Source organism: Dongia sp. (assembly GCF_041918875.1).
Lineage (GTDB): Bacteria > Pseudomonadota > Alphaproteobacteria > Dongiales > Dongiaceae > Dongia.
Genome location: NZ_JAYRUV010000011.1, coordinates 57,672 through 115,342 on the forward strand (window position 1 = coordinate 57,672; position 57,671 = coordinate 115,342).

Sequence of the window (57,671 nt, forward strand, 5' to 3'; positions counted from 1 at the left end):
CCACCATTCCAGATGATTTCTCTGCAATCGACTTTCTGCGGACGCGCTCTTTGTCGAGCGTCGTCCAGGCGGAAATCGAACGTATGATCGTCGAGGGCGAACTGACGCCGAATGAACGGGTCAATGAGAACGCCCTGGCCCAGCAGCTTGGGGTGAGCCGCGGTCCCATCCGCGAGGCCTGCAGTGCCCTCTCGGCCATGGGATTGATCGAAGTCATCCCCAATCGCGGCTTCTTCGTGCGCGCCCTTAGCGATGAAGAGGCGCTTGATGTTTCACAGGCGCGCGCCAGTATCTTTGCCTGCATGGCGATGGTGTTGGCGGAGCGTGTCAACGATGCCCAGATCGCCATCCTGCGCGGTCTGGTCGACCGCATGGACGAGATCGTGCCGACCGGCGAGGTCAGCGTCTATTATCCCGTAAACCTGGAATTTCACGAGCAGATCGCGCGAATGAGTGGGAACCAGCGGTTGGCGCAGATCTATCTCGGCTTGGCGCGGGAACTCCATATTCAGCGCTACCGGGCTCTTTCCAGCGGCGATGTGCTGCATATCTCGAACGCCGAGCACCGCGCCATTCTCGATGCCGTGGCTGCACACGATCCGGTGCTTGCTTTCAAGGTGGCCCAGGCGCATATCCTGAACGGCATCGTACGCACACGCCGGGCCGGCAAGGCGGTCGCACGAAAGCGACGCTCGGACAAAGGCGGCGATGCAACCGCGAAGAATCCGGCCAGGCCGCGCAACAGCCGCACGGTCACGCGCTCCCCCGCTTAACGGTCACCGACCTCAAACTCATATCCGCATTCGGCCTCGCCTGCCGTCGTCAGCAGTGCGCTTCTGTTGCTTATTGTCGGCGAAATATTGTTGACAATTTACAATATGAACATCATTCTTGTCTTCCGGAACCGGCCAGAAATAGCCCGAAAATCAACCAAGGCCGCTATCGATCAGGGGAACAAGATGAACCAAGCCAGCGGACAGGACGTCCAGCTCACCAAATATGTCGCCGAATTCGTGGTCGGGGCCCGGGCAGAATCCTTGTCGCCGGAGGTCGTGGCCCTGGGCAAGAAATCGATTCTGGACGGTATCGGGCTGGCGTTTTCCGGAGCCGTCGCGCGCGGCGGCGCATTGGTGCGCCAGCATCTCGACTCCCTCAATCTCGGGGATGGGCCCGCAACGGTAATCGGTGGCAATCGCAAGGTGGCGCCGCGCTTTGCGGCATTCGCCAACGGCGTCGGCATTCATGCCGACGATTACGACGATACGCAGCTGGCGGTCGCCACCGACCGCGTCTATGGACTCCTCACCCATCCGACGGCGCCGGCCCTGCCGGCTGCCTTGGCGATAGGCGAGGCACGCCAAGCATCCGGTCGCGAGGTGATGCTGGCTTATCACCTCGGCGTCGAAGTGGAATGCAAGATCGCCGAGGCGATCGACCCGCGGCACTATCAGACTGGCTTTCATGCCACCGCGACCTGCGGCACCTTCGCCGCCGCGGCAGCCAGCGCTAGGTTGATAGGCCTCGATGTCGAAGCAACGCAGCGGGCACTCTCGATCGCTGGCAGCCAATCGGCGGGCCTGCGGGAGAATTTCGGCACCATGACCAAGCCATTCCATGCCGGCCGCTCTTCGGAAAGCGGCGTCGCTGCGGCGGAATTCGCGGCATTGGGCTGGACGGCGACAGGCAAGATCCTGGAGGCGCCGCGCGGATTCTTCCGCGCCGCCGGCGGCGGCTACGACATAGACGCGATCTACCGAAAGCTGGGTGCGCCGTGGACCTTCGTCGAACCCGGCATCTCGATCAAGCCGCATCCCTCCGGTTCGCTGACCCATCCCGGCATGACGGAAATGCTGCGCCTCATCCGTGAGCACGGTATCACCGCCAAGGATGTCAAGCGGGTCCGCGTCGGCACCAACTCCAACATGCCGAACGCCCTCATCCATCATCGGCCGGCCGACGAGCTGCAGGCCAAATTCTCGATGGAATTCTGCATGGCCATCCTGCTGCTGCGGGGGCGTGCGGGCCTCGGCGAATTCACCGACGAGATCGTCATGCAACCCGACGTCCGGTCCATGATCGAGAAAATTGACTTCGTTGTCGATGATGTCGCCGAGAAGGCCGGCTATCACAAGATGACGACCATCATCGATATCGAACTCAATGACGGTCGCAGAATTTCCGGCCGTGCCGATTTCGGAAAAGGCAGCCCCGCCAATCCAATGAGCTATGAGGAGGTCGCCGACAAATTCCGCGAGAATGCGGCCTTCGCCGGCGTGGCGGCGGGGCGGGCCAACGAGATCGTTGCCATGGTGCGGGACCTTGAAACCGTCAGGTCGATCGACCAGTTGACGCGCCTATTGCTCAAGACGGCGTGATCGGTCGCGAGGCCGCGGGCGATGGCGCCACCTGATGACAAGCCGGGCCTGGAACCGCCGCGGACATTCCGTGCCGTTCTGCCATCGATCGTCACCGGTCTGATCGTCGGCGCGCTTGGCGGTCTGGGCGCCCGACAGATCGGTTTGCCGCTGCCTTATCTGCTGGGCCCCCTCGTCCTTTGCGGCATCGCAACGCTTGCCGGAACGATAATAACGCCGCTGCCCGGCGGGCGCGAGATGGGGCAGATCGTGGTCGGCCTTGCTATCGGCCTGCGCCTTCTTCCCGAAATGTTGCAGACCATCATCGGGCTCCTGCCGGCGATGCTTCTTAGCACGCTCGGCGTCGTTATCGTCACGATGGGGACCGGGCTGTTGCTGAAGCGCCTGACTGGTATCGACCGGACCACTGCCTACTTTGCGACGGCGCCGGTCGGTCTCGCGGAAATGGCGACGCTCGCTCATACCAGGGGTGGTGCCGCCGACATAACGTCGCTGGTCCATACCATCCGCGTTGCGGCTATCGTGACGACGGTACCTCTGCTGGTTGCATGGCTTGGAGAAGATGGTGGCATACTGCCGCCTCGTCTGCCGCATCGGGACCAGTGGAGCGGCTTGCTGCTTCTCATCCTGCTGGCTGCCGGCGCTGCCTTCATCCTGAAACGGTGGCGTGTGCCCAACGTATGGCTTCTGGTGCCCGTCACGATCGGCGGCATCGCTTCGGCCACGGGGCTTGCCAGCCTCACCATGCCCCCGGTTCTATTGATCGCGGCCCAGCTCGTCATTGGCATCTGGCTCGGCCGTCGTTTTCGCCGGGCGATGTTGACCAGGCTGCCGCGCGTCACACTCGCTGCCTTACTGACGACTCTGCTTCTGCTGATCGCCGCCGCCGGCGGCGCGGTGCTGCTGGCAGCTGCGACCACACTCCCCTTTGCAACTGGCTTCCTTTCGCTGGCGCCCGGTGGCGTTACCGAAATGGTGCTGACGGCATCGCTTCTGCATCTCGACGTGCCGGTCATCACCGCTTTCCATGTGACCCGCATCCTGCTGCTTACCTCGTTCAGCCTGCTGTTGTTCCACGTCTTCACGATGATCTCACGCCGCATTGACGGCAAGGATTGCTGACCGCCCTCGCAATGGCGGCAATACAAGAAGGAAATGTCATGGCAAAACCGGATCTCCTGATCGGCATCCTTAACGGCGATGATATCGGGCTGGAGATCGTTCCGGCTTCGGTCGAAATCGCGCGCGCCGCCGCAGCGCGCCACGGATTGACGGTCGATTGGCGGCCGACCCCCATCGGCCGCTCGGCGCTCGACACGCATGGCTCGACGTTACCGGAGGGGACGCTGCAATCCCTTTCCAAGATGGACGGGTTCATTCTGGGGCCGATCGGGCACCGCGAATATCCGCAAGTGCCCGGCGCCGTCAACCCGCACCCCATCCTGCGCAAGCACTTCAACCTTTTCGCCAACATCCGGCCGACTCGGTCCTATCCAGGGCTGGGTGCCATTTACGATGATATCGATCTGGTCATCGTGCGCGAGAACAATGAGGGGTTCCAGCCGGACCGCAATGTCGTTGCGGGCTCCGGCGAGTTCCGTCCGACGGAGGAAATGACCATCTCCGTCCGCGTGATCACCCGGACCGGCAGTGCGCGTGTCGCGCGCGCTGCCTTCGAGATCGCGCGCCAGCGGAAAAAACGGCTGACAGCCGTGCACAAGAACACCGTGTTCAAACTGGGCTGCGGCATGTTCGTCGAGGAATGTCGTCGCGTCGCCAAGGAGTTCCCCGACGTCGTGTTGGACGAAGTGATCGTGGATACGATGGCCATGCGACTGATTCGCGACCCGCAGAGTTTCGACGTCGTGGTGACGACGAACATGTTCGGCGATATCCTGACCGACGAAGCCGCGGGCCTGGTCGGCGGATTGGGCATGGCGCCGGGCCTCTGTATCGGCGAAGGCAATATCGCCATGGCGCAGGCGACCCATGGCTCGGCGCCCGATATTGCCGGAAAGGGTATAGCCAACCCCTATGCGATGATCGAATCGACGCGATTGATGTTCGAATGGCTGGGCCACAACCGGCGTATCGCGTCGGCCGTTGCCGCCGCGGAAACAATGAAGCGGGCGATCGCGACGGCATTGGCGGATTCCGGGACGCGGACGCGGGATATCAAAGGCACCGGCAACACGGCGGCCATGACGCGCGGCATCATCGCGGCGATCGAAGCGGAGAAGTGACATGGCGGCGCACAGGATTGCGGTCATCGGCGGCGACGGTATCGGGCCGGAGGTCATCGAGGCGGGCTGCCGGGTGCTGGAGGTGCTGACGGAAACTGACGCGTCGCTGTCCTTCGATTTCCAGCGCTTCGACTGGGGATCCGAATACTATCGCAAGCATGGAAGCATGATGCCGCCGGATGGGTTGGCGCAGCTCAGGCCGTTCGCGGCAATCTATTTCGGTGCCGTGGGCGACCCGAACCTGCCGGATGATCTTACCCTATGGGGTTTGCGCCTGGCCATCTGCCAGGGTTTCGATCAATACGCCAATGTGCGCCCGTCGAAGCTGCTGCCGGGCGTGATCGGCCCGCTACGGCCAGATCTCGGCGCCGCCATCGACTGGGTCATCGTGCGCGAGAATAGCGAGGGCGAATATGCCGGCGTCGGCGGGCGGGCGCATCGCGGCCTGCCGATCGAGGTCGGCATGGACGTTGCGGTCTTCACGCGTGCCGGTATCGAGCGCATCGCGCACTATGCATGCGATCTTGCCCGCTCCCGGTCACGCAAGAAACTCACCATCGTCACCAAGTCCAATGCACAGCGTCACGGCATGGTGCTGTGGGACGAGGTGTGCAGGGAGGTCGCCAATCTTTATCCGGATCTCAACGTCGACTGGATGCTGGTCGATGCCATGACGCAGCGCATGGTGGCAAGGCCCGGGACGGTCGATACCGTCCTGGCAACCAATCTCCACGCCGACATACTGACCGATCTTGCCGCCGCACTCTCCGGCTCGCTGGGTCTGGGAGCTACCGCCAACATAGACCCGTCGCGGCGCAATCCATCCATGTTCGAGCCGATCCATGGCTCGGCCTTCGACATCATGGGGAAGGGAATCGCCAATCCGTTGGCGTCTTTCTGGACCGCGGCACTGCTGCTGGAACATCTTGGCGAGGGAATGGCCGCCCGGAAGCTGATGGCAGCCATTGAAACCGTTACCAGCCGCCGTGAAGCCGTGCCGCCCGATCTTGGCGGCAAGGCGGACACGCGGCAAATGACCGAAGCGGTCATCGCCGCTATCCGCGGCGCCAATGGCTGAGCGGCGTTTCTGGCTGCCTGAGGCGTTACGGCGACCGATCGGCCGCTGGGGTACAGCTGCGATTGACACAGGCTAAGTTTTATATCTTATATAAGACTTAAGTTTGAACAAACTCAATTCCAGTACGTGCCATGAGCAACGGCCTCGAGAATAAGGCTTTTCCCTTCATCCATATTGTCCCCCGCCCGCCCAAGCCGCGGCAGGCGGGACTGACTGTCATGGCCGATCGCGGCATGGGTTCGCATCGGCTGGAGGATCTGCTGGAAACGTCGGCTGATTACATCGACATCGCGAAGATGGGGATCGGTGGCTGGCGCCTCATGTCCGAGGATTTGCTGCGCCGCAAGATCGATCGCTATCATGCGAGCGGGATCAAGGTATTCCTGGCCGGCGATGCCAGTGAAGCAGCCTTCTTACAAGGCCAATCGCAGCGCTTCTTCGAGGCGGCAAAGGCGCTCGGCGCGGATGCGGTCGAGGTGTCGAGCGCGCAGGCCATCATGTCGCTTGCCGACAAATGCAAGCTCATTCGGATGGCAAGTGACGTAGGCCTAACCGTCATTGCCGAAGCGGGGCAGAAAGCACGGGAAGATTGGACCGAAAGCATCGCCTATGTCCTGCGCCAGATCGACGCCTATCGCGCGGCAGGCGCCTGGAAAGTGCTGATCCAAGCCGAAGGCGTCTCGGAGGATGTCGATCGCTTCAAAAGCGAATTCGTGCTCGGGCTCGTCGCGCGCCATGACGTCGAAGACCTGATCTTCCAGGCAAAAGATGCGCACGCGCAGCTCTGGTACGTATCGAACTTCGGCAATGTCGTGAATCTCGATGTCGACGATCATCAGGTGCTGGATCTGGAGCTGCTGCGCCGGGGTATCCGCAAACGCGGGATCTTCGGCCTTCTCGGCGCCATCGGATGACACCGATGCCGAACAACGCACGCGACGAAGCGCCTTCGGAAAGCATCAGCGAAGGCTTCATCGATCGTTTGATGCTGCGCGAACTCGGCGATCTGCCGCGGAAGGCACTCGACGTCGCCGTCAACGATCTGTTCGACATGGCCGGCAATTGCCTGGCGGCGCGGCAAACCGACTATATGTGCTCGCTGGTGGCGAGCTGCGAGGATAGCGGAACCTGCACTGCGATCGGCCATGCCGGTCCGCTGCGTGCCGCCGATGCTGCCCTGGTGAATGGGACGGGCACGCACGGCGAGGATTTCGACGACACGCTGGAAGGTGCGCCGATCCGCGTCGGCGCCATGGTCATTCCCGCCGCCTTGGCCGCTGGCGAGCGCTTCGGCCGGTCCGGGGCCGATACGCTGCGCGGCATCATTTTTGGCCTGGAAGCGATCTGCCGTCTCAATCACGTGGCACCGGGCGCCATCCACAAGGCCGGCTTTCATCCGGTCGGCGTGATCGGTGCGCTGGGTGCCGCCGTTGCCGCCGCGACGACCCTGCGGCTTACCCGGCTGCAGACGGTCGATGCGCTGGGAATCGCCGGCAGCCTTTCCTCGGGTATTCTCGAATATCTGACCGACGGGGCGTGGACGAAGCGGTTGCACCCGGGGTGGGCCGCGCAATCCGGCCTCCGCGCCGCCTTGATGGCGCGGGCGGGCTATAACGGGCCGCGCACCGTGCTGGAAGGCCCGCACGGTTTCTTTCACGCCTTCGCGCACGGGGCAACGCCGCGCTTCCACTATCTCAGTGCCGGGGTCGGCGACAGCTGGCTGATGGAAGATATCGCATTCAAGCCCTATGCCTGCGGCACGATGATTCATCCCTATATCGACTGCATGATCCGGCTGGCGGAAAGCGGTGTTGCCGCCGACGATATCGTTTCGATCGAATGCGCGACCGGCGAAGGTCTGGTGGACCGGCTCTGGGAGCCGCTGTCGGCCAAGCATCGGCCGCCCTCCGGGTATGCCGCCAAGTTCAGCATGCCGTTCTGCATGGCGGTCGGCTTCTTCGATCGTGCCGCTGGCCTGGAGCAGTTTACCGACGAGAAGGCGCGTGACAGCCGCATTCTCGCCCTGGCGCGGCGGATCACCTATGCGATCGATCCGGCCAATGAATATCCGCAGAACTATTCCGGCCATCTCAAGGTGTCGCTGGCCGATGGGCGGATTGTCGAATTGCGCCAGCCCCATATGCGCGGCGGACGGCGCGAGCCGCTGTCGCGTGACGAACTGATCCGGAAATTCCACGACAACGCCCGTTACGGCGGTTGGCGCCGCCGGGATGCCGAGCTGCTGCTCGATTTCTGCCTCACCATTGCCGAGCAGAATGACCTCAGCGCTCTCAAGAACGCCCGGATTTGAAAGACGAACTGCCAAGGAAATGAGTGCATCGACATCATGACAGACATCACGCCGACCAACGTCACCCGCAGCGCATGCGCCTTCATCGAAGGCAGCCGCTTCGAACATCTACCGAGCGAGGCGGTGCTTATTGGTCGCCGCTGCATTCTCGACGGCCTGGCGCTCTATGTCGCGGGCAGCGACGAAGAATCGGTCCGGCTGCTGATAGAGGACGCCCGCGACCTGGGTGGCCGGCCCGAAGCCCTCTTACTGGGCGGCGGCGAAACGAAGATTCCGGCCGCACTGGCGGCCCGTGTCCTCGGCACGGCGGGCCATGCCCATGACTGGGACGATACGCAGGTGTCACGCGATCCAGCCCATGTCTATGGCCTGCTCACTCATCCGACCGTTCCACCGCTAACGGCCGCCCTGGTCATGAGCCAGAAGATCGGGCAGGTCAGTGGTCGCGATTTCCTCAATGCCTTCGTCACCGGTGTCGAGGTCGAAAGCAAGATTTCCGAATGGATGCTGCCGGACCATTACAAACGCGGCCTGCATTCCAGCGGCACGGTCGGCACTTTCGGTGCCTGCGCCGCTGCGGCGAAGCTGATGGGACTTTCCGGGGCGAAGCTCGCGCATGCGATGGGCATTGCCGCCAGCTTCGCCTCCGGCATCCGCTGCAATTTCGGCACCATGACGAAGCCGTTGCATGTGGGCCGCGCGGCAGAAAACGGCGTCACCGCCGCCTTGCTGGCGGCGCGCGGGTTTACGGCGGATCCCGAAGCGCTCGACGGGCGCTGGGGCTTCATGACGGTGCAGTCCGGCGGTGCGACGGCTGAGAAGCTGGCGCAAGGTTTCGGCAAGACCTGGTCGATCGTCGAGCCCGGCATCAGCATCAAACCCTATCCCAGCGGTATCGTGACGCATCAATCCATGGATGCGATGCTGAAGCTGGTGACGGAAAAGAACGTCGATCCGAAGACAGTCGAGCGGATCGATTTCCACGCCGGTTCCAACATCCTGAACCCGATCCGCTATCCGATTGCGGAGAACCATCTGCAGGCCAAGTTCAGCATGGCGGCACTCCTGGCGATGATCGTGCTGAAGCGTCAGGCCGGACGTCAGGAATTCACCAACGATTTCATCCAGTCGGCGGCGGCTCAGGACATGCAGCGCCGCATCGTGACGCAGCTCGACCCTGCAATCGAGGCGCGCGGCTGGGATATCATCCGCTCTCGGATCGAAATTACCCTGAAGGATGGGACCAAGCTGGTCGAATGGGCCAATGAACGCTATCGCGGCGGGCCGGACAATCCGATGAGCGATAGGGACCTGGAAGCAAAGGTCGCCGCTTGCACGGCCGGATTGCTGGACAGTGCGCGACGCGACGCTCTCGTCGCCGCCGCTTACGGCGCGGAGAAGATGGCCGATGCCGGCCAGCTCGCCAAACTCATCCAGCCGTAAGGGATCATCATGACGAAATCCGTTTCCGAGCATCTTGCTAACTGGGTCGTATCGCTGACGCCGGAGAAGCTCGATTCCGGCATGGAGCGCGCCGCGCTGGATACCGTGGTGGATATCCTCGGTCTCTGTGTCGCCGCGCGCGACAATGACTATACCAGGTCGGCCATTGCCGCCTGCGACGAGGCCGGCCGGGCGACCGTTATCGCGCAAGATCGGCAATTGGCGCCGGTCGCCGCCGCTCTCATCAACGGGACGGCAGCGCATGGCGAGGATTTCGACAACACGTTCGAAGGCTGCCCGGTTCACTCCGGCGCCGTTATCGTGCCGGCAACGCTGGCGATTGCCGAGCAGCGGGGACTCGATGGCGCACGCACGCTGCTTGCCATCGCGGCGGGTATCGAGATCATGTGCCGCCTCGGGCTGGTTGCCAACAAGTCTGTGCATCAGGCGGGCTTTCACCCGACGGCCGTCCTGGGCACGTTTGCGGCGACAATATCGGCGGCAATCGTGACGCAATTGAGCCGGCCGGCGGTCGTCAACGGCCTGGGCATCGCGGGCAGCCTGGCGTCTGGTATCATTGAATATCTCGCCGACGGATCATCCACGAAGCGGCTCCATGCCGGCTGGGCAGCGCAGTCGGGGTTGCGGGCGGCAGCGCTGGGTGCGGCCGGATTCACCGGCCCCGTCACGGTCTTCGAAGGCGTGCATGGTTTCTTCTCGGCCTTTGCACCGTCGATCAAGCCGGATTTTTCGCTGCTGCTCGATGATCTGGGGCGGCGATGGGTCGGCAGCCGATTGGCGTTCAAGCCCTATGCCTGCGGCACGATGGTACAGCCCTATATCGATTGCGCGCTGGCGTTGCGCAAGCAGGGCATCCCGGCGGAAAGAATCGCGGAGATCACCTGTGCCGCGGGCGAGGGGACCGTGCATCGCCTGTGGGAACCGCTATCGCTGAAGCAGCAGCCGCCGACCGCCTACGCAGCCAAGTTCAGCACACCCTATTGCATGGCCGTCGCCTATCTCGAAGGCGATGCAGGCCTTGCGCAATTCACCGAGGCCAAGATCAAGGATGGTGAGGTCCTGAAGCTTGCCGCCAAGATCCGCTTCGAAATCGATCCCAAGAACGAGTATCCGAGGAATTACACGGGCCATCTGCGCGCCCGTCTCGCGGATGGGACCGTCGTCGAACTGAATCAGCCGCATCTGCGCGGCGGCGGCCGCGAGCCGTTATCCCGAGAGGAACTCGATATGAAGTTCCGCCGTAATGTCGCCTTCGGCGGCTGGTCGGCCGAGCGGGCCGAGGCCCTCTTGGCGTTTGGCCGCAATCTGGGCCGGCAGCCGACGATGGCGGCTCTCGGCAATGTGGCGGCTTGAACGGGGAGGTTGTCATGACGCGCGAACTCGAAGGAAAAGTGGCATTGGTGACCGGTGCTGCGCGCAATATCGGGCGCGCGATCTGTATTGCTCTTGCCGAGGCCGGCGCCAATATCATCGTGAACACGAAGCGTTCGCTCGATTTGGGGCAGGAGACCGTCAGGCTCGTCGAGGCGACCGGCGCCAAGGCCGTTCTGGTGCCGGCGGACGTTACCGATGCCGCGGCTGTCGAACGCATGATCGGGACCGCCAAGGAGAAATTCGGCGGTATCGACATACTGGTGAACAACGCCGCGGTTCGCAAGGAAGCGCCGTTCGACAGCATCGCCTTCGCCGAATGGCAGCAGGTTCTGTCGATCATGCTCGACGGAGCCTTCCTTTGCACGCAGGGTTGCGTTCCCGGCATGCGTGCGCGCGGCGGCGGCCGTATCATCAATATCGGTGGCCTCACAGGCCATAGCGGCGCCAAGCATCGCGTGCATGTCGTGACCGGCAAGGCGGCGTTGGCCGGTTTTACCAAGGCTGTCGCCCACGATCTTGCAGCCGACGGCATCACGGCCAATTGCGTGGTTCCGGGCTTGATCGAAACCGAGCGCGGCCAGCACAATCCGCAGGCTCCACAACACCATGGCGAGCGGCCGCGTCTGATGGACCGGCTGGGCCAGCCGTCGGAAGTCGCCGCACTCGTCAGGCATCTGTGCGGGCCGCAATCGCGCTACATTACCGGTCAGAGCATCCATATTAACGGCGGTGTCTTCATGCCTTGAGGCTGAATACAGCCTGGGCAATATTTGACCTATTGCCTGCAAACCCTGTGTTATATTCGCGCCTTGCGAAGATCGGGCCGCGCCGGTAGATGGCGCGCCAGCATGGGGAAGAAGATGCCGAGTGGGAAGGCCGAAATCGAGGCGCGGCCGGAGTTTCAGCCGTTATATCTGCAGATCAAGCAACTGCTCATCCGCCGGGTCCTGAGCGGCGAGTGGAAGCCGGCGCAGTTGCTGCCGAGCGAAATGCGCCTGGCCGAGGAATACAATGTCAGCCAGGGAACCGTCCGCAAGGCGATCGAGGAAATGGCGGCCGAGAATCTCGTCGTGCGCCAGCAGGGCAAGGGAACCTTCGTTGCGACGCATCGCAGCAGTGTCCGGCCCTTTCGCTTCATCCGGCTGAAAAGCGATGCGAGCGACGAGGCGCACCCCAGCACACGATTCGTCTCCATCAAGACCAGCACGGCAACCGGTGTCGAGCGCGAGCGCCTCAGCCTGCCGGACGGCGAGCGCGTGCTGCGGGCTGAAAGGCTGCGCAGCTTCGCCGGCCGCGACTGCATTCTGGAGCGGATCGTCTTGCGCCTCGACCGCTTTCCAGGATTGGAGGACATCCTCGGGCGGTTGCAGCCGGGTTCGATCTATTCACTTCTGGAGCAGGAATACCGGGTGATGATCGTGCGTGTGGCCGAGCAGTTGCGGGCGGTGTCGGCGGACAAGGCCGACGCCAAGCTCCTTGAGATCGAGGCAGGCCTCCCGCTTCTGGAGATAGACCGGATCGCCTACAGCCTGGATCGCCAGCCGATCGAGTGGCGGGTGAGCCGTTGCGATTCCCGATTTCTGCATTACGCCGTCGAAAATACCTAGGCGCCGTTTGACTCCTCCTTGATGATCTTATATCTTATATAAGACTAAAAATAACAAATTGCCTTGGGAGGGCTAAATGGGGCAGATCATGAAGGGCGTCGTTGCGGCGCTTGCAATGTCGATCGTCGGCACGATTGGCGCGTCCGCCTGGGCGCAGGAAGCGACCTATCCGGTCGATACCATTACCATCTACACACATTCGAAGCCCGGATCTGGGTCGGATCTGTTCCTTCGCGCGATCAGCCGCCCATTGTCGAAATATCTGGGAGCCAAGGTTGTCGTCGATTATTGGGCCGGCGGCTCCGGCGCCAAGGCGATGGCCAATCTCGCCACTGCGCCGGCCGACGGCTCGACCTTCTATGCCACCACGCCGACGCATATCACGACATCGCTGCTGAGCAAGCCGGAGAAGACCTACAAGGATATCGATTACGTCGTTAACTTCTTCTACGACCCGGAAATTTTCTACACCAAATCCGACAGCCCATTCGCGACGATCAAGGATGCGGTCGATTTTGCCGTCGCCAATCCAGGCAAGGCGAAATGGGGCGGGGCCAGTGCCGGCTCACTGGAGCGCCAGATCCTTGAGAAGATCAAGAAGAAGTCGGGCGCCCAGGCGGCTATCATCCCGCACGAAGATGGCGCCGGGCTTCTGATCAATGTACTCAACGGCACGGTCGACCTGGGTATCGGTGAACTCGGCGAACTTGCCGGCCAGATTGCAGGCGGCGAGCTGAAGCCACTTGGCGTCTACATGCCCGAGCGCCTGACGACTTTGACCGAAGTGCCGACGGCCAGGGAATTGGGCGTCGACGAGGAGGTCATCATCAAGTTCCGCGGTCTGGCCGGTCCGAAGGGCATTCCCGCCGAGACAATCAAGCTGGTCGAGGCGGCGGCTCAGAAGGTGCTGGCGGATCCCGAATTCAAGGCCGAATATGAGGCGCTCAACCTGATCCCCGGTTACATGGGCCAGGAGGAGTATCGGGCCTATGTCGCGAACTTCGTCGACGCACAGGCGAAATTCTACGCCGATTTCGGCGTGACGGCCGAATAGCGGCCGGAACGAGGAACGGGGCAACGACGTGACTGTCGCGAAGAACGATTTGGTGGTCGGCGTCGTTCTGATCGCCCTTGCCGTCGTCTATTGGCTGGGCGCGGATACCATCCCGAAGAGTCTTCTGGAGGGCGGTATCGGCGCCGACGCCCTGCCGAAGATGCTGGGCGTTGCGCTCGGCATTCTTTCACTGCTGCTGGTTTTGCAATCGGCGCTCGGCCCGCGTTCGAAGGCCGGCGACGGTACGGAAAAGGCGGCGCCTCGCCATGGGATCGGCGGGCATAAATATGCCCTTGGCATGCTGTGCATCGGCGTCGGCTATGTGGCGCTGGTCGAAACGATCGGCTACGCCCTTGGCATTGCCTACCTCCTGGCGGCCGTGGTGCTTCTGGTCGGGGGCGCATCGCGCCGGATTGTCATTGCGTTCGCGGTGATCGGTGCGGTGCTGTTCTGGGCCTTTTTCGTCGGCGTTCTTGAAATCCGCCAACCGAAAGGCTTCTGGCCGGACCTCTGGAACAGCATGCAGGCCGCGCCGTCTCAGGCGCAGTCGGCACTGACGCTTTCTTCCGCGCACCCAGCCACACCTGCTTCTTAGCGGAAAATCGATTATGGAAGCTTTCGACATCGCGCTTGGCGTCCTGTTCGGATCGCCGGCCATTTTCGCAGCCTTTGCCGGCGTCGCCTACGGCATTGTCGGGGGTGCCATGCCCGGTATCTCGCCGTCGGTCGCCATGGCTCTGCTGGTGCCCTTCACCTTCACGATGGATCCGACCACCGCCATCATCATGCTGGCTTCGGTCTATGTCGGCGCCGAATATGGCGGATCGATTCCGGCCATCCTGATCAATACGCCCGGCACGAATGCGGCGGCCGCGACCACGATCGACGGTTATGCCCTGCATCAACAGGGCCGCGGTGGCGAAGCGCTCGGAATCTCGCTGATGGCCGGCGTCTTCGGCGGCCTCGTCGGCGTGATCGTACTCGTGTTGCTGACCGGGCCCCTCGCCAAACTGGCCCTTGCCTTCACCCCGGCCGCTTACTTTTCGCTCGGCATTCTCAGCCTCAGCGTCATCGCAAGCCTCACGGAGGGCTCGCTGATCAAGGGCCTCATCATGGGCGTTCTCGGCTTGATGATCGCCACGGTGGGGTCGGACCCGATTTCGGGTGTCACGCGCTTCACGTTCGGCTTCCCCGAACTTTTTGGCGGCATTCACTTCGTGCTCGTCATGATGGGTGTATTTGCCGTCAGCGAATTGTTCAAACAGATCGGCGATCGCGATGAGGAGCATGTCGAACGCGATTCGCGTATCCGCCTGCCGAAGCTGCGCGACTGGCGACGCCTGTGGGTCCCGGTCTCGCTGGGCTCGGCCTTGGGGACGTTCGAGGGAATCATGCCCGGTGGAGGCGGTGCCGTCGCCTCCTTCCTCAGCTATAATGAGGCACGCCGCTGGTCGAAACATCCCGAGGAGTTCGGCAAGGGATCGATCGAGGGAATTGCAGCACCGGAAGCCGCCAACAATACCGTTGCCGGAACAGCGTTGATACCGACCCTGTCCTTCGGCATTCCAGGCTCCAATTCGACGGCTGTTCTGCTTGGTGCATTGCTGGTCCACGGCATGCAGCCCGGGCCGATGCTGTTCCAGCAGAATCCGACGGTCATGTACGGGTTGTATGGCGGGCTGTTCGTCGCCAACATCGCCCAGCTTGTCATCGGCCTGCTGATCATGACGCCGTGCATCTGGCTGGTGAACCGGCCCAAGCGCTATCGCCTTGCCGTGATATATGCCCTTGTTCTGTCGGGCGTTTATTCGATCGACAACAGCGTGCTCGACCTCATTGTCGTTCTTGGGGCCGGCGTCTTCGGATATTTCATGAAACGGCTGAAGTTTCCGATGCTGCCATTGGTACTCGGGCTCATGCTCGGCTATATGGTTGAGTCGAACTTCCGACGCGCACTCCTGGTTTCCGGCGACGATCCGATGACTTTCGTCCAGGACAAGATCTCGCTCGCTTTGCTGCTTCTGTCGGCGGCGATGATCTTCGGCTCGGCGATCTGGCCACCCGTAAAGAAAATCATCTGGCGCAAGAAGGAAGCCTGAGCGATCCAGCGGCTCGAAATGAAATCATGTCGCCATTACGGCTTCATGCCACTTTGATCTTCAACTCGCCGACGCCCTCGACGACACCTAGGAGTTCGTCGCCGCGCTGAACCGGGCCGACGCCGGCCGGCGTGCCGGTATAGATGAGATCGCCGGCCTTGAGTTCGAAAAGGCCGGACAGGTAGGAGATCATCTCCGGCACTTTCCAGATGAGTTGGTCCAGATCGCCCTGCTGCTTCAAGACGCCATTCACCCAGAGCGTCACCGCGCCTTTGACCGGGTGACCGATTTCGCTGGCCGGCACAAGCGCCGAACAGGGCGCCGCATGTTCGAAGGCCTTGCCGATTTCCCATGGTCTGCCGGCTTTCTTCGCTTCGCCCTGCAGATCACGCCGCGTCATGTCGAGACCTACGCCATAGCCGAAAACATGGTCCAGCGCCTTCTCGATGGAAATGTTTCTACCGCCCGATTTCAGCGCGACCACCATTTCAAGTTCGTGATGCACGTCGTTGGATCTTTCAGGATAGGGGAACACGCCGCCCGAGGGCACCAGCGTGTCGGGGTTCTTCTGGAAGAAAAAGGGCTCATCGCGGCTGGGGTCATGGCCCATCTCGATCGCATGGTCGGCATAATTGCGGCCGACGCAATAGATGCGGTGGACGGGAAAAACGTCGATCGAGTTGTGGATCGGCAGAGACGGGATTTCATGCGGCGGGAAAGCATATTTCACAGTGGTGTTCGTCGCGCTCATTCTCTTGCTCCTGCGTGATCTTCAATGTGTACTTCAAACAGCGCCATGCCCTCAACCGGCAGCGAAACCAGTGCCGCTGGTTCCAGTTTAGTAATCCCACTCCCAATAGACGCCGGCCTTGCCGGTCGAACTGGTGCCGACCTCGCCTTCGACTTTCACATTCGGCGTCACTTCCATCTCGACCGTGGCGGCGCTCGAATTGCCGGCGGCGCCCTGTTTGACGCCGACATAGACGCCTTCGCCCACATAGCGGCCGGCGCCCAGGCTGGGTCCGACCGTGCCGTCGCCCGCGTCCACGCTGAGGCGATCCAGTCCGGTCTCCTTGCGGATTCTATCGAGGAGATCTGTGCCGCCGCCAACTCCCGCCAGTTCCGCCGTCGCCTGGGCGAGCTGAATCGCTTCCAGTGCCGAGAGCGATCCCGACGCCTTGCCGAACAGCAGGCGTGACAGAATCTCGTCCTCTGGCAAGGGCGGCGTCGAACTCAGACCGATCCGCACCCGGCTGACATGCCCGCTGACGCCGATCGCGACATCATAGCCTTCGGCGCGCGCATTGGCCGTGAAGTCGAGAACCGGGTCGATTTGCGGGGCACCGTCGAAGATCACCTGGCCACGACTGAAGGAAAGCCGGCGGCCGACCAGATCGAGCGTGCCACGCCGCATCTTCATCACGCCGTCGACAATCGGCTGATCAGCGGTTCCCGTGATCTTGAGGTCGCCGCCCAGTTCGGCGTCGAGGCCGCGCCCGCGAATGGCCATCTGCTGCGGCACGGCGACAGCTATATCGAGTGCGATCCCAAGCGTTCTCGGCGCGGGTTTGTTCGCGGCCTCGATCTGCGCCGCGCGGGCCGGTGGAACATTCACTTCGATCGTTTCGATCTCCTGGACCGTGGGCGGCAGATTATCGGGGATACGGATTTCGGCCTTGAGCAGTTTGATGCCGCCGGTCAGCGTCACTTTTTGGGCAAGGTCGCCACCGATCGCAAGCGTGGCATCGGCCACAGCGAAGGCATCAGGCATGTTGAGCACCTGCGCCTTGTCGAGGCCGAGCGTGACCGCAACCGGCATCGTGCCGCCAAGGCCGACCCGCCCGTTACCTGTGATGCCGCCGCTGCCGGGGGTCGCCGCGGATAGACTGGTAAGATCGACGCGCTGGCCGTTGCCGCGCAATTCCGCCGCCAGCCGGCGCAGCCTGATGCCGTAGCGCACATTGTCATAGCGCCCATCGCTGAGCCGGACGCTGCCGGAAAGGTTGGGACTTTCAAGCGTTCCATCGGCTTGCAGCGCGACATCCGCCTTGCCCGAAACATGGTCGGCGGTTCCCGCGAGGATGATATCGAGAATGGCCAGATCGAGCACGCCCTTGGCGTCGGCCTGAAGGGCGGCGGTGGCCGTGACTGCCGGGAATCCCGTGGCTGCGTCCGCCGGCAGGCCAAAGGCCGCCGAAAGATCCAGTCCGCCGCCGGCCGAAAAGTCGAGGCGTCCGGCAGTCTCGATGCGGGCGCGCCGCCAATTGCCGTTGAGATTGAGGTCGGCGGCCAAGCCGCGCTGGCCGCGCAATCCCATCTCCTTGCCGGCAAGGCTGAATTGCGCCGCTGGATCTGCGCGCGGCCCGGACATGTCCAAGGTCGCGTCCACCGTGCCCACGGCGTCAAGGGTGGGGTCCACCAGTTTAAGGAGGCCCAGCGGAAATTCCGCCACGATCAGCTTTATATCGTTGCCGCCGGGGCTTATCGCCGCATCCAGCATCATTCGCCCGCCGCGCGCGCGCAGATCGAGATCTGCGATGCGCATTGTCGCACCTTGGCGCGTCAGAAGCGCCGGCCTTGCCAGTGTCACGGTTTCCTCGCGATAGGTCGCGGCAAACCTCGACAGCTCCGCCGTCATCGTCTCGGCCTCGCTGGCGAGGTTTCCAGCGAGATCGAGGCTGATTTCCGGCCCCGTCACCTGTCCCGCGACGGCCAGGCCGTCAGCTGCGCCCTTTGCTGTCAGCCCGATGGAATCCAGCCGTCGACCGCCTGCTGCGACGCCACGCAAATCCGCGCGGCCGTCGATGACCATCTTGCCGAGCAGATCGTTCAATTGTGCCGTGATGTCGCCGTCGCGCATGTTCGCCACCCCGGCATAGGCGAGATCGCGGCTTTTGATGCTCAACGCGGCATTCTGTTTGCCGCCGGCATGCGACACCCCGATATCCGCCGCGATGGCGCCGTCAAGCTCAATGCCGGTCAGGTGCCGCAATTCGGCCAGGACCGGCATATCGAGCACCAGATTGCCGGCAACCAATCCACCGGCCACATCGGCCTCGCCGCCGAGGGTGTTGCGGCCGAAATCCAGTCTGGCGCCGCGGATGGCGATGAGCCCGGTCTGCGGCTGCCGGCTTGCTTTCGCGGAAAGGCGGAATGGCAGGCCATCGACCGTCGCCTTGCCGGCGACATCTACCCGTGGTGCGGTGAGCAGGTCCCGCCCATCGAAATCGAATGCCACTGCCCGCGCCGCATACTTGCCAAAGACAATTTCGCCGGAGGTGAGAGCGGCGGCAATCCGCGGTGCCGCCTGCGTGCCGCTGATCTTTGCCCGCAGCGCGGCGGCACCTGTCACCGCCGGATCGAGGGCCGAGAGATCGTGGAGTACCGCCTGGAGAATCATGTCGAGCTGGCTTTCCTCGGCTCTGCCCGACGCCGTCAGGCTGGCGCTACGGCCTTCGATCGCGGCTTCCGAAAGCGTTATGCTTCCAGCTGCGTCTTGCGTGGCATGGATGGAAAGGGTGGGATTTGCGCCTAGCAACCCGTCGATGGCTGCGATTCCCAGGAACAGGCCTTTGCCGGCGCCCGAGAGATCGACCCGCGTTCCCTCCGCATCCCTGTCGGCGCGCATGGAAAGGCCGAGATCGCCCTTGATGCCCGGCTGAGCAGAACCCATCCATCTGCCGAGGTCGGTGAGCTTGGCGTCGATTTCCGCACGAAGGGACTGGACGCCCCAGCCTTCGGTCCGGACAGTGCCGAACAGAGTGAGCGGCCCGGTACGAAGATCGATATTCTGGATGTCTGCCTTGCCGGTAAGATCGAAGCGGCCCTGCGCGCCAAGCCTGGCACCGTCGGCAAGGAGCGGCCGCCAGGCGGGGTTGTCCAAAGCGATATCTCCGGCACTGATGAAGGTGTCGAAGTCGATCCCGGCGGCCAGGCTCCCCTGCGGGTCGAGCATGAGGCTGATATCGGTGAAACCGATCCGCTGTCCGCCTACGGCAAGATCTGCGACGGTGCCGGTCGCCGCCACCCGCGGCGCGGCGATTTCGCCATGCATCTCGCCCTGCAACTCGGCCTGCCGCCAGCCGACCCCAGGCAGGAAGTCGGCATAGGGTGTCGAATCGCCGGCATGGATGTTGAAGCTGAGCCTGCCCGGCGCGTCCAGCCCGACGGAACCGTTGGCCGACAGGCTGACAGATGCGGCCTCCGCCTTGAACGCGCCCACATGCAGGAGGCCGGCCGGTTCGTCGAACATGATCTCGCCTTCGGCCTTGATGCCGCCGCTCAGCAGCATCCGCACATGCTCCGCCAGCAGCGGGCGCGGATCGGCGTCGAGCGTGAAAGCGATATTGCGTTTGCGTCGGTCCCCTTTGACCTGAAGTGCCAGGTCGAGCAGCTTTGCCCGGTCGAGCGTCGCCGCAACATTGCCCTGCCAGGATGAAAGCGGGCCGTCGCCGTTGGCGTCGATCTGCAGATCCGGTGCTCCGGTAAGCCCGAGCGCGCGTGCCAGCAACCCGCCGCGCGGTTCACGTACCGCCAGGACCAGCTTCAAGGCATCCGCGCCGGGCCGGTAGGCGATGTCGGCGTCTATGCGATCGTCCCCGTCATCCAGGCGCCGCAAGGCGAACTTTGCGCCAAGCCCGTCGTCCACATCGCCCAAGGTGGCGCTTGCCTCCACGGTGAAGGCTGCGGCCTCGCCGAGAACAGGCGCGTCAAGCCTCAGCCGGTTGACAGCGAGGGATTGCACGGCAATGCCGATCGGCAAGGACGGCAATGTCGGGCCGGCCGATTCATCATCCACGACGGTCTCATCCGTGGGCTTCTCCGGCGCCCGCCGCATGTCCACATTGCCCAGGTGAAGCTTCGCAATCTCCAGCCGGCGTGCCAGCAAACTCGCCGGGGACCAATCGAGCGTCGCGCGATCGATCGTGAGCCAGATCCCCTTGGCATCCGACAAGGCGATATCTTCGACCGTCATGTCGAACGGTATCGTTCCGCCGATACTGCCGGCCTGCAGGATGATCGGTCCATCTTCCGTCGCCGCCTGCAGCTGCGCCAGCAGCAGATGGCGGCCGCTTGGCGTCTGCAGAAAGGCGAACAGGCCCGCCAGCAACAGCAGCAGGGCCGCCAGCACCACGCCGCCATATTTGAGAAGGCGGCGCATCAGAAGGCCTGCCCGATGCTGATATAGAATTGGAAGGCATCATCGCTGCCGCGCGGATTGAGCGGCACGGCAAAATCGGCGCGGATCGGTCCAATTGCCGTGTAGTAGCGAAGCCCGACGCCCGCCGCATATTGAATGTCTTCATCGAAGCTGGGAAAGACTTCGTCCGAGACCGTACCGGCGTCGAAGAATGGCACGATTCCGTAATCGTCAAGAAAGCGATAGCGCAGTTCAAGGCTGGCGATGAGTGAACTGCGTCCACCAGCGGGATCGTCATCTTCATCGAGCGGGCTGATCGAGCGGAATTCGTAACCGCGTACCGACCCACCGCCGCCGGCATAGAGCCGCCGGTCGGCCGGCAGGTCTTCGGTCTCGCCGCCGAACACGCTGGCGCCGGCAACGCGGCCGGCCAGCACCAGATTGCCGTCGCCGCTGAGATCGAAATAGGTGCTGAAATCGGCATTCGTCCCGATCACATCCTGGCTGGAGCCGAGGAATTCCGGAAAGGCGAAGGTGGATAGGACGAGGCGCGATCCGGAGACGGGATTGAGGAGATCGGCAGTGGTGTCGCGCTTGAAGGACAAGGTCGGACCGAACAGGAGGAAGTCGTCGCTCGCGCCGTCCTCGGTGATGCGCGAGCGTTCCGCTTCCAGGCCGGCTCCCCAGGACATGGTTTCGTCGATGCGGCGTTCGATACCGGCAGTAGCCGTTGCCGATTGCTTGTCGAAAGTGTCTTCGTCATGCGTGTCGGCAAGAACCAGTCCCGCCACCAGATCCTGATCGCGCATGAGATAGTCAGGTTTTCGAAAGGCGGCGGAGAGATTGTAATCGGTATCAGATAGACTGTTCTCGCCGAAGCCGGAAATCTCGGCGTCGAGGCGCAGTCTCTCGGCACCGCCGAACAGGTTCCGGTCGCCCCAATAGGCCTTGAGGCCGGCACCCCTGTCGGTCGCGTAATTGGCGCCGAGGCCGATGAAGTGACGTTTGCGCTCCGCCACCAGCACATCGACCGGCAGGCTGCCATCTGGCGCCAGTTGCTCGGCGGGTGTCACCTTGACGGCATCGAACACATCGAGCGAGCGCAGATCGTCTCGCAGGGCATTGATTTCACTGGGTTGATAGAGTTTGCCTGGCGGAAATTGCGCGCGCTGCCGCATGAAGGCGGGGTCGATCCGATCGAGTCCGGTGACGTTCACGGCGCCCATGGTGGCGATCGGGCCGGGCTCCACCACATAGGTGACAGAAACCGTCTTGGTCGCATGATCGATCGTGGCGGGCCGCAATGTCACCTTGGCAAAAGGATATCCCTGGTCGAGCGTTGCGTTCAGCAGGCGCTCGCGCTCGGCCAGAATCGCCGCCGCCCGTGCCGGTTCATTTTTCCGCAGTGCCGCTGTCAAGGGTTGCGCGATATGCGCCGTTATCTCGACGGCGACGGATTGCACTGCGAAGAGCTTTCCGGGCGTTACCAGGATATCGACGGAGTGCCGCTTGTCCGCCGGCTCTTCTTTCTCCGCCGCGCCGGCATCGGCGGCCACGTCTTGTCCATCGACCAGAATGACGACGGTCCCGTCATAATAGCCCGCCGACCGCAGGGCCTTTTCGATGCGCGGAATATCCTCTTCGGCGCGCCGCGTGAGGCCGAAGAGCGTATCGGGGGGCGATTCCTCAAGCTCCACCAGGGTCGAACTGGCGAGCACGGCTTCTTTGAGGACGGGATCGTCCGATATGAGCGGCGCCACCCGATATTCAAGCGCATGCGTCTGGGCGGCGCATATCAGCGCGCCCAGCGGGAAAACAGCTACCCATCGATACGACGGCCACCGCAAGTACGTCACTTTCGAATATCGGGAACGCTGGAAGGAATTCGGGAACTGCCGCTCAGCCGAAACGCGAGCGGGCGTTCCGGGTTCCGCTGCCGTCCATGGCAGCCTGGGAAAGCATAGACCCGAAGGTCGCTCGCATCTCCTGGGAAATGATCAATGATGAGCCATCCGGGACCGCCGGGGGTGGGATAGTGACACGAAGGCACCGGATCGGGCCGCAAAAAGGCCGCCCGCCGGCCATTTGGCTCCCCGCTCGGTCTTGGAGTAGAAGAGGCGGGCCCGGCCCGCAGGATGGGCGTTATGAGGAAATGAGGTGGGGTGTGTTCAGGGATGATTTGTTAGCCGGCAAGCGGATTCTCATTACCGGAGGCGGCACGGGGATAGGCCTGTCCATCGGCCGGCGGTATTTGTCGCTCGGCGCGGAACTCGTCATCTGCGGCCGGCGCGAGCAGGTTCTGGCCGAGGCCGCGGAGGAATTGCAGCGCGACACCGGCGGCAGGGTCAGTTTCAAGGCCTGCGATATACGCGACGCAGCGCAGGTGGACGCATTGCTCGACTGGGCCTGGACCGAAGGGCCGCTCGACGGGCTCGTCAACAATGCCGCCGGCAATTTCATCGCCCAGAGCGAGACGCTGAGCCCGCGCGCGATCGATGCGGTTCTCGGCATCGTGCTGCATGGTTCAGCCTATATGACAATCGGTTGCGGCAGACGCTGGCTTGCAGCCGGCCGCCGCGCCAGCGTGCTGTCGATCATCACGACCTATGCGTGGACCGGTTCGGCCTATGTCGTGCCTTCCGCGATGGCCAAGGCCGGGGTGCTCGCCATGATTCGCTCGCTGGCGGTCGAATGGGGTGGGCGGGGTGTTCGACTGAATGCCATCGCGCCGGGCCCTTTCCCGACAGCCGGTGCCTGGGAGCGTCTGGTGCCAAAACCCGAACTCGCCGCCGCTTTCGAGGCCAAGAACCCGCTGAAGCGCGCCGGCCGTCATGAGGAGCTTGCCAATCTTGCCAGTTTCCTGATGGCGGAGGAGGCCGCCTATATCAATGGCGAAGTCGTGACCATCGATGGCGGCGAATGGCTTCAGGGGGCAGGGCAGTTCAATTTTGTCGGCAGCATGATGTCGCAGGCCGATTGGCAGGCCCTGAAGCCGAGGAAATAGCGGGCCATAAAAGACCCCGAGAGGGCCTGCCGCCCCCCAATCCCTTGCATCTAGTCGAGAAGCGCTTCATCGGAAGGGCCGGCTACGGTCTGTGCAATTTCGAGGATCATCTTCTGGCGCAAGGCGCGCGCGAAATCGGCCCGCGTATCCGCCGTCATGACGAAAGCGCCGAAGCCGCCGATCACGTCGCGTTCATAGACTTCAACCAGGAACGGCTGCCCTCCGCTGCCCATCCGCCCGTCATTCAAGATGGCCAGCGCGTTGACCGTGATGCCGGCCGCCACCGCCATGTCGCGCGCGGCGGGCGATGGCACGTGGCTGCGATTGTCGGGATTGTCGCCGGATATATCGATGACGCGGCGCGTCGGTGCGCAAGGGCAATCGCCGATCAGCCCGATCGCTAGATGCATGGCATCGCCCAGCGCATTGTAGCTCTGCGTGGAGCGCGGCGCGCTCAGGATCGCGGCAGAGAATGCCGCCGCGCCGGCGCGGTCGCCGACCGTCATCCAGTCGACCACGATCGCGGCCCCGCCTGGGCTGCCCCATTCGACCAGGGCGATCGCCAGGCGGTCGTGCCGGCCACTGCGAATGGCGCGCAAGACCTCCTCGTCGAGGATGGCGGCGGCGATGCCTTCTTTCTGCAGCTGGAATTCCGCCGGATCGATGCTGCCCGAAGCATCCACGACCAGGACCAGGGCGAGGTCGACTGGCGGCAAGCTTTCCGCCTGCGCGGATGCATCCCGCGCAAGACCACCGCATAAGGCAAGGAGGGCGGCGCCGCGAATGATCTGTCCGACAAATCCCATCGCATTCTCCTGCCGTGATCTGGCCCGCCGTGATCTGACCTGGTGGATTGGAACAGTATGGGCGGATCGGCCATCGCGGTCGCGTGACCAATCTGCGGCGGCCTAGCTGAGTAGCTTCAACAGCACGTCCGTGGCGCTCAGTATATCGGCGCGGACATGAGCGGCGCAGCCATCGGCGTTCCCGCCGCGAATGGCCTGGAGGATAAGCCTGTGCTCCTCGTTGGCGGCGAGATAGTTGCCGGAACCGTGCAGCAGGTGGAAATATGGGCTCACCTGCAGCCAGAGCCCCTCGATGGTGCTGAGCAGGGTTTCGGATCCGGCGGCGCCATAGACGGTGAAGTGAAATTCGTGATTGCCGCGCACATAGGCCGGTGTGTCGCCGTCATTCGCGGCCCTGGCCATCGTCTCCACAAGCAGTTCGAGCTTGGCGAGATCGGCCGCGGTGACATGGGGGGTCGCCCACTGCGCCGCCAGGCTTTCGATTTCGACGCGCACCCTTGTGAGATCGCGCAGGCGTCCTGAATCGACCTCGGGAATGCCGACCGACCGTCCCGAAATGACCGTGAGCGCTCGTTCGGCGGTCAGGCGCTGCAGCGCTTCGCGCACCGGCATGGCGCTGACGCCGAAGGCGTTGGCGAGGCCCTGGATGGTGACAAGCTCGCCCGGGATCAGGCCGCCATCGAGGATCATCGATTTCAGCTGGCGATAAATCTCGTCGGGCAGCGTCACGCGCGCAACCTGCATGGGCGGCAGGGTGCTGGTCTTGCGGCGCGGGCGACTCGTCTGGCTGGGCGCTGTCATCTTGAGAAGGGGCTATCGGGCGGCGGTTGGCACGTCAAGGCGCGATCTGGCCTTGCAAGTTCAATGATATCTGATTTATGATCAAATGATCAAAAGAAACATTGCCCGATCCCTTGTGGCTGCGGATCGGTCAATCCGGCCTCGTCAGGGGGCTTGAGAAAAGCAGCCGCGATACGGGAGAGAACACCATGACACCCATCCGAGGTGCGCTGAGGCTGCTGTCTGCCTTCGCGCTTGGCGCGTCCGTCCTGATGCTGGGCGGGACGGCGCATGCTGCTGATAAATTTAAGATATTTCTGTCGATGAGCTTTATCGGCAATGATTGGCAGGCGGAAGCCGCGAACATGGTGAAAGCCATGGCCGCTCATTCCTCCATGGCCGGCAAGGTCGATCTGCAGGTCCAGGTGGCCGGGCCCAATGCCCAGCGCCAGATCCAGCAGATCAATGCCATGGTCCAGGCCGGCGCCCAGGCCATCGTGATCTTCCCGATCTCGCCCACCGCCCTGAACGCCGCAGTCAAGAATGCCTGCGACAAGGGCGTTCTGGTCTTTGCCTATGATGCCGAAATCACCGAGCCCTGCGCCTACAACATCTCGATCGACCAGGAGGAGGCCGGGCGCGTCACCGCCGAATGGCTGGTCGAGAAGCTTAACGGCAAGGGCAATATCGTGGCCGTCACCGGCGTCCCCGGCACCTCGGTCGATACTTTGCGCACGAAGGCCGCCAAGGAAGTCTTCGCCAAGCATCCCGACATCAAGATCGTCGCCGAAGCGGTCGGCATGTGGAGCCAGGCGAATGCGCGCACGGAACTTTCCAAAATCCTCGCGACGCGCGGCTGGGACGATATCGACGGTCTGTGGATGCAGGTCGGCTGCTTCACGGCCAATGCGATGCAGCTTGAGGCCGGCAAGAAGGCCGAAGCACTTCTCCCCTGCGCGGGCGAAGGCTCGAATGGCGGCCGTATCCAGATGCTGCCGGCCGGAACGGCGGTCGAAGGCGGCGAGCCGCCCTATGCACCGCTGGGCGCCCCGCGCATCTCCTACGCCTCGCCGCCTTACTCAGGCGCGCTGGCGTTGAAACTCGCCGTGCAGAAGCTCGAAGGCAAGGATGTCGAACACAAGATCGTGCTGCCGCTGCCGGTGGTGACCAACGAGACCATCAAATATTGCGAAACCGGCTCCTGGGACGAAATGAAGGCAGGCTGCAACGCGTTCCCGCCGGCCCTGGTTCCCAATCCGGGCTGGTTCGCCTCGATCTTCTCCGAGCAAACCCCCGAAGTCGGCTTCCAAGCGGCCCTGGTAGGACAGCCCGAACTCTGAGCTGTCTCGCGATGACTGCCGGGCGGTCACCCGCCGCCCGGCATTTTTTTCAAGCCACCAGATGAATCCAAGACCGGCACAGCTTCATGAATGACAGCATTCCCGCGATCGAGGCGGATCGCATCCGCAAGGCATTCGGGCCCACCGTGGCGGTCGGTGACGTTTCGTTCCGCGTGGAGGCAGGCCGCGTTCATGCCCTGCTCGGCGAGAACGGTGCCGGGAAATCAACCATCGTCAAGCTGCTGAGCGGACTGATGTCGCCGGACACGGGCCAGTTCCGCATCTTTGGCGCCGGCGCCAATCTCAGCTCGCCCCGCGCGGCGCATGCCCATGGAATCCAGACCGCGTTTCAGGAAATGACATTGATCCGCGATCTCACAGTCGTGGAATCGGTGCTGATGCCATACGCACCGGTAAATCCGCTGGGCATCATCCGCCGCCGCGCAGCGGAAGAATCCGTCCGCGCGCATTTCGCGGCGCTCAACCTCGGTCATATCGATCTGCGCGAGGAAATCGTCAACCTCGACCTCGCCATAAAGCAGAAGATCGAAATCGCCCGCGCCATCTACCGGAAGCCCAAGATTCTTCTGCTCGATGAACCGACCTCGTCGTTGACGGGCAGGGACGTCGACTGGCTGGGCGATATCATCGCACAGCAGAAGGCGGCCGGCGTTACCACCATCTTCATCTCGCACCGCCTCAAGGAAGTGCGCGATTTCTGCGATACGCTGTCGGTCCTGCGCAATGGCCAGCACATCGCCAGCGGCGCGGTCGCCTCGTTCGACGATGAGGAAGTCATCCGGATGATCGTCGGCCGCTCGATCGGTCAGGCTTTTCCGGAACGACCTGCCCGGACGCATGAATCCGGCCCGGAAGTTCTCCGGGTCGAAAGACTCGCCACCAGCGGCAAGCTCCGCGATGCCAGTTTCTCGCTGAAGAAAGGCGAGATCCTCGGCGTGGCCGGCCTCCAAGGCATGGGTCAGCTCGACCTCTTCGCCGCCTGCTTCGGCATGATCGAAGTGACGGCGGGCCAGATTTTCGTCGACGGCGAGCCGGTGGTCATCTCTTCTCCGGCCGATGCGGTGCGCGCCGATATCGGCATCAGTCTGGTCCCGGAAGACCGCAAGACCGAAGCTCTGTTTCTGAAACTGACCGGCACGGAGAACGCCTCGCTCCCGGTCATCGACCGGTTCACGCGCTTCGGCTTCATCGATACGCAGCGCGAGAAGGAGGCTGTCGCGGCCGTCTTCCAGCGCGTGGAGGTAGCCGACCGGGCGCTGTGGACCAAGGCCAGCGCCTTTTCGGGCGGCAACCAGCAGAAGATCGCCATCGCCAAATGGCTGCTGGCGCAAAGCCGCGTGCTGCTGCTCTACGATCCCACGCGCGGTATCGATGTCGGCACCAAGCACGAACTCTACCGGCTGATGCGCGAATATGCCGAGGCGGGCGGCGCCATCCTCCTTTATTCCACCGAGATTCCCGAACTGGTGCATCTCGCCGACCGGGTCATGGTCCTCTACCGGGGTCGTATCGCCCAGGAGATTCTGGCTGGGGAACTGACCGAAGACAATATCGTGCGCGCCGCCCTGGGCGGTGCGACGAACGGGCAAGCTGCATGACCATGGCCGGCATGACAATCGCACAAGCTCCACGTCGCACGCTCCGCCTGGGTCGGTTCCGCGGACTCATCGTGGCGCTGCTCGTCTTCATCGCCCTGTTGCTCCTCAACGACCTCATGAGCCCTGGCCCGATGAGCTATTTCGAGTTCAGCTTCATGTCGTCGGGCGGTGCCACCCTGGCGGCGGCGGCGGCGGGGCAGACCCTTGTCATCCTGACCGGCGGCTTCGACCTATCGGCCGGCGCCGTCATTTCGCTGGTCAATGTCGTGCTCGCCACCAACATGCCGGATACACCCGAAGGTATATTGCTCTGGTCATTGATCGGCATCGGCATCGGCATGGCGACGGGTGCTTTCAACGGCTTCTTCATTGCCTATTTTCGCCTGCAGCCGATCGTGGTGACGCTGGCCACGATGTTCATCACGCAGGGCCTGACCCTTCTTGTGCTGGACAAGCCTGGCGGCATGATTCCGGCCGGCCTCAGTGCCGCATTGGCGCAGGATGCCATCCCCGACATCCTGCCGATGCCGATCATCGTCCTCGGCATGGTCATCCTGCTGTGGCTCTGGCTCAAGAACACGCGCTTTGGCACATCCGTCTACGCGATCGGCAGCGACATCGATTCAGCCAGGGCGCAGGGCATCCGCGTGCGCTGGGTTCAGTTCCTGGTCTATGTGCTGGCCGGCGGCTGTTATGGCTTTGCCGGCGTCTTCATTTCGGCGCAGACCGGGGCGGGTGATCCGTTGGTCGGTAATTCCATGCTGCTGCAGGTTTTTGGCGCCGTCGTCGTTGGCGGCACGCGGCTGGGCGGCGGGCGCGGCGGCTGCGTCGGCTCGATCGTCGGTGCCTATATCCTGATGATCGTCGTCAATATCCTATTGGTGCTGAATGTCTCGGCTTACTATTCCACGATTGTGGAAGGCGCCATTCTGATTCTTGCCGTCCTCGCCGGCGCCGTGACGCGTTCCTCGCCGGCCGCCTTCTGGCTGCGCCAGACATTGGCGCGGCTCCGGGCAAGGCGCCTTGGCATGCTGCCCGGCCAGGGGCGGCGGCCGACGCAGAGCCTGGTCCTGCCGGGTACCGGCGCCAAGCCGCGTGCCGTTCCGACGCCCTCATTCCTGACAAGGCATGCCGAGACAATCCGTTACGCGCTGCCGGCCTATGTCTGCTTTGTCATCGTCGTCCTGGCCACCGAACTTGTCCTGGGCCGGGCATTGTTCCATGGCGGCTATTACAATTCGCTGCTGGTTCTGTCCTCCTTCCTGCTCGTCCTCGCTCTCGGCCAGGGAACGGTCATCCTGACCGGCGGGCTTGACCTGTCCGTTCCGTGGACGATCGCGCTTTGCGGCATACTGCTGGCAGGCATCGTGAACGGCCAGGACCAGCCCATGCTATATGCCCTGCCACTGGTGCTGGCGATCGGCTGTGTCGTCGGCCTCCTCAACGGCATCGGCATTGCCATGCTGGGTATCTCGCCCATCGTCATGACCTTGGCGATGAATGGCATCCTGCAAGGCTTGGCGCTGCTCTATTCGCAAGGCACGCCCGCCGGCTTCTCGGCCCCGCTGATGCGCTGGTTCATGACGTCGCAAGGCGCCATTGTCACGCCGGTGGTCGTCTTCATTCTGGCCTTTGTCGCCGCGGCCGTGGTGCTGCACCGCTACACGGCCTTCGGCCGCCGCATCTATGCGCTGGGGAATGGCGAGCGCGTGTCGGCGCTTTCGGGGATCAATGTCGGCCGGACGATCCTTCTGGTCTACATGGTGTCCGGATTCTGCGCGGCACTGGTCGGCTGCATGCTGACCGGCTTCTCCGGCCAGGCGAGTCTTGGCATGGGTGACGATTATCTGCTGCCGTCCATCGCCGTGGTCGTGGTCGGCGGAACGCTGATTACCGGCGGACGCGGTACCTATATCGGCATGGTCGGCGGTGTCCTGCTGCTGACGGCTCTGCAGACCCTGTTGGCCGGCACCACTTTGCCCTACGCCACCCGTATCATTATCTTCGGTTTGGTCGTCCTGGCGGCCGTAATCGCCCTGCGCGAAAGAAACAATTAGGAGTGCCAACATGCCGACACCGGTCGGAACAGCGGTCATTCAAGGTATCAAGCCGGGCCTGCGCGTCTTCATCTCGGCAGGGGCGGCCGGCATCGGCCGGGCCATCGCCGACATGTTGATCGTCCATGGCGCCAAGGTCTTCGTCTGCGATGTGGCGCAGCCGGCGATCGACGATTTCAAACGCCGATATCCGACACAGGGCGCCAGCCTGGCGGACGTTTCGGACGAGGCCCAGGTGGCGCGTGTCCTTGGCGAAGCCAAGGCGCATCTGGGCGGGCTTGACGCCCTCATCAACAATGCCGGCATTGCCGGTCCGACCGGTGGCGTCGAGGAGATTGCCGTCGCCGAATGGCGCCGCTGCATCGATGTCGGCCTCACCGGTCAGTTTCTCTGCAGCCATTTCGGCGTGCCGATGCTCAAGGAAGCCGGCGGCGGCGCCATCGTCAACATGTCCTCCGCCGCCGGCCGGCATGGCTATGCCTACCGCACACCTTATTCGGCGGCGAAATTCGGCGTCATCGGCTTTACGCAGAGCCTCGCCAAGGAGCTGGGGCCGAGCAATATCCGCGTCAACGCCATCCTGCCGGGTATCGTCGAGGGGCCGCGCATGGAAGGCGTCATCCGCGCCCGCGCCGAGCAGCTGGGGCTTTCCTATACCGAAATGGAAATGGAATATCTCGCCCGGGTGTCGCTCCGCCGCATGGTGACGCCGCATGACGTGGCGGCCATGGTCGTGTTCCTGCTTTCGCCGATGGGCGAGAATCTGTCGGGCCAGTCGATCGGCGTCGATGGCAATGTCGAGACGCTCTAGGAGGGCCTTGCGATGCCGCACATCGCGATTGTCGGTGCCGGTCTGATCGGGCGCGCATGGGCCCTCTCTTTCGCCAAGGCCGGCCATGAGGTGCGGCTTTTCGATGGGCAGGACGGAGCCGTCGGGAAGGCCATGCAGTTCGCCGCCGAAGCCCTGCCCGCTTTGGCCGAAGAGGGTCTGCTCGACGGGCAGAGTGTCGCCGACGTGATGACGAGGCTGCGGCCGGCGGCAACATTGCCGGTGGCACTCGATGGCGCCGTGCATGTTCAGGAGAGCACACCGGAGGATCTGGCGACCAAGCGGCAGGTATTTGCCGAGCTGGACCGGGTTGCAGCCCCCGGGACCGTGCTTGCCAGTTCGACCTCGGCATTGCTGCCATCCAGCTTTACCGCGGATCTGCCAGGCCGGGCGCGCTGCCTTGTCGTGCATCCGATCAACCCGCCCTATCTGATCCCCGCTGCCGAGATCGTGCCGGCACCCTGGACCGACCCGGCCGTCGTTGAGCGCACGCGTTCCCTGATGACGGAAACCGGACAGGCGCCCATCGTCATGAAGCGCGAACTCGATGGCTTTGTCATGAACCGCATGCAGGGCGCGCTGCTGGAAGAAGCCTTCCGCCTCGTCGCCGATGGCTATGCCACGGTCGAGGATATCGATGTCGGCATCCGCGATGGCCTCGCCCTGCGCTGGTCCTTCATGGGGCCGTTCGAGACGATCGACCTCAATGCGCCGGCCGGCGTGCGCGATTATGTGACGCGCTACCAGCGGATTTATGAGCGCCTGTTCCCGTCGATGCGGCGCCGGGTCGATTGGGCCGGGCCCGTCATCGGCCAGATCGAGCAGGAGCGCCGCGCGAAGCTGCCGGCCGACCAATTGGCGAGCCGCCAGGTCTGGCGCGACCGCCGCCTGATGGCGCTCATAGCCCATAAACGCAATGCCGCTCGCAAGATCGGCTCCTGAGGACGGTATTTCATCATGGCCCAGAAGCGAAAAGTCATCATCACCTGCGCCGTTACGGGTGCCATTCATACCCCCTCGATGTCACCCTATCTGCCGGTGACGGCGGCGGAGATCGCCAATGCCGCGATCGGCGCGGCCGAAGCGGGTGCCGCCATCGTGCATCTGCACGCGCGCGATCCCGCGACCGGCCGGCCCGACCAGACGCCTCGGGCTTTCGAACCGTTCCTCAAAATCATCAAGCAGCGCTCGAACTGCGTGGTGAACCTCACCTCCGGCGGCGCGCCGTGGATGAAGATCGAGGAGCGCATCATGCCTTCGGTCACCTTCAAGCCGGAAGTAGCCTCGCTCAACATGGGCTCGATGAATTTCGGCCTCTATCCGATGCTGAACCGCTTCAAGGATTTCAAGCACGAATGGGAGCGGGAGGCGCTCGAAAACTCGCGCGATCTCATTTTCCGCAACACATTCAAGGATATCGAATACGCGCTGAGGACGCTCAACGAAACGGGCATTCGCTTCGAGTTCGAATGCTACGATGTCGGCCATCTCTACAACCTGCATCATTTCCTGGAGCGCGGCCTGGTCAAGCCGCCACTCTTCGTGCAGACGGTCTTCGGCATCCTGGGCGGGATCGGTCCGCATCCGGAGGATGTCATGCATATGAAGCGGACCGCCGACCGGCTGTTCGGCGACCAGTATCACTGGTCCGTCCTGGGCGCCGGGCGCAATCAGATGCCGATTGCCGCCATGTCCATCGCCATGGGCGGCAATGTGCGCGTGGGGCTGGAGGATTCGCTCTGGGGCGGGCCGGGCAGGCTTGCCCAGTCGAACGCCGAGCAGGTGACGACCGCGCGCAAGCTGATCGAAGGTCTGGGACTGGAAATCGCCACGCCGGATGAAGCGCGCTCGATCCTCGGTCTCAAAGGCGCCGACAAGGTCGCATTCTAGGGCTCCAACTGTTGTGAGGGGAGAATATTCATGCGGATCGAAGTACTGGTGGATGTGAAGACGATCCTGGGCGAAGGCCCGCTCTGGGATGTCGAACAGCAGCGCCTCTATTGGATCGACAGTTTCGGCTGCAATGTCTTTCGCGCCACGGTCGACGGTCGCGAGATCCGCGCCTGGGACGTGCCTGCCAAGATCGGCTCGATGGCGCTGCGCAAGGACGGGCAGGGCGCCATCTGTTCGCTGCAGACGGGCTTCCACGCGCTGGACTTCAAGACCGGTGAAAGCACGTTGATCGCCGATCCCGATGGCGGCAACCCTACATTGCGCCTCAATGACGGCAAGGTCGACCGCCGCGGCCGCTTCATTGCCGGCTCGATGGATACGATGGAGGCCGGCCCCAACGGCTCGCTTTACCGGCTCGATCCGGATTTCAAGGTGACCAGGCTCGACAGCGGTATAATCGTCTCCAACGGTCCCTGCTTCAGTCCGGACGATAGGCATCTCTATTTCGCCGACAGCTGGTCCGGCGAGATCTGGGTCTATGATTACGACATCGATACCGGCAATGTTTCCAACCGCCGCACTTTCACCAAGGTCGATACCAGCCGCGGCGGTGCCGCCGACGGCTCGACCGTCGATGCCGAAGGCTGTCTGTGGAACGCACAGGTCTATGACGCCAAGATTGTGCGCTATACGCCGGAGGGCAAGGTTGACCGCGTCATCGACATGCCGGTCAAAAAGGTGACCAGCGTGATGTTCGGTGGGCCGAACCTCGATATTCTTTTCGTCACGTCGATGGCAAAGCCACCGCTGCCGCGCTTTCCTGGCGACGGGGTTCTGCGCGGCAGCCTGTTCGCGATCTACGATCTGGGCGTTCGCGGTGTGCCGGAACCGCGCTTTGGTGCCTAGCCTTCGGCGACGATCAGCGCGACGTTGGCGCGGTCGAGGGCCGAGCGCAGATGGTCGGGCGGCGGTGCGTCGGTGATGAGCGTGTCGACTTCCTCCAGCGTGCCGACGCGCGCCATGGACAGGCGCCCGAATTTCGAGGAATCGCACAAGGCGACGGTCTGCACGGCGCGCTCGATATAGACACGCTTGATCTCGGTATCCTCCAGCGAATAGTCGAATAGGCCCTGATCGGTCAGGCCCGAAAAGCCGATGAACACCTGGTCGAACCAGTAATGCCTCAACTGCGCGATGGCTATGGAGCCGTAGACCGAAAGCTCCTTGGCGCGCAGCTGGCCCCCCGGCAGGTAGACATTGGCCGGGCCGTCGGCCAGCAGCGTGGCGGCACGCACATTGTTGGTGAAGATCTTGATGTCCGCGCGCGGCACCAGATGCCGGGCAAGTTCCAACGTTGTCGTTCCGACATCGATGCCGATGGTGGCACCCGGGCGCACCAGGCCGGCTGCCGCGACGCCGATGCGCGCCTTGGCATCGGCGTTGCGCCGCCTTCTTGCCTCGAAGGTAGGCTCATCGCTGTCGAAGGCCTCGGTGCCGACGCCCTTGCCGGCCAATGCGCCGCCATGGGTCCTGACGAGCAGGCCCTGGCTTTCCAGGCGTGTGAGGTCCCTGCGCACGGTGATTTCCGAAACGCCCAGTTCGCTTGCGATCTCGCTTACGGCGGCAAATCCGCGCCGCTCGACGAAGTCGCGCAGCAACCCGTCACGGATGGCAACGGAGGTCCGCGCGGCGGCTGGCTGTTTGGTGACGCGATCGCTCATGAACCCCTGCAACCAGAATGATCATTTTCGATCATACTAGCGGTCCTTCTTCGTAAATCCAGTGAAAGTGACTTGCCACAGTCGGATTTCAGCGCTAGGAATGATCGAAATCGATCTATAATGATCGAAAACGAAAGGTTATGGGGATGCTGAAGGATCTGGCGGGCAAACGCGCCATAGTCACGGGCGGCGCGACCGGCATTGGCTACGCGATCGCGCGGCAATTCCACGCCGCAGGCATGCGCGTGGCCATCGTGGATATCGACGAAGCGGGTGCGGTTTCGGCGGCCAAGCGCCTGGGCGACCAGCATTTCGGCCTCAAGATCGACGTGCGCGAGCGTGCCGGCGTGACGGCCGCTTTCGACGCGGTCGCGCAGAAATTCGGCGGCTACGACATTCTGGCCGCCAATGCCGGCGTTTCCTCCATGAAGCTTGTGGTCGATCTTGACGACGAGGATTGGGATTTCAATTTCGACGTCAATGCCAAGGGAATCTTTCTCACCAATCAGGCGGCGGTGCGGCATTTCCTGAAGGAAATGCGGCAAGGTGTCATCGTCAACACGGCCTCGCTTGCAGGGAAATGGGGCGCACCTTGGCTGGCGCATTATTCCGCCAGCAAGTTCGCCGTTATCGGCTTCACCCAGGCGCTGGCGCGCGAGATGGCGCCGCATGGCATCCGCGTCAATTGCGTCTGCCCGGGCTTCGTCAAGACCGGCATGCAGTCGCGCGAAGTGGAATGGGAAGCGAAGTTGCGGCAGATGTCGCCGCAGGCGGTGATCGACGATTACATCAACCAGACCCCGATGGGACGCCTCGAAGAGCCGGACGATGTCGCCAAGACGGTACTGTTCCTGGCCAGCGATCTGGCCGGCTTCGTCACCGGCGAGGCGCTCAATGTCACCGGCGGCGTCAGGATGGATTGAGGCGGATCATGCGACCGGGTTGGCGCCATATCGTCCCGCATGTCGTGCTTTCGGTCTTCTCGCTGTGCATTCTGCTGCCGCTGATCTGGGTCTTGCGCGTCAGTCTTACCGACAAGCTCACTGCTTATAAGATCCCGCCCGAAATCGGACATCTCGGGTTCGAAAATTATGTCGAGATTTTCTCGAAATATCCATTTGAGCGTTGGTTTCTCAACAGCCTCATCGTGGCCTTGGCCTCGACGGCCATCGCCCTGCCGCTGGCAACGGCCATGGCCTATGCTTTCGCGCGCTTCAACACGGGCGGCGCCTTCCTGCGCCTTGGCGTGCTGGCCAGCCAGATGCTGCCGCCGATCATCCTGGTCCTGCCGCTCTTCACATTGTTCTTCAGCACCGGCCTGATGCAGACGCATCTGGGTCTTATCCTCTCCCATCTCACCATCAGCCTGCCGTTCCTCGCCTGGATGCTGGTCTCGTTCTTCGAGGGCGATTCGGCGAGCCTCGAGGAAGCGGCCCGTATCGATGGCGCGACGCGCTGGCAGGCCTTCATCAAGATCGCCGTGCCCGTGGCCGCACCCGGCATCCTGGCTGCAGGTCTCCTCGGCTTCATCCTCAGCTGGAATGAGTTCCTTTTCGCGCTTGTCCTGAGCGGTGCCGACAGCCAGACCTTGCCGATCGGCCTTGCCAGCATGGAAACCCATGCCGGTGTCGAAATCGCACCGCTCGCCGCGGCGACGGTCGTCTCGCTGCTGCCGATCTTCGCGCTGCTGCCGTTCCTGCGCAAATATCTGATCAAAGGCTTGTCATTGGGTGCCCTGAAATGACGAGCCCGCGCGCCTTGTCGTGGGGCCTATAATAGGGAGGTTGGATCATGCTCAAGAAACTGCTTCTGGGCTCGGTAATGGCCCTGAGTTTTGCCGGATCGGCCGCGGCCGAGACGGTGAACATCCTGATGGAAGGCGTGCCGGATACCGAGTACGTCAAGGCGCTGGTGCCCGAATTCACCAAGGAAACCGGCATCGACGTCAATCTCGAAGTCGTCAACTATGCGGAAATGCACACCAAGCTGGTCCCGCAGCTGGTGGCGCCCAAGGGCAGCTATTCCGCCATCGTGGTCGATTTCTACTGGGTCGGCGAATTCGCCAAGGCCGGCTGGATGCAGCCGCTTGATGAGCGCATCAAGGCCGACAATTTCGACACGTCCGCTTATGTGCCGGCGCTGATGGACCTCGTCGGCAAGGTTGACGGCACCACCTACATGCTGCCCTTCTATAACTATGCGATGGGCCTGACCTACCGCACCGATCTGCTGGCCGACGCGAAGAACCAGGCCGATTTCAAGGCCAAGTACAATATGGACCTGCGCGTTCCGGAGACCTGGGACGAATATCTGAAGCAGGTCGAATTCTTCACCAGGGACGGCTTCTACGGTGTGGTCAATCAGGGCCTGCGCCCCGATCCGATCGCCATGGAATGGTCGAACTATCTCTTCGCCAATGGCGGCGAATATCATGACGCCGACTGGAAGCCGACGCTCAATACCGAGGCCGGTGTGAAGGCGCTGGAGCAGTACGCCACCGCCATCAACAAATACGGCCCCGTCGGCTCGGCGAGCTTCGGCTTCGACGAAGCCTTCAATGTGATGGCGCAGGGCAAGGCCTATAGCTACATCACCTACAATTTCTTCCGCACCTCTTATGACGATCCCAGCAAATCGGCCGTCGTCGGCAAGGTCGAGATCATGCCGGTGCCGGGCGTCTCGCCCGACAAGGGCGGCAGCCTCAACGGTGCCTGGGGCTGGGCCATTCCGAAATCGAGTCCGAATCCGGATGCGGCCTGGACCTTCCTGAAGTGGGTCGAATCCAAGGAAATCGCCAAGAAGCGTGCGCTGGCCGGTGGCTCGCCGACCCGCACCGACGTCTTCGACGATCCGGACGTGCTGGCGAAATACCCCTACTACCCGGCGCTGAAGAAGCTTCTCCTCACCAGCCACAATTTCGCGGTCTTCACCTACACCCCGCAATTGGTGGAAGTGCTGGGTCGTGAACTCAGCCTGGCCGTGGCCGGTGAGAAGAGTCCGCAGGATGCCTTGGCGGCGATCGAGGTCGAGTTCACCGAACTCGCCAAGAAAGACGGCAAGCTGAAGTAACGAGACGAAGCGGGGAAGCAGGCATGATGGGCAGGATGGAACAGGCAGCCAACGCAGCCGACCGGCGCGACCGCCGGTTCGGCTACGCCATGGCGAGCCCCAGCCTCATCGTGCTGTTTCTCATCATCCTCTTCCCCGTTCTTTCGGCGCTCTTCACGTCTCTCCACGAATACACGCTGATCGCGCCGAATTTCGATGTCTTCACCGGATTGACGAACTTCAAACTGGCGCTGGCTGACGCCGAGTTCCGCCACTCCGCCTGGCTGACCTCGCGCTTCGTCATCGGCGTGGTGGTGCTGGAATTCATCATCGGCTTTGCCGTCGCCCTGATGCTCAACAAGGTCGAACGCCTGAAGCCGGTCTATTACGCCATCCTGCTCTGTCCGCTGCTGATGAACCCGGTCATCGTCGGTCTCATCTGGCGCATGTTCCTGCATCCCAATCTCGGCATCGTCAATTACCTGTTGGGAACGATCGGCATCAGCCCGGTCAATTGGCTGGGAGACACCAAGGTGGCGATCTGGACGGTGATCCTGGTCGATATCTGGCACCAGGTTTCGTTCATGATCGTGCTGCTGCTGGCTGGCCTCTCGTCCCTCCCCAAGGAGCCTTACGAGGCGGCAAGGGTCGACGGCGCCAACGCCTTCCAATGCTTCATCCACATCACGCTGCCGATGATGCGGACGGTGATCGTGGTGACGCTGCTCATCCGCCTCATCTTCGCGGTGAAGACCTACGACCTCATCTACATCATGACGCGCGGGGGCCCTGGCACGGCGACGGATTTCGTCAGCTATTTCATCTACCGGACGGCCTTCGTCAGCCTCAACATCGGCGAGGCTTCCGCCATGTCGATCATCCTGCTGACGGCCATTCTGGGTCTCACCGCCTATCTTTATCGCTACATGCGCTCGTTGAATTGAGGACAAGCTGTCAATGGCCGGCATCGAGTTAAGGAATATCAGCAAGGTCTATGGCGGCTCGGTCGTCGCCGTCGACGATATCAGCCTCGAGATCAAGGATGGCGAGTTCATGATCTTCCTGGGCCCGTCGGGCTGCGGCAAATCCACCACCTTGCGCATGATCGGTGGGCTCGAATCCATTTCGAAGGGCGATCTCCTCATCGGCGGCAAGCGGATGAACGAGGTCGACCCGGCCGACCGCGACATCGCCATCGTCTTCCAGAATTACGCGCTCTATCCGCACATGACGGTGGCCGGCAATCTCGGTTTCGGCCTGAAGCTGCGCGGGGTCGAAAAGGGCGAGATCGCGCGGCGCATCAAGGCGATCTCCACCATGATGGGTATCGAGCCGCTGCTCGAACGCAAGCCCGCTCAGCTTTCCGGCGGTCAGCGCCAGCGTGTCGCATTGGGGCGCGCCCTGGTGCGCGAGCCGCAGGCATTCCTGCTCGACGAACCGCTCTCGAACCTTGATGCCAAGTTGCGCGCCGCCATGCGCACCGAGCTTATCAAGCTGCATCACAAGGTCGGCACCACCATCATCCATGTGACGCATGACCAGATCGAGGCCATGACCATGGGCCAGCGCATCTGCATCATGAAGGATGGCCATATCATCCAGGTCGGCGCGCCTTTGGAAGTCTATCGCAACCCGGCCAATACCTTCGTCGCCGGGTTCCTGGCCAGTCCACCCATGAATCTGGTGGCTGGCGGCCTGGATGGCGCCGGGCAGGGCGGGCTCGATGCCATCGTTGGCGCCGCCCGTTTGCCGATCCCGCAGGCCTTCCGGCAAAGCTATGCCAGCCAAGCGGGGCAAGCGGTAACGGTCGGCCTGCGGCCCGAGGATTTCCATCTCGCTCCCATGGGTGAGCGGTCTACGCCCGTCACTGTCCTGGCTGTCGCCGTGGAACTGCTTGGTCCGGAAGTGATCCTGGTCGCGGAACTCGGCGGTGCTGGTGGGCCGGAGATCATGGCCCGCATGCCGCGCGATTTCCTGGCACGTCCCGGTGCCGGCCTCACGCTTCATTACGATCTCACCCAGATGCATCTCTTCGACGCGCGGACCGGCAATGTTCTCGTTCGTCCGCAAATCGCCTGATCCCTTTTGAAAAACAGAGAGCCCAGCATGATCAAGACAGTTTTCGGCAGCCACAAACCCATTATCGCCATGATTCATTTCGGCCCCCTGCCGGGCTCGCCGCTCTATGACAAGGATGGCGGCATGCAGAAGCTGATCGATCTGGCGGCGGCCGATATCGCAGCCCTTCAGGATGGCGGTGTCGACGCCGTCATGTTCGGCAATGAGGGCGACCGGCCCTATCTGCTCAAGGCGTCGCCACAATCCCTGGCGGCCATGTCCTTTGCCGTGGGTGAACTGAAGCGGTCGATCAAGATCCCCTTCGGTGTCAACTATCTGTGGGACCCGGTGGCCAGCGTCGCGCTGGGCATCGCCAGCGGCGCGCGCTTTGTGCGCGAAATCTTCACCGGCGTCTATGATTCCGACATGGGCCTGTGGGCGCCGGATGCGGCCAGCGCCGTTCGCCTGCGTGCCGATTGCAACCGGGCCGATCTGAAGCTGATGTACAATATCAATGCCGAGTTCGCCTCGCCCATCGGCGACCGGTCGATCGCCGCGCGTGCCAAGAGCGCCGTCTTCTCGTCGCTCGCCGATATCGTGCTCGTTTCCGGCCCGATGACCGGCGAAGCGGTCGAAACCGGCAACCTCAAGAAGGTAAAGGACGTGCTGCCCGATACGCCGGTTTTCGCCAATACCGGCGTCAATATCGACAATGTTGCCGACATCCTCTCGATCGCCGACGGCGCCGTGATCGGCACGCATTTCAAGGTGGACGGCGATACCTGGAAGGCAGTCGACAAGGCCCGCGTCAGCCGCTTCATGGACAAGGTGCGCAAGATCCGCTGAGATACCGGCATGTCCTATCTTATCGGCCTCGATATCGGCACGACGTCGACCATCGGCATCATCATCGATACCGAGGGGAATTCCCTGGCCGTCGAAAGCCGGCCGGTGACGCTCCATGCCGACCATGCAAATTGGTCGGAGGAGGAGCCGGCGCAATGGTGGGCGAATGTCGGGGAGATCTGCCGCGCTCTGCTGCAGAAGACCGGCATAGCGGCGGCCGATATCGCCGGCATCGGCGTCACCGGCATGCTGCCGACCGTGATCCTGCTGGATGAGACCGGCCGGCCGTTGCGCCGCAGTATCCAGCAGAACGATGCGCGCGCCACCAGGCAGCTCGGTATCTTCCGCCAGGGCATGGACGAGGCGCGCTTCCTGGCTCTTTCAGGAACCGGCTACAGCCAGCAATTGGTGGGCCCCAAGCTGATGTGGCTGCGCGAGCATGAGCCGGAGAATTTCGCCCGCGCACGCCATGTGGTCGGCGCTTCGGACTATATCACCAGCGAACTTACCGGCACGATCCAGGTCGAGCATAATTGGGCGCTGGAATCGGGCTTCGTCGAAGTTGCAACCGGTCGCTACCATCAGGAGCTGATCGGCCTCTGCGGCATCGATCCAGCGTTGCTGGCCCCAATCCGCAAGAGCCACGATTTGGTGGGGCAGGTCACGGCCGCCGCCGCGACCCATACGGGCCTCAGGGCCGGAACGCCGGTCGTGGCCGGCTGCGCCGACCATGTCGCCTCGGCCTTCGTCTGCGGTGCTGCGCGCAACGGCGATCTGGTGCTGAAATTCGGTGGGGCCGGCGACATCCTGCTCTCCTCCGACAGGCCGGTCGCGGATCGGCGCCTGTTCCTCGACTATCACATCGTTCCCGGACTCTATTTCCCCAACGGCTGCATGGCGTCGAGCGGCAGCTTTCTCAACTGGGTCGTGGCCAATTGGGGCGGCGGCGCCGGCATTGAGGCGAAGGCGGCCGGCCTCTCGACCCATCAATGGCTGGACAGGCAATCGGCCGAAATCGGCCCCGAGAGCAGCGTGCTTTTCCTGCCCTATTTCCTGGGCGAGAAGACGCCGCTGAACGACCCGCATGCACGCGGCACGTTGGTGGGATTGGGGCTCAATCACGATATCCGGCATGTCTGGCGCGCGGCCCTCGAGGGTGTCGTGTTCGGCTTTCGCCACCATGTCGAGACGTTTCATGAGCTGGGCCTTGCGACGCACCGGGTCTTTGCGGCCGATGGCGGTGCCGCCAGCGATCTGTGGCTGCAGATCGCGGCGGACAGTCTCTGCACGCCGGTGACGCGCATCGACCGCCATCCCGGCTCCTCGCTGGGGGCGGCTTTCGTGGCCGGTCATGGCATCGGCCTCATCAAGGAATGGTCGGCCATCGAGCGCTACGTGGCGCCCGGCCGCACCTTCATGCCGGCACCGGCCAGCCAGGCGGTCCTCAATCGGAAATATCTGCTGTGGCGCGACCTCTATAGGCGCCTGCAGTCTTTCTACCCGGCGCTGGCGGATATCGCGCCGGCCTGAGCGGGATTGGCTAACCGCCAGTCTGCGCTATAGTGGCTCCATGCAGCCACGCGATCGCCTTTGGCACGAAATTGACCGCTATCTTGCCCTCCTCCCGGATATGGAGGGTGGTGTCGCCCGTACGCGCGGACGAATGGCCGAGATGGATGATCTGAGGAAACGGCCGGCAAGCATGCCCCCGGCACCGCCCAGATGCGGCCATTACAGCCAAGCACTCGCGGCGGCCGAGGTCGGGCCGGCCGCCGAATTGGTGCGAATCCTCGATGGTATCGACCTCCATTGGACCGGCTATGACGCGTACGCGGCCGATACTATCGGCTCACTTTTCCCTCGCCGCCATGCCTATACCAGCCTGATCGCGGCGACCGATCCCGATTGGGGCCGTGACTTCGATATCGGCTTCCTGCTCATTGCCCCCGGCACGCTTTACCGTGACCACCACCATCTGGCATCCGAACTCTATGCACCCTTGACCGGTCCGACTTATTGGCGGTTCGGCACCACGGCACCGTGGACGGAGAAAATGCCGGGCGACATTGTCTGGAACCCACCGCAGCGCGTTCACGCAACCTTGGTGCGTGACACGCCGTTGCTCTGCCTTTACGCCTGGACCGAGAATGTTCACGCAACGGCAAAGGTCGATTTCTCACCCGACTGGCGGGAAATCGAAGCGGCTCTGGCTCAAGAGGATGGGGTGGCCCTGTGAAGGCTGTCACCGATTCGGCTCCGTGCGTCACGATAGATACAGATACGAGGTTTCAACTCAATGCACATTCTCATCATCGGTGCCGCCGGCATGGTCGGCCGCAAACTGACCGACCGGCTCATTGCCGATAATGGCCTGGGTGGCAAGGCGGTCGAGAAACTGACCCTGGTGGACGTCATTCCGCCCAGCACGCCGGCGGGCTTCGGCGGCACGGCAAAGGCGCTGACGGCGGATCTCTCGCAGCCGGGCGAAGCGGAGAGGCTGATCGCCGCGCGGCCGGATGTCATTTTCCACCTTGCCGCCATCGTCTCCGGCGAAGCGGAGGCCGATTTCGAGAAAGGCTATCGCATCAACCTCGACGGCACGCGCTATCTCTTTGAAGCGATCCGCCGGGAAAGCCTGCGTGGCCCCTATCGCCCACGCCTGGTCTTCACCTCCTCGATCGCCGTCTTCGGCGCACCCTTTGCCGACAAGATCGATGACACGTTCCTCAGCGCGCCTTTGACCTCCTACGGTACGCAAAAGGCAATCGGCGAATTGCTGCTGTCGGACTATTCGCGCCGCGGCTTCTTCGACGGCATCGGCATCCGCCTGCCCACCATCTGCATCCGCCCGGGCAGGCCCAACAAGGCCGCCTCCGGCTTCTTCTCGAACATCCTGCGCGAGCCCCTGTCGGGGCTGGAAGCGGTCCTGCCGGTGGCTGAAACCGTCCGGCATTGGCATGCCAGTCCCCGCGCGGCGGTCGGGTTCCTGCTGCATGCGGCGACTCTCGATCTCGAGCGCGTGGGATCGCGGCGCAATCTCAGCCTGCCCGGCCTCTCGGCCACCGTCGGCGAGCAGATCGACGCGCTGCGCCGCGTTGCCGGCGAAAAGGCGGTGAAGCTCATCCGCCGCGAAGCGGATGCCACCATCCAGAAAATCGTCGCCGGCTGGCCCAGCGATTTCAACCCGGCCCGCGCGCTGGCACTTGGCTTTCGCGCCGAAAGCTCGTTTGATGAAATCATCCGCGTCCATATCGAGGACGAACTCGGCGGCAAGATCGGCTAAGGCGGGAGCTTGGAATCACATGACCATCAAGACAGCCATCGTCACGGGCGCCGGCACCGGTGTCGGCAAGGCAATCGTCAAGGCGCTGCTGGCGCAAGGCTACAGGATCGCCCTGGTCGGCCGACGGCATGACGTGATACAGGCGGCGGCGCGGGAACTGGACCCCGCCGGTGCCAATACGCTTGTTGTTCCAACCGATATCGGCGATCCGGTCGCGGTCGCAGCTCTCTTCGATCGGGTGAATGCCGTCTGGGGGCGGCTCGACCTGCTGGTGAACAATGCGGGCATCGGCGCCCCCGCCATCCCGCTCGAAGAATTGTCGCCCGAGCAATGGCTGGCGGTGGTCGCGGCCAATCTCAACGGTGCCTTCTTCTGCACGCAGCAGGCATTCAAGATCATGAAAGCGCAATCGCCGCGCGGCGGGCGCATCATCAATAACGGCTCGATTTCAGCCACCACGCCGCGGCCGCATTCGGCGCCTTATACCGCAACCAAACACGCCATCACGGGGCTCACGAAATCGACGGCGCTCGACGGCAGGCCATTCGACATCGCTTGCGGCCAGATCGATATCGGCAATGCCGCCACCGAAATGACCCGCAAGATGGCGACCGGCGTGCTGCAGGCCAATGGCACCACCGCCGTCGAGGCGACAATGGATGTCAAGCATGTTGGCGATGCCGTGGCCTATATGGCCAGCCTGCCGCTGGACGCCAACGTGCTGACCATGACCGTGATGGCGACCCAGATGCCCTTCGTCGGACGCGGCTAGAGCCGATCGCGCCAACCAAGTCCGGCCAGTGTGCCGGCCGCCGGCCGATATTCGCAGCCGACATAGCCGGCATAGCCCAGGGCATCGAGTGCGCGGAGCACCCGGAAATCGTCGAGTTCGCCGCTGCCCGGCTCATGCCGCAGCGGCACGGCGGCGATCTGCACATGGCCGATCAGCGGGAACAGGGTCTTCAAGCCGGTCAGCACATCGCCCTGCATGATCTGGCGATGATAAATGTCGAACTGCAGGCGCAGATTTGGGAGACCCAGTTCCGCGATCAGGTCGGCGGCGAAATTGAAATCGTTCATGAAATAGCCGGGCATGTCGCGACCGTTGATGGGCTCGATCAGGATGTCGATGCCCTGCGGACCGGCCTGGTCGCAGGCATGGCGCAGGGAATCGGCATAGGCGGCGCGGGCAATCGGGTCTGCCCGGTCGGCCAGGCCGCTCATGACATGCAATCGTTTGACATTCGTCGCCACCGCATAGCGTAAGGCTGTGCCGACGCCGGCGCGGAATTCGTCCTTGCGCGCAGGGTCGGCCGCCATGCCACGGTCACCGGCGGCCCAATCGCCGGGCGGCAGGTTGAACAAGACCTGGGTCAGCCCGTTCTTCTGCAGGCCAGTGCCGATTTCCTCGGCCGGATGTTCATAGGGAAAGAGATACTCGACCGCGCCGAAGCCAGCTTCCTTCGCGGCCTGGAAGCGGTCCATGAAGGACCATTCACTGAACATCATGCTGAGATTGGCGGCAAGGCGGATCATGCCGGAAAACCCTTTAAAACAAGGCCGTTTCCATCCTTTTCGGACTATATCAGGCGCAGTCGGCGAAGCGGAGGGAAAAGCGCCTTGCGCACGGAAATTCGCCGCCCTTTGCGCCACAATCACCCTATCGCGGGCGTGAAATGCGACGCTAATATCAACCCATGCTGATCGAAACCAAATTGCGACCTCCCGTCCTGAAGAACGACCTCGTCGGGCGTCAGCGGCTGATCCGCCAGCTCGACGGCGCGCTCTCCGCGCGGCTTGCTGTCCTGTCGGCGCCGCCTGGTTTCGGCAAGAGCACCCTGCTCGGACAATGGATCGCCAATCTGCGCGACCGCGGCGCGGCGGTGGGTTGGCTGGCGCTCGACCGCGACGATGACGAAATCGGCCGCTTCCTCACCTATCTCGTGGCGGCCATCCGGCGCGCGGACCCGCAAGTGGCGCCGCATGTGCCGGCGCTGCTGCAGTCGAGCCCGGTGCTGCCGGTCGATTCCGTGCTGACCTCCATCGTCAACGATCTTACGCATCGCAATCAGCCGCTTTTCCTGGTGCTCGACGATTGCCAGTTCCTGTCGGCGCCGGACATCTGCCAGTTCCTCGATGCGCTGCTCACCTATGCGCCGGCCTGCCTGCATCTGGTGGTGGCGACGCGGGGTCCGCTGCCCTTCGGCCTTGCGCATATGCGGGTCAAAGGCCAGCTCATCAACCTCGACGACATGCAACTGCGCTTTTCGCTGGAGGAGACGGAAAGCCTGTTCGACGCCGCCGAACTCCGCGACCTGCCGATGGCCGATGTCGTTACCCTGCAGCACCGCACGGAGGGCTGGGTAGCCGGATTGCAGTTGGCGGCACTGTCGCTGGAGGAACCGGCAGGTCGGGCCGATTTCATCCGCAGCTTCTCCGGCAGCCATCGCGATGTGGCCGAGTTCCTGGCCCAGGATGTGCTGTCCCGCCAATCCCCGGACCTGCGCGATTTTCTCATCAAGACCTCGATCCTCAGCCGGCTGTCGGCGCCGCTCGCGGATGCTGTCCTCGATCGCAGCGACAGCGCCACCATGCTGCAGACGATCGAGGCGGCCAATCTGTTTCTTATCCCCCTCGATCGGGAGCGGCACTGGTTCCGCTATCACCATTTGTTTGCCGAGTTCCTGCAATCGCACCTGGCCGAAAAAGGCCCATTGGGGATCGAAAGGCTGCACTGCCGAGCCGCCGACTGGCTTTCCGCCAACGGTTTTACCTCCGAAGCGGTCTCGCATGCGCTGGCTGCCGGCGATGCCGACCGGGCGGCGGCTTTGGTCGAGGATTGCGCCATGCCGCTCATCATGGCGAGCCATCTCAACACGGTTCGTGCCTGGCTCGGCCGCCTGCCGGCCGAACTCATCGCCAGGCGCCCGCATCTGCAATTGGCCGAGGTCTGGATCCAGTTTCATATGAGCCGCCCGCAGGAAGCGGCGCGCACCTTGAAGGCCGCCAAGCAATCGATCGCGGCGGCCCTGGCCGATGGCAAGCTGGGCAGGGAAGCGCAGATTGCCTTGCGCGCCGAGCTTTGCACGCTGACGGCCGGTGTCATTTCGGCCGCCGACCGCTCGCGCACGGCGGCAAGGCTCGCCGAAGGGTGGCTGGAAGCCTTGCCGGAGAACAAGCCGTTCTTCAAGGGCACGCTCGGTAATATCAAGGCCTTCTGCCATTTTTCGCTGGGCGATCTCGATGGCGCCCGCATTCTCAGCCTGAAGGCCCGCGATTTTCACGGCGCGGCGCAATCCGTCTTCGGCATCGTCTATTCCGACCTCATCCTGGGTCTGGTCGAAAAGGCCGCCGGCAATCTTTCCGGCGCCGCCCAATATTTCGCCCGCGCCATCGCCACGGCGCGCCAGCAGCTTGGCGCCGGCTCCTATGCCGAAGCCATGGTGGCGATCTTCGAGGTCGAATTGCTTTATGAATGGAATGACCTGGCCGGTGCGGAGCGTCTGCTGCACACGCATCGCCAGATCATCGAGGAATGCGGCCTCGTCGTGCATGAAATGGCCTGCAAGCTGCACCTGGCGCGGCTCGCCGCCGCGCGTGGCCGTCATGACGAAGCCATGGCCGTGCTGGAACGCGCCGAGCGCCTCGGCATCGAGAAGCGTTATCACCGCCTCACCGCGAGTGCGCTCAACGACCGGGTGCGCTTGCTGCTGCAGCGGGGCGACGTGCAGGCGGCGCGCTTTGCCTTGCTCGCCCGCGGCATCGGTGGAGAAGGGCGGAAGGGCGCGAATCCCGGCCCCCTCGCGCCCGCGACCGAGCCGGAATATCTGGCGCAGGCGCGTGTGCTGATCGCCTCCGCCAAACCCGAAGCCGCCTTGCGCCTGCTTGATCGCGTCGCCGAGACCGTGCGGCGCGACGGCCGATTCCGGCGATTGGCCCAGGTGCGGGCGCTGGCGGCGATCGCCTCGCATCAGGCGAGCGATGCGCTCTCGGCCCTGGCGGCCGCGGTCGATGCCGTCTCCATTTGCGCACCGCAAAAAGCGCTGCGGACCCTGGTCGACGAAGGCCAGGCGATGCGTGAAGTCATCGATTTCGCCCGCCGCCGCATGCCGAGCTGGTCCGGCGAAACGCCGACCGGCCAATTCCTCGATCGCTTGATGTCCGAGTTCGGCAAGCCGGAACGTGAGCCGGTGCAATCCGGCCATCTTCGCAAGGGCGATCCCGGTTTCAGCCCGCGCGAGATCGATGTCGTGCAATTGCTCGGTATCGGCCACAGCAACCGCGACATGGCGCGGGTGCTCGGCATGGCGCCGGACACGGTGAAGTGGCATCTCAAGAATATCTTCGGCAAGCTCGGCGTCGCCAACCGGACCCAGGCCGTGCTGCGCCTCCAGGAAATCGGCCTTACCCAGCCCCTGCAGCATTGATCACCCGAACGGGTGGGGTGTTTCGCCCCCACCTTACCCGTCCGGGGCGGGACAAAGCCCGAATCATCCGTCACAAATGCGTCAAACGGGCGCGGATCATTGAGTCCGGCCGGCATATCGAGGCTTTGGGGGCGGCAATGGCGACGGGTTTCGTCTTCCATGAACTATATATGTGGCACAATACTTGGAACTGGGCGCAGGTCTTTCCCCCCAGTCTCACGGTACAGCCCGGCGAGCATGCCGAGAATCCCGAAAGCAAGCGCCGCTTCCGCAATCTCCTGGAAGTGAGTGGTCTGCTCGACCGTCTGGTGCCGATCAAGCCGCGCTATGCCACCGAAGACGAGATCGCCCGCTTCCACACCCGTTCCTATATCGAGCGCATCAAGCGCCAAAGCGCCGTCAATGGCGGCGACGCCAGCGTGCTGACGCCCTTCGGCAAAGGCAGCTTCGAGATTGCCCAGCTTTCCGCCGGCGGCACCATGGCGGCGGTCGATGCTGTTCTCGATGGCAAGGTCGGGAACGCCTATGTGCTGTGCCGCCCGCCGGGACATCATGCCGAAGCCGATCTCGGCATGGGTTTCTGCCTCTTCGGCAATGTCGCGATCGCCATCATGCATGCCCAATCCGTGCGCGGCGTGGGGCGCGTGGCGACCGTCGATTGGGACGTGCATCATGGCAATGGCACGCAGGCTGCCTTCTATGGCAGCAAGGACGTGCTGACTATCTCGCTGCATCAGGATGGCCTTTATCCACCCGATTCGGGTGGCCTTGCAGAACGCGGCAAGGACGCTGGCCTCGGCTACAATCTCAACATCCCGCTGCCGCCCGGCTGCGGCAATGGTGCCTATCTCGCGGCTTTCGAGCATGTCGTTGTGCCGGCCCTGCGCCGCTACAAGCCGGAGATGATCGTGGTGCCATCGGGTTTCGATGCGTCCGGTGTCGATCCGCTGGGCCGCATGATGGTCAGTGCCGAAGGTTATCGCCGGATGACGCGCCTGCTGATGCAGGTCGCCGGCGAGCTCTGCGGCGGGCGCCTCGTGATGTCGCACGAGGGCGGCTATTCCCAGATGTATGTGCCCTATTGCGGCCTCGCCGTGATGGAGGAACTGACCGGGATCAGGACCCATATAGATGATCCCTGGGCCGGACCCATGGCGACCTGGGGCCAGCAGGATCTGCAGCCGCATCAATGGACAGCCATCGAGGCCGCGGCCAAATTGCTGACCGATATCGCGTGACAACAGGTCCGCGCCGGGCCAGCCGCGCCGGCAGCGACCGATCGATGTCAATGGCGGCTGCTTTGAGGGAGTGCTCTGGATATGTCTGAAGAGATCAAGAAGCCCAACGTCATCCCCAGTCGCCGAAATTTCCTGAAAGGCGCAGCGGCGCTGGGCAGCGGTGCCACGATCCTGGCCGGCATCAATGACGGTGCCCGTGCCGATGGCGACCCCATTCCGGTCGGCCAGGCGGCGCCGCTCACCGATTTCGCCGCCGCCGACGGTGTCGAATTCAAGAACGGCCTGACCTTGGCCTGCGAGGAGATCAATGCGCTGGGCGGCATTCTCGGCCGGCCGCTGGAGCCCTATTTCGAAGACACCAAGCAGATGGGCGACCCGACCAACGTCCAGGCCGTGCAGCGCCTCATCGACCGCCATTCGGTTCATGCCGTGATCAACGGTTACAATATCGGCTCGGGCGCCGCCGTGCAGGATGTGATCGCCGATGCCGGCATCATCTATGTCCATTACGACACCACGATCGGCCATAACAACCTCATCAAATCGAACCCCGAACGCTATTTCGGCTCGTTCCAGGGCGATCCCGCCGAATATTGGTACGGGCCGGGCTTCCTCAAATTCATCCAGCAGCTGGAAGAGGGCGGCCAGTTCAAGCGCCCGAACAACAAGATGGCGGTGGTGCTCTCGGCCGGTGTCTATGCCGCCAACATCGCCAATGCGATCAAGGAGAAGGGTGCCGAATATGGCTGGGAGATCAGCCTGTTCGAAACCGTGAACGTGCCGATTTCGGAATGGGGCCCGACGCTGGCCAAGATCCGGCAGGACCCGCCGGCGGTCATCGCCGTCACCCACTTCCTGCCGGCCGACCTCGCGCAGTTCATGGTACAGTTCGTGCCCAATCCGACGCCGAGCCTCATCTACATGCAATACGGCCCCTCGATCCCGGCCTTCCGCGACATCGCCAAGGAAGCCTCGGTCGGCGTCGTCTACGCGACCGTCGTCGGCGCCCTGCAGGATGAAATCGGCAGCGCCTTCGAGACGCGCTACAAGGCCAAGTTCGGCGAGAATGCCGGCCATAATTCCGGCGCGCAGCCTTATGACGGTGCCTATGTCTGGGCAACCGCGGCGGCTTTGGCCGGCGGCACGGGCGAGCCGGGCAATGACGAACAGAACCGCAAGGTGGCGGCGCGCATGCGCAGCCTCATCTATCGTGGCGTCACCGGCACCACCCGCTTCATGGCCGACGAACAGGCGGCCTATTCCTACCCGACGCAGGTGAACGACTCCTCGCTTGGCATGCCGCATCAGTTCCTGCAGATTCAGGACCAGACCAAGAGCGGCGGCCTTATCGCGCCTGCGCCCTACAACACGGCGACGTTCAAGCTGCCGCCCTGGATCAAGGCCTGATCCAGGTATTTTTGAGGGAATGAAGGAATGGGGACGGCCGCCACGGAGCCTTTGCTGGTATGTCGCAATGTGACCAAGCAATTCGGCGCCCTGGCGGCCGTCAACAATCTCAGCTTCGAATTGATGCCGGGCGAAGTGCTCGGCATCGGCGGTCCCAACGGGGCCGGCAAGACAACCCTGTTCGAGGCGGTTTCCGGCCTCAATCCGGCGACATCGGGCGAAATTCTCTTCCAGGGCCGCGACATCGCCGGCCTGCCGCCCGAAGCGCTCTGTCATGCCGGCATTGCGCGTACCTTCCAGCTTAATGCCGGTTTCGACAGCCTGACCGTGCGCGGCAATGTCGAAGTGGCCGCCTATTTCGGCCGCCGCAACCGGCTCATACCGGGTCTGCGTATCGGGCGCGATGTGGCAGCCCAGGTCGATGAAGCGCTGGCCGCCGTGGGGCTCACCGGCAAGGATCATGAAATCGTCGGGCTGCTGCCCGTGCTCGACCGCAAGCTGCTGATGCTGGCGGGCGCCCTGGCCAGCAACCCGACCTTGCTGCTGATGGACGAGCCGGTCGGTGGGCTCAATCCCAAGGAAATCGACCATGTGATGGCGGTCGTGCGCAGCATCGCCGCGCGCGGCATCACCATCATCCTCATCGAACATGTGATGCGCTTCCTGGTCCAGCTTTCGACCCGCGTCCTCATCATGCATCACGGTGAGAAGATTTACGAAGGGAAGCCGCAAGGGCTGATCGAAGACCGCAACGTGGTCGAAGTCTATCTCGGCCAAGGCGCCTCGCAGCGCCTCGGCACCCTGTTACAGGAACAAGTCTCGGCATGAGCGCGCTCCTCACCCTGGCGAATGTAACCGCCGGCTATGGCAGCCAGCCCGTGTTGCACGACGTGTCGCTCACCATCGCCGAAGGTGGCGTCACCGCCATTATCGGGCCGAACGGGCATGGCAAGACGACCCTCCTGCGGGCGATTTCGGGTCTGCTCCCATTGCGTTCCGGCCGGATTTCACTAGGCGGTCTGGCGCTCAACGACCTCCGCGCGGACGAAATCGTCGATGCCGGCATCGTCCATGTGCCCCAAGGCGACATGCTGTTTCCGGAAATGACGGTGCTGGAGAACCTCTTGATGGGCGCCTATCTGCCCGCAGCCGCAGCGGAAAGCGGGCGGCGGCTGGAACAGGTCTTCGCCCTGCTGCCCAAGCTCAGGGACCGCCGCGGCCAGGTCGCCAGCACTTTGTCGGGCGGCGAGCGGCGCATGGTTGGCATCGGCCGCGGCCTCATGGGCGGCGGACGTCTATTGATGCTGGACGAGCCCTCGCTGGGCCTCGCTCCCATCGTCATCGACCAGATCTACGAAGTGATCGGTGAACTGACCGCCGCCGGCCACAGCATCCTGGTGGTCGAGGAGAATGCCGCCCGCGTTTCCGACAAGGCAGTGCTCATCGCGCTCCTCGATAACGGCCAGCTGGTCTGGTCTGGCCAGGGCGCCGAGCTGATGGCGCGGCCCGAAATCCTTGAAACCTATCTCGGAGCCTGATCTGCCCATGGATGTCGTCGTCCAGATCCTCGCCTCCGGCCTCACCATGGGGGCGATGTATGCCATCTCCACCATCGGTCTGGCGCTCGTTTACGGCTCGCTCAACATGCTGAACATGTCTCATGGAGCGCTTCTGGCGCTGGGTGGCTATGTCTGCTATTTCGCCATGAATCGCCTGGGCCTGCATCCGGCCCTGGGCCTTTTCGCGGCGATGCTGGTCTGCGGGCTGGTAGGCCTGCTCGTCTACTACGCCGCCGCGCAGCCGATGCTGAAATCGGCCAATTTCGAAACGCAGATCTTCATCGCCACGATCGGCATCGGCGCCGTCATTGAAAACGTCATCCTGCGCCTGTTCGGGCCGCAGCCGACACCGCAGCCGCTCAATCTCCCCGGCGCCGTTGTGATCGGCTCGGTGCATATCCCAAATCAGAACCTGCTGATTCTCGGTGTCGCCGTCGGCCTCATGGCGGCACTTGCCTATCTGCTGCAGCGGACGCGCCTCGGGCGCGCCATCCGCGCCACGGCGCAGAACCGTGAAGCCGCCCAGCTGATGGGTGTCCGCGTCGGGTTCGTCTATGCCCAGGTCTTGGCCCTTTCCGGAGCACTCGCGGCCATTTCCGGCGTGATGGTGAGTTCGCTCTCCAGCCTTCTACCCAATATGGGTGGCGACCCGATGCTCAAGGCCTTCATCATCTGCGTCGTGGCCGGCCTCGGCAATGTCTACGGTGCCGTCGGTGCCGCCATCGTCCTTGGCCTTCTCGAAGCGGTCGCGCAATATGTGCTGGGTGTGCGTTACAGCTTTGCCATCCTGCTGCTGCTGGTGATCGCCGTCCTCATCTGGCGCCCCTATGGCCTGTTCGGCCGCCGGCAAGTGGTGCGCCTCTGATGAACATGCGCCGCGATCTCCTCATCGGCCTGGGCCTCGTCATTCTCTTCGCGCTGGTGCCGGCCTTCATCGGCATGCGCTATTTCGTGACCCAGGCGACCTTGTTCTTCATCTGGGGCATCGTCGTCCTGCAATGGAACCTGGTGCTGGGCGTGGGTGGCATCTTTTCGCTGGCGCAGATGGCGCTCTTTGCCGTCGGCGCTTATGCGACCGCCATGTTCGGCTACTATTTCAACATGCCGATGATCCTCGCCATGCCGCTTTCCGCGCTGGCGACGGTGGCGGTCAGCACGCTGGTGGGCCTCGCCTGCCTGCGCTTGAAGGGGCCCTATGTCGCGCTGCTCACGCTGGCGGTGGCGCAGGTTCTCTACCTGCTCATCGTCAACGACACGGATTGTTTCACCAATCCGCCCTCCGGCTGCATGCCGCTCTTCGGCGGCGTGCGCGGCTTCACGCGTTTCGGCGACCTGGGCTTTCGCGATCTCTTCGGCTCGAAATGGTATGTCGCGGATTATTACGTGGGGCTGGGCCTGCTGGCGCTGGCCGCTGTCTTTTCTATCGCCATCATGCGCGGGCCGATGGGCTTGGCCTTCCAGGCCCTGCGCGACAATCCCGGCTGCGCCATGGCGCGCGGCGTCAGCCGCTTCAAATACCAGCTCTGGGTCTTCGCCCTTTCGGCCTTCTTCACGGGTCTCGCCGGTTCCTTCTACGCCGTGCATTTCGCCGCCGTGGGCCCGACGGCCTTCTCGATATCGACCCTGCTGTTCCTGCTTTCCATGATCGTGGTGGGCGGCATGGGCACGGTCTGGGGGCCGTTGCTGGGTGCTTTGCTATTGATGGCGGCCGACGAAGCGATGCGCGAGTTCGGCGACTGGCGCGATATCGGTCTGGGATTGATCCTCGCCGGCTTCGTGATCCTGCTGCCCAAGGGAGTCCTCGGCAGCCTGCAATCGGCCTTAGCGCGGCTGAAGCCGCGCTAAGCCTTGCCCGATCGGCCGATCACGGCACCCAGCACCTCGTCGATGCGGTTGCGGGCGCGTTCGCATTCCTTGCGCGTGCCGGAGAGGAACAGCCGCCCGCTGGCGCCGATCATCTGCACATCGACGATGGTGATTCCGGGTGCTGCCTTCTCCGCCTCATTGGCGGCGACCGAGGCGAAAAGCGCCGGCTCCAGCTCGTAAAGCAGCAGCGATTTCCCCGGCAGCAGCATCGACGCCTCGCGCGTGCGGTTGAGGATGATGGCATGCTGGTCGGAGACATCGTCGATGATGTCGGCATAAAGCGTGCGGGGCTTCAGCTGGTCGTCCGGCTTGTGGCCGATGCCCTTGAGGATCGCGTCGCCGGCGAAATTGAGATGCGCGAGATCCGCCGCGTGCAGTTCCAGGATGCCGTATTGCCGTTCGGTATAGAGTAGCCCCGGCTCCATATCCGGCGCGGTCTTCAGTGCCAGGTCGCAGATGCGGTGAATGGCCAGGGCGGGCGCCACCTCGATGATCAGGCTGTGTTCCCCCTGCATCGGCGGATAGCCGCGCGCCCGCGTGGGCGTCGACATGTAAGCGGCGAACTGGCGGGCCAGATCTTTCACCAGCAGATAGACGCGAAGCTCGGTCATGAATGGGTTCCAGACTAACTTCTTCCCCTCCCCCCTTCAGGGGGGAGGTCGGGAGGGGGCAGCAGACGAGGTAGGGGGCCGTCCGCCCCCACCCAACCCACCCCCTGAAGGGAGAGGGCTTAGAGCGGAGCCCCATTTGGCTTACTTCCCGCTGGCGGTCGAGAAATGCTTGCCGAGGTCGGGATGCGGGCGCGGGATGACGTGGACGGAAACGAGCGTGCCGACGCTGCTCGCGGCCTCGGCACCGGCTTCGGTCGCGGCCTTCACCGCGCCGACATCGCCGTTGATGATGACGGCGACCAGCCCATCCCCCACTTCCTCGCGGCCGACCACGGTGACGTTGGCGGCCTTCACCATGGCATCGGCCGCGGCCAGGGCCGCGACGAAACCCTTGGTCTCGATCATTCCGATAGCGTTCGACATGGTTCTCTCCTTGCTTTCGACAGAGTTGGTTATTTGGATTTGGGTTTCGATGTCTCATCGAGCGAGCCGATGATGAGCGCATCGATGGGAATCTTGCCGCCGCCCAGCCACGAGGCCGCGGTGGAACCGGCGACGATGAGTACGTCCTCGCCCTCGCCGCAGCCCAGCACGTCAAAGGCGATCATGCGGCCGCCGCCCGGGCTCTCCACTTCCAGGAAGGCGCCCGACGGGATGTGTTCGATCTTCTTGGTGGCCCAGTAACGGCCCACGACCCGACCGCGAATCATTGTCCGATCCTTTCGACGCTGATGTTGCGCGCCTTGGCCTTGTCACGGGCCAAGGGGGTGATGCTGACGCCCGGCCCAAGAAGCAGGCGCGAGATATTTCCGCCGAGCTTGGCGATGACCCCTTCCGTGACGACACCCTTGTCGATGCGATGGCTCTGGTCAGTCGCCGGGACAACCAGCGTCCTGGCTGTGCCGCCGGCCAGTCGGAACGGATGCCGACCGGCCTGGATCGCTGCACGGATTTGCGGATCTTCGGCCAGGCGCAGCACGTCCTTGGCAAAGGTCGCGAGGTCGGAATCGCTGGCGATGCGCACGGACGATGCAGCGACCGCCGGCAACTTTCCCGCTTTCATCGCCTTCACTTCCTCGGCGATGACGTCACGGATCAGGCTGCGGATGAGGCTCTTGTCCATCTGGCTCATCCCTGCAGGGCGGCCAGGGCCGCTTCGGCGCCCATGCGCACATTGGATTCTTCGCCGGAGAGGTAGACCCGGCCGGTGGCGCCGAACATGCGATAATCGATCACTTTGATATCTGCCGTTTTTTCCGCTTCGTTGGTGGCCAGGATGGCGTAGGAGGCCGGCTGCATCTCGAGAACGAAGAGCGATTCTCCGGGCAGGATCATCGAACCGGATTTGTTGCGGTTGATGAGGAAGGCGTGTCCGTTATCGATCCTGGTCACAATCTTGGAGGCGAGGATCTGCGGCTTCATCGCCTGCTCGGTCCGTGCCTCCAATTCATCCAGCACGGCCTCGGCGGCCGATTTCACCGCCGCCGTCGAGCGCGAATGGAATTCGAGATAACCGAACTGGCGTTCCACCACCAGCATGCCGCCGCTCACTTCGGCATGCTTGAGGGCGATATCGGTCAGCGCTTCGATATCGAGGCCGGGCGCCACTTCGATGATCTGGGCGGCCATATGCGTGCGCGGCAGGCGCCCGCGCATGCCGCTTGCCATATAGCAGAGCGTCTGCGGTTGCAGCTGGTCGATGAAGATGAAGGAGCGCAGATCGGCCATGATGTCAGTGCTGCCTTCTCATGACCGGATCGCCCCGCGCAGTTCCTCAAGCACCATGCGGCGGATTTCCTCCCGCAGGATGGCGATCTCGTCGATCGACCCACTATTGGAAAGGGGCAGGGGCATGGGCAGGGGATCCTGCGCCGCATCGGCTCCTTCCTGCAGGCGTCCCAGGGAAATCGGCGCCTCCAGGCCCAGCGCCAAGGCGGGGCCGCCCGCATTGGCATCGAGCCCGCCGAAATCGCCGAATACTTCCTTGGGATCGTCGTTATAGGCGATGCGCGTCCAGTTGATGAGGTGCTGCGGTCCCACATTCTCGCCGATCGAGGAGGAGCCGAAGAAGCCTGTGCCGATGGTGAAGGCCGGCGCCAGATGCGTGCCATAGCCGGCGGCACCCAGGCTGCAGGGCGCATTGACCGCGACCCGCAGCGCCTTCACCGCCGCGCCATATTTCAGGATGGTCGGCGCGTGTTTGCTGTGAATGGCGGCGGAATGGCCGGCGCCGGACAGGCGGATGAGGGCGCGGGCCTGGGTAATGCCGGCGTCGGCATGCGGGACCCGCAGGAAGCTCAGCACGGGACAGAGTTTTTCCTTGGAGAGCGGCTCGTCGATCCCGACGCGGTCGATTTCAGCAATGATGATCTGCGTATTCGAGGGGAGGCGGATACCGGCCTGCGCGCCGATCTCGACCGCGGACTTCCCCAGCACCGCCGTGTTGAACGAGCCGAGACCGAACAGCAATTCGCGCAACGCCGCCACTTCCTCCGGCTTGGCGATATAGGCACCGACCGATTTAAGCGCCTGCA

At 63.3% G+C, this 57,671-nt stretch carries 52 protein-coding genes (2 of these 52 cut by a window edge); 39 read left to right on the forward strand and 13 right to left on the reverse strand.

From position 1 onward, the window contains the following. The 14 genes from ACE3TY_RS13015 to ACE3TY_RS13080 form a co-directional block, all read left to right on the forward strand. On the forward strand, positions 1-773 hold the 3' portion of the coding sequence (locus ACE3TY_RS13015) for an FCD domain-containing protein (protein ID WP_374653567.1). The gene continues 13 nt to the left of window position 1, outside the view; only the last 773 of its 786 coding nucleotides appear in the window; its start codon lies beyond the left edge, outside the window; its stop codon occupies positions 771-773. 186 nt (positions 774-959) lie between these two features. Next, complete coding sequence (locus ACE3TY_RS13020; protein ID WP_374653569.1) at positions 960-2,375, forward strand: MmgE/PrpD family protein; 1,416 nt, start codon at positions 960-962, stop codon at positions 2,373-2,375. Between the two features lie 21 nt (positions 2,376-2,396). Then, positions 2,397-3,497 carry an AbrB family transcriptional regulator gene (locus tag ACE3TY_RS13025; RefSeq protein ID WP_374653571.1) on the forward strand — a complete coding sequence of 367 codons (1,101 nt, stop codon included), beginning with the start codon at positions 2,397-2,399 and terminating at the stop codon, positions 3,495-3,497. Positions 3,498-3,535: 38 nt separating this feature from the next. Further along, positions 3,536-4,618, forward strand: coding sequence for an isocitrate/isopropylmalate dehydrogenase family protein (locus tag ACE3TY_RS13030; protein ID WP_374653573.1), 1,083 nt, complete (start codon positions 3,536-3,538; stop codon positions 4,616-4,618). 1 nt (position 4,619) lies between these two features. Then, entirely contained in the window at positions 4,620-5,696 is a 1,077-nt protein-coding gene (locus tag ACE3TY_RS13035) for a tartrate dehydrogenase (protein ID WP_374653575.1), read from the forward strand. Positions 5,697-5,827: 131 nt separating this feature from the next. Then, positions 5,828-6,610 carry a phosphosulfolactate synthase gene (locus ACE3TY_RS13040; RefSeq protein ID WP_374653577.1) on the forward strand — a complete coding sequence of 261 codons (783 nt, stop codon included), beginning with the start codon at positions 5,828-5,830 and terminating at the stop codon, positions 6,608-6,610. A gap of 5 nt (positions 6,611-6,615) precedes the next feature. Then, positions 6,616-8,007 carry an MmgE/PrpD family protein gene (locus ACE3TY_RS13045; protein ID WP_374653579.1) on the forward strand — a complete coding sequence of 464 codons (1,392 nt, stop codon included), beginning with the start codon at positions 6,616-6,618 and terminating at the stop codon, positions 8,005-8,007. A gap of 36 nt (positions 8,008-8,043) precedes the next feature. Continuing rightward, positions 8,044-9,450, forward strand: a complete 1,407-nt coding sequence (locus tag ACE3TY_RS13050) for an MmgE/PrpD family protein (RefSeq protein WP_374653581.1) — start codon at positions 8,044-8,046, stop codon at positions 9,448-9,450. A gap of 9 nt (positions 9,451-9,459) precedes the next feature. Further along, a complete protein-coding gene (locus ACE3TY_RS13055) occupies positions 9,460-10,824 on the forward strand; it encodes an MmgE/PrpD family protein (protein WP_374653583.1) in 1,365 nt (454 codons plus the stop codon). 14 nt (positions 10,825-10,838) lie between these two features. Continuing rightward, positions 10,839-11,591, forward strand: coding sequence for an SDR family NAD(P)-dependent oxidoreductase (locus ACE3TY_RS13060; RefSeq protein ID WP_374653585.1), 753 nt, complete (start codon positions 10,839-10,841; stop codon positions 11,589-11,591). 114 nt (positions 11,592-11,705) lie between these two features. Beyond that, a complete protein-coding gene (locus tag ACE3TY_RS13065; RefSeq protein WP_374653587.1) occupies positions 11,706-12,452 on the forward strand; it encodes a GntR family transcriptional regulator in 747 nt (248 codons plus the stop codon). 76 nt (positions 12,453-12,528) lie between these two features. Then, positions 12,529-13,506 (forward strand): Bug family tripartite tricarboxylate transporter substrate binding protein, encoded by a 978-nt coding sequence (locus tag ACE3TY_RS13070; RefSeq protein WP_374653589.1) that lies wholly within the window; start codon positions 12,529-12,531, stop codon positions 13,504-13,506. A 28-nt stretch (positions 13,507-13,534) separates the two neighbouring features. Continuing rightward, entirely contained in the window at positions 13,535-14,101 is a 567-nt protein-coding gene (locus ACE3TY_RS13075; protein WP_374653591.1) for a tripartite tricarboxylate transporter TctB family protein, read from the forward strand. Between the two features lie 13 nt (positions 14,102-14,114). Further along, on the forward strand, positions 14,115-15,605 hold the full coding sequence (locus ACE3TY_RS13080) for a tripartite tricarboxylate transporter permease (protein WP_374653593.1): 1,491 nt from the start codon (positions 14,115-14,117) through the stop codon (positions 15,603-15,605). 43 nt (positions 15,606-15,648) lie between these two features. Here the strand turns inward: ACE3TY_RS13080 and ACE3TY_RS13085 are convergent, their stop codons facing one another. From ACE3TY_RS13085 to ACE3TY_RS13095, 3 genes are all read right to left on the reverse strand, one after another. Continuing rightward, a complete protein-coding gene (locus ACE3TY_RS13085) occupies positions 15,649-16,356 on the reverse strand; it encodes a fumarylacetoacetate hydrolase family protein (RefSeq protein WP_374653595.1) in 708 nt (235 codons plus the stop codon). Between the two features lie 87 nt (positions 16,357-16,443). Then, a complete protein-coding gene (locus ACE3TY_RS13090; RefSeq protein WP_374653597.1) occupies positions 16,444-20,766 on the reverse strand; it encodes a translocation/assembly module TamB domain-containing protein in 4,323 nt (1,440 codons plus the stop codon). After that, positions 20,766-22,505, reverse strand: a complete 1,740-nt coding sequence (locus ACE3TY_RS13095) for an autotransporter assembly complex family protein (protein ID WP_374653599.1) — start codon at positions 22,503-22,505, stop codon at positions 20,766-20,768. The genes ACE3TY_RS13090 and ACE3TY_RS13095 overlap by 1 nt, the downstream gene beginning before the upstream one ends. 404 nt (positions 22,506-22,909) lie before the next feature. Between ACE3TY_RS13095 and ACE3TY_RS13100 the strand changes: the two genes are divergently transcribed. Next, complete coding sequence (locus ACE3TY_RS13100) at positions 22,910-23,749, forward strand: SDR family oxidoreductase (protein ID WP_374653601.1); 840 nt, start codon at positions 22,910-22,912, stop codon at positions 23,747-23,749. Between the two features lie 50 nt (positions 23,750-23,799). On the opposite strand, the gene ACE3TY_RS13105 is transcribed toward ACE3TY_RS13100, so the two are convergent. Beyond that, positions 23,800-24,555: a DUF1194 domain-containing protein gene (locus ACE3TY_RS13105; RefSeq protein WP_374653603.1), complete on the reverse strand. Its 756-nt coding sequence runs from the start codon at positions 24,553-24,555 to the stop codon at positions 23,800-23,802. Positions 24,556-24,657: 102 nt separating this feature from the next. Further along, complete coding sequence (locus tag ACE3TY_RS13110) at positions 24,658-25,356, reverse strand: GntR family transcriptional regulator (RefSeq protein ID WP_374653605.1); 699 nt, start codon at positions 25,354-25,356, stop codon at positions 24,658-24,660. A 188-nt stretch (positions 25,357-25,544) separates the two neighbouring features. Between ACE3TY_RS13110 and ACE3TY_RS13115 the strand changes: the two genes are divergently transcribed. The 7 genes from ACE3TY_RS13115 (at position 25,545) to ACE3TY_RS13145 (ending at position 33,979) form a co-directional block, all read left to right on the forward strand. After that, complete coding sequence (locus ACE3TY_RS13115) at positions 25,545-26,675, forward strand: sugar ABC transporter substrate-binding protein (RefSeq protein WP_374653607.1); 1,131 nt, start codon at positions 25,545-25,547, stop codon at positions 26,673-26,675. An 86-nt stretch (positions 26,676-26,761) separates the two neighbouring features. Then, entirely contained in the window at positions 26,762-28,294 is a 1,533-nt protein-coding gene (locus tag ACE3TY_RS13120; protein WP_374653609.1) for a sugar ABC transporter ATP-binding protein, read from the forward strand. A gap of 11 nt (positions 28,295-28,305) precedes the next feature. Then, positions 28,306-30,351 (forward strand): hypothetical protein, encoded by a 2,046-nt coding sequence (locus ACE3TY_RS13125; RefSeq protein ID WP_374653611.1) that lies wholly within the window; start codon positions 28,306-28,308, stop codon positions 30,349-30,351. A gap of 10 nt (positions 30,352-30,361) precedes the next feature. Further along, complete coding sequence (locus ACE3TY_RS13130) at positions 30,362-31,162, forward strand: SDR family oxidoreductase (protein ID WP_374653613.1); 801 nt, start codon at positions 30,362-30,364, stop codon at positions 31,160-31,162. A 12-nt stretch (positions 31,163-31,174) separates the two neighbouring features. After that, positions 31,175-32,122: a 3-hydroxyacyl-CoA dehydrogenase gene (locus ACE3TY_RS13135; protein WP_374653615.1), complete on the forward strand. Its 948-nt coding sequence runs from the start codon at positions 31,175-31,177 to the stop codon at positions 32,120-32,122. A 15-nt stretch (positions 32,123-32,137) separates the two neighbouring features. Further along, positions 32,138-33,070, forward strand: a complete 933-nt coding sequence (locus ACE3TY_RS13140; protein WP_374653617.1) for a 3-keto-5-aminohexanoate cleavage protein — start codon at positions 32,138-32,140, stop codon at positions 33,068-33,070. 30 nt (positions 33,071-33,100) lie between these two features. Then, positions 33,101-33,979, forward strand: a complete 879-nt coding sequence (locus tag ACE3TY_RS13145; protein WP_374653619.1) for an SMP-30/gluconolactonase/LRE family protein — start codon at positions 33,101-33,103, stop codon at positions 33,977-33,979. Here the strand turns inward: ACE3TY_RS13145 and ACE3TY_RS13150 are convergent. Beyond that, positions 33,976-34,794: a DeoR/GlpR family DNA-binding transcription regulator gene (locus ACE3TY_RS13150; protein ID WP_374653621.1), complete on the reverse strand. Its 819-nt coding sequence runs from the start codon at positions 34,792-34,794 to the stop codon at positions 33,976-33,978. The genes ACE3TY_RS13145 and ACE3TY_RS13150 overlap by 4 nt on opposite strands. Before the next feature lie 146 nt (positions 34,795-34,940). On the opposite strand from ACE3TY_RS13150, the gene ACE3TY_RS13155 reads away from it, so the two are divergent. The 10 genes from ACE3TY_RS13155 to ACE3TY_RS13200 all read left to right on the forward strand — a co-directional run bounded on the left by ACE3TY_RS13155 (position 34,941) and on the right by ACE3TY_RS13200 (position 44,801). Next, positions 34,941-35,717, forward strand: coding sequence for an SDR family NAD(P)-dependent oxidoreductase (locus tag ACE3TY_RS13155; RefSeq protein ID WP_374653623.1), 777 nt, complete (start codon positions 34,941-34,943; stop codon positions 35,715-35,717). Positions 35,718-35,725: 8 nt separating this feature from the next. Further along, positions 35,726-36,538 (forward strand): carbohydrate ABC transporter permease, encoded by an 813-nt coding sequence (locus ACE3TY_RS13160; protein ID WP_374653625.1) that lies wholly within the window; start codon positions 35,726-35,728, stop codon positions 36,536-36,538. A 47-nt stretch (positions 36,539-36,585) separates the two neighbouring features. Further along, positions 36,586-37,863 carry an extracellular solute-binding protein gene (locus tag ACE3TY_RS13165; protein ID WP_374653627.1) on the forward strand — a complete coding sequence of 426 codons (1,278 nt, stop codon included), beginning with the start codon at positions 36,586-36,588 and terminating at the stop codon, positions 37,861-37,863. A gap of 23 nt (positions 37,864-37,886) precedes the next feature. Next, positions 37,887-38,786, forward strand: coding sequence for a carbohydrate ABC transporter permease (locus tag ACE3TY_RS13170; RefSeq protein ID WP_374653629.1), 900 nt, complete (start codon positions 37,887-37,889; stop codon positions 38,784-38,786). A gap of 13 nt (positions 38,787-38,799) precedes the next feature. Continuing rightward, positions 38,800-39,921 carry an ABC transporter ATP-binding protein gene (locus ACE3TY_RS13175; RefSeq protein ID WP_374653631.1) on the forward strand — a complete coding sequence of 374 codons (1,122 nt, stop codon included), beginning with the start codon at positions 38,800-38,802 and terminating at the stop codon, positions 39,919-39,921. A 27-nt stretch (positions 39,922-39,948) separates the two neighbouring features. After that, a complete protein-coding gene (locus ACE3TY_RS13180; RefSeq protein WP_374653633.1) occupies positions 39,949-40,746 on the forward strand; it encodes a BtpA/SgcQ family protein in 798 nt (265 codons plus the stop codon). Positions 40,747-40,755: 9 nt separating this feature from the next. Further along, on the forward strand, positions 40,756-42,276 hold the full coding sequence (locus ACE3TY_RS13185; protein WP_374653635.1) for an FGGY-family carbohydrate kinase: 1,521 nt from the start codon (positions 40,756-40,758) through the stop codon (positions 42,274-42,276). A gap of 133 nt (positions 42,277-42,409) precedes the next feature. After that, the gene (locus ACE3TY_RS13190; RefSeq protein ID WP_374653637.1) at positions 42,410-42,982 is read left to right on the forward strand and encodes a dimethylsulfonioproprionate lyase family protein; all 573 of its coding nucleotides are present in this window, start codon (positions 42,410-42,412) and stop codon (positions 42,980-42,982) included. A gap of 60 nt (positions 42,983-43,042) precedes the next feature. After that, a complete protein-coding gene (denD, locus tag ACE3TY_RS13195; protein WP_374653639.1) occupies positions 43,043-44,029 on the forward strand; it encodes a D-erythronate dehydrogenase in 987 nt (328 codons plus the stop codon). 19 nt (positions 44,030-44,048) lie between these two features. Further along, positions 44,049-44,801, forward strand: a complete 753-nt coding sequence (locus ACE3TY_RS13200) for an SDR family oxidoreductase (RefSeq protein ID WP_374653641.1) — start codon at positions 44,049-44,051, stop codon at positions 44,799-44,801. Here the strand turns inward: ACE3TY_RS13200 and otnI are convergent. Continuing rightward, positions 44,798-45,565 carry a 2-oxo-tetronate isomerase gene (gene otnI / locus ACE3TY_RS13205; protein ID WP_374653643.1) on the reverse strand — a complete coding sequence of 256 codons (768 nt, stop codon included), beginning with the start codon at positions 45,563-45,565 and terminating at the stop codon, positions 44,798-44,800. The genes ACE3TY_RS13200 and otnI overlap by 4 nt on opposite strands. A gap of 179 nt (positions 45,566-45,744) precedes the next feature. On the opposite strand from otnI, the gene ACE3TY_RS13210 reads away from it, so the two are divergent. The 7 genes from ACE3TY_RS13210 (at position 45,745) to ACE3TY_RS13240 (ending at position 54,505) form a co-directional block, all read left to right on the forward strand. Then, positions 45,745-48,456 (forward strand): LuxR C-terminal-related transcriptional regulator, encoded by a 2,712-nt coding sequence (locus ACE3TY_RS13210; protein ID WP_374653645.1) that lies wholly within the window; start codon positions 45,745-45,747, stop codon positions 48,454-48,456. A gap of 137 nt (positions 48,457-48,593) precedes the next feature. Then, positions 48,594-49,694: a class II histone deacetylase gene (locus tag ACE3TY_RS13215; RefSeq protein WP_374653647.1), complete on the forward strand. Its 1,101-nt coding sequence runs from the start codon at positions 48,594-48,596 to the stop codon at positions 49,692-49,694. An 81-nt stretch (positions 49,695-49,775) separates the two neighbouring features. Further along, positions 49,776-51,101, forward strand: coding sequence for an ABC transporter substrate-binding protein (locus ACE3TY_RS13220; protein WP_374653649.1), 1,326 nt, complete (start codon positions 49,776-49,778; stop codon positions 51,099-51,101). 27 nt (positions 51,102-51,128) lie between these two features. Continuing rightward, positions 51,129-51,929: an ABC transporter ATP-binding protein gene (locus ACE3TY_RS13225; protein WP_374653651.1), complete on the forward strand. Its 801-nt coding sequence runs from the start codon at positions 51,129-51,131 to the stop codon at positions 51,927-51,929. After that, positions 51,926-52,639, forward strand: a complete 714-nt coding sequence (locus ACE3TY_RS13230) for an ABC transporter ATP-binding protein (RefSeq protein ID WP_374653653.1) — start codon at positions 51,926-51,928, stop codon at positions 52,637-52,639. The genes ACE3TY_RS13225 and ACE3TY_RS13230 overlap by 4 nt, the downstream gene beginning before the upstream one ends. Positions 52,640-52,646: 7 nt before the next feature. Further along, entirely contained in the window at positions 52,647-53,525 is an 879-nt protein-coding gene (locus tag ACE3TY_RS13235; RefSeq protein ID WP_374653655.1) for a branched-chain amino acid ABC transporter permease, read from the forward strand. Beyond that, on the forward strand, positions 53,525-54,505 hold the full coding sequence (locus ACE3TY_RS13240) for a branched-chain amino acid ABC transporter permease (protein WP_374653657.1): 981 nt from the start codon (positions 53,525-53,527) through the stop codon (positions 54,503-54,505). Before ACE3TY_RS13235 ends, ACE3TY_RS13240 begins: the two co-directional genes overlap by 1 nt. On the opposite strand, the gene ACE3TY_RS13245 is transcribed toward ACE3TY_RS13240, so the two are convergent. The 6 genes from ACE3TY_RS13245 to ACE3TY_RS13270 form a co-directional block, all read right to left on the reverse strand. Then, the gene (locus ACE3TY_RS13245; RefSeq protein WP_374653659.1) at positions 54,502-55,137 is read right to left on the reverse strand and encodes a microcompartment protein; all 636 of its coding nucleotides are present in this window, start codon (positions 55,135-55,137) and stop codon (positions 54,502-54,504) included. The genes ACE3TY_RS13240 and ACE3TY_RS13245 overlap by 4 nt on opposite strands. A gap of 141 nt (positions 55,138-55,278) precedes the next feature. Then, positions 55,279-55,560 (reverse strand): BMC domain-containing protein, encoded by a 282-nt coding sequence (locus ACE3TY_RS13250; RefSeq protein WP_320502228.1) that lies wholly within the window; start codon positions 55,558-55,560, stop codon positions 55,279-55,281. 29 nt (positions 55,561-55,589) lie between these two features. Continuing rightward, the gene (locus ACE3TY_RS13255; RefSeq protein ID WP_374653661.1) at positions 55,590-55,847 is read right to left on the reverse strand and encodes a EutN/CcmL family microcompartment protein; all 258 of its coding nucleotides are present in this window, start codon (positions 55,845-55,847) and stop codon (positions 55,590-55,592) included. Further along, positions 55,844-56,260: a hypothetical protein gene (locus ACE3TY_RS13260; protein WP_374653663.1), complete on the reverse strand. Its 417-nt coding sequence runs from the start codon at positions 56,258-56,260 to the stop codon at positions 55,844-55,846. Before ACE3TY_RS13260 ends, ACE3TY_RS13255 begins: the two co-directional genes overlap by 4 nt. 5 nt (positions 56,261-56,265) lie before the next feature. Next, positions 56,266-56,865 carry a BMC domain-containing protein gene (locus ACE3TY_RS13265; protein ID WP_374653665.1) on the reverse strand — a complete coding sequence of 200 codons (600 nt, stop codon included), beginning with the start codon at positions 56,863-56,865 and terminating at the stop codon, positions 56,266-56,268. A gap of 18 nt (positions 56,866-56,883) precedes the next feature. Beyond that, positions 56,884-57,671 carry the 3' portion of an aldehyde dehydrogenase family protein gene (locus ACE3TY_RS13270; protein WP_374653667.1) on the reverse strand. Its footprint extends 814 nt past the window's final position, so the window shows 788 of its 1,602 coding nt (coding positions 815-1,602); the start codon falls outside the window, past its right edge; it ends in the stop codon at positions 56,884-56,886.

Bases quoted from the DNA above. Each gene is read 5' to 3' on its own strand.
- ACE3TY_RS13020 (WP_374653569.1), top strand. From the start codon at position 960: ATGAACCAAGCCAGCGGACAGGACGTCCAGCTCACCAAATATGTCGCC.
- ACE3TY_RS13025 (WP_374653571.1), top strand. From the start codon at position 2,397: ATGGCGCCACCTGATGACAAGCCGGGCCTGGAACCGCCGCGGACATTC.
- ACE3TY_RS13030 (WP_374653573.1), top strand. From the start codon at position 3,536: ATGGCAAAACCGGATCTCCTGATCGGCATCCTTAACGGCGATGATATC.
- ACE3TY_RS13035 (WP_374653575.1), top strand. From the start codon at position 4,620: ATGGCGGCGCACAGGATTGCGGTCATCGGCGGCGACGGTATCGGGCCG.
- ACE3TY_RS13040 (WP_374653577.1), top strand. From the start codon at position 5,828: ATGAGCAACGGCCTCGAGAATAAGGCTTTTCCCTTCATCCATATTGTC.
- ACE3TY_RS13045 (WP_374653579.1), top strand. From the start codon at position 6,616: ATGCCGAACAACGCACGCGACGAAGCGCCTTCGGAAAGCATCAGCGAA.
- ACE3TY_RS13050 (WP_374653581.1), top strand. From the start codon at position 8,044: ATGACAGACATCACGCCGACCAACGTCACCCGCAGCGCATGCGCCTTC.
- ACE3TY_RS13055 (WP_374653583.1), top strand. From the start codon at position 9,460: ATGACGAAATCCGTTTCCGAGCATCTTGCTAACTGGGTCGTATCGCTG.
- ACE3TY_RS13060 (WP_374653585.1), top strand. From the start codon at position 10,839: ATGACGCGCGAACTCGAAGGAAAAGTGGCATTGGTGACCGGTGCTGCG.
- ACE3TY_RS13065 (WP_374653587.1), top strand. From the start codon at position 11,706: ATGCCGAGTGGGAAGGCCGAAATCGAGGCGCGGCCGGAGTTTCAGCCG.
- ACE3TY_RS13070 (WP_374653589.1), top strand. From the start codon at position 12,529: ATGGGGCAGATCATGAAGGGCGTCGTTGCGGCGCTTGCAATGTCGATC.
- ACE3TY_RS13080 (WP_374653593.1), top strand. From the start codon at position 14,115: ATGGAAGCTTTCGACATCGCGCTTGGCGTCCTGTTCGGATCGCCGGCC.
- ACE3TY_RS13085 (WP_374653595.1), bottom strand. From the start codon at position 16,356: ATGAGCGCGACGAACACCACTGTGAAATATGCTTTCCCGCCGCATGAA.
- ACE3TY_RS13090 (WP_374653597.1), bottom strand. From the start codon at position 20,766: ATGCGCCGCCTTCTCAAATATGGCGGCGTGGTGCTGGCGGCCCTGCTG.
- ACE3TY_RS13105 (WP_374653603.1), bottom strand. From the start codon at position 24,555: ATGGGATTTGTCGGACAGATCATTCGCGGCGCCGCCCTCCTTGCCTTA.
- ACE3TY_RS13110 (WP_374653605.1), bottom strand. From the start codon at position 25,356: ATGACAGCGCCCAGCCAGACGAGTCGCCCGCGCCGCAAGACCAGCACC.
- ACE3TY_RS13115 (WP_374653607.1), top strand. From the start codon at position 25,545: ATGACACCCATCCGAGGTGCGCTGAGGCTGCTGTCTGCCTTCGCGCTT.
- ACE3TY_RS13120 (WP_374653609.1), top strand. From the start codon at position 26,762: ATGAATGACAGCATTCCCGCGATCGAGGCGGATCGCATCCGCAAGGCA.
- ACE3TY_RS13125 (WP_374653611.1), top strand. From the start codon at position 28,306: ATGACAATCGCACAAGCTCCACGTCGCACGCTCCGCCTGGGTCGGTTC.
- ACE3TY_RS13130 (WP_374653613.1), top strand. From the start codon at position 30,362: ATGCCGACACCGGTCGGAACAGCGGTCATTCAAGGTATCAAGCCGGGC.
- ACE3TY_RS13135 (WP_374653615.1), top strand. From the start codon at position 31,175: ATGCCGCACATCGCGATTGTCGGTGCCGGTCTGATCGGGCGCGCATGG.
- ACE3TY_RS13140 (WP_374653617.1), top strand. From the start codon at position 32,138: ATGGCCCAGAAGCGAAAAGTCATCATCACCTGCGCCGTTACGGGTGCC.
- ACE3TY_RS13145 (WP_374653619.1), top strand. From the start codon at position 33,101: ATGCGGATCGAAGTACTGGTGGATGTGAAGACGATCCTGGGCGAAGGC.
- ACE3TY_RS13150 (WP_374653621.1), bottom strand. From the start codon at position 34,794: ATGAGCGATCGCGTCACCAAACAGCCAGCCGCCGCGCGGACCTCCGTT.
- ACE3TY_RS13155 (WP_374653623.1), top strand. From the start codon at position 34,941: ATGCTGAAGGATCTGGCGGGCAAACGCGCCATAGTCACGGGCGGCGCG.
- ACE3TY_RS13160 (WP_374653625.1), top strand. From the start codon at position 35,726: ATGCGACCGGGTTGGCGCCATATCGTCCCGCATGTCGTGCTTTCGGTC.
- ACE3TY_RS13165 (WP_374653627.1), top strand. From the start codon at position 36,586: ATGCTCAAGAAACTGCTTCTGGGCTCGGTAATGGCCCTGAGTTTTGCC.
- ACE3TY_RS13170 (WP_374653629.1), top strand. From the start codon at position 37,887: ATGATGGGCAGGATGGAACAGGCAGCCAACGCAGCCGACCGGCGCGAC.
- ACE3TY_RS13175 (WP_374653631.1), top strand. From the start codon at position 38,800: ATGGCCGGCATCGAGTTAAGGAATATCAGCAAGGTCTATGGCGGCTCG.
- ACE3TY_RS13180 (WP_374653633.1), top strand. From the start codon at position 39,949: ATGATCAAGACAGTTTTCGGCAGCCACAAACCCATTATCGCCATGATT.
- ACE3TY_RS13185 (WP_374653635.1), top strand. From the start codon at position 40,756: ATGTCCTATCTTATCGGCCTCGATATCGGCACGACGTCGACCATCGGC.
- ACE3TY_RS13190 (WP_374653637.1), top strand. From the start codon at position 42,410: ATGGCCGAGATGGATGATCTGAGGAAACGGCCGGCAAGCATGCCCCCG.
- denD (WP_374653639.1), top strand. From the start codon at position 43,043: ATGCACATTCTCATCATCGGTGCCGCCGGCATGGTCGGCCGCAAACTG.
- ACE3TY_RS13200 (WP_374653641.1), top strand. From the start codon at position 44,049: ATGACCATCAAGACAGCCATCGTCACGGGCGCCGGCACCGGTGTCGGC.
- otnI (WP_374653643.1), bottom strand. From the start codon at position 45,565: ATGATCCGCCTTGCCGCCAATCTCAGCATGATGTTCAGTGAATGGTCC.
- ACE3TY_RS13215 (WP_374653647.1), top strand. From the start codon at position 48,594: ATGGCGACGGGTTTCGTCTTCCATGAACTATATATGTGGCACAATACT.
- ACE3TY_RS13220 (WP_374653649.1), top strand. From the start codon at position 49,776: ATGTCTGAAGAGATCAAGAAGCCCAACGTCATCCCCAGTCGCCGAAAT.
- ACE3TY_RS13225 (WP_374653651.1), top strand. From the start codon at position 51,129: ATGGGGACGGCCGCCACGGAGCCTTTGCTGGTATGTCGCAATGTGACC.
- ACE3TY_RS13230 (WP_374653653.1), top strand. From the start codon at position 51,926: ATGAGCGCGCTCCTCACCCTGGCGAATGTAACCGCCGGCTATGGCAGC.
- ACE3TY_RS13235 (WP_374653655.1), top strand. From the start codon at position 52,647: ATGGATGTCGTCGTCCAGATCCTCGCCTCCGGCCTCACCATGGGGGCG.
- ACE3TY_RS13240 (WP_374653657.1), top strand. From the start codon at position 53,525: ATGAACATGCGCCGCGATCTCCTCATCGGCCTGGGCCTCGTCATTCTC.
- ACE3TY_RS13245 (WP_374653659.1), bottom strand. From the start codon at position 55,137: ATGACCGAGCTTCGCGTCTATCTGCTGGTGAAAGATCTGGCCCGCCAG.
- ACE3TY_RS13250 (WP_320502228.1), bottom strand. From the start codon at position 55,560: ATGTCGAACGCTATCGGAATGATCGAGACCAAGGGTTTCGTCGCGGCC.
- ACE3TY_RS13255 (WP_374653661.1), bottom strand. From the start codon at position 55,847: ATGATTCGCGGTCGGGTCGTGGGCCGTTACTGGGCCACCAAGAAGATC.
- ACE3TY_RS13260 (WP_374653663.1), bottom strand. From the start codon at position 56,260: ATGGACAAGAGCCTCATCCGCAGCCTGATCCGTGACGTCATCGCCGAG.
- ACE3TY_RS13265 (WP_374653665.1), bottom strand. From the start codon at position 56,865: ATGGCCGATCTGCGCTCCTTCATCTTCATCGACCAGCTGCAACCGCAG.